Origin of the sequence: Sorangium sp. So ce726 (assembly GCF_051521405.1) — a bacterium.
GTDB lineage: Bacteria > Myxococcota_A > Polyangia > Polyangiales > Polyangiaceae > Sorangium.
Genome location: NZ_CP150349.1, coordinates 4,913,088 through 4,970,758, shown reverse-complemented (window position 1 = coordinate 4,970,758; position 57,671 = coordinate 4,913,088). Strand labels below are relative to the sequence as shown.

The following is a 57,671-nucleotide window of genomic DNA, read 5'->3' as shown; positions in this document are numbered from 1 at the left end:
CCGTCATCCTGGACGTGCGGACCGAGGGGATCGACCTCTCGGGCGCCGCGCTGAAGCAGACGGCGCTCGTGCGCGCCGATCTCTCGACCGCGACCCTCGGCGGCGCCGTCCTGGAGCTCGCCGTGCTCGTGGAGGGGAAGCTCGCGGGCCAGGACCTGCGCGGGATGTCGTTCACGATGACGCAGTTCACGGGCGCCGATCTCAGCGGCTGCGACTTCTCCGGCGCGACGCTGACGCAGTGCGGTTTCAAGGACGCGAACCTCTCCGGCGCCAAGCTCGACGGCGCGCTCGCGGGCCGGGCGCTCTTCGTGAATGCCAACCTCACCCGCGCGAGCCTCGCCGGGACCGTGCTCAAGGAGTCGGTCCTCGTGGGCGCCCGCCTCGTCGAGGCCAACCTCTCCGGCGCCAACCTGGAGATGTGCATCCTGACCCGGGCCGCGTGCGCGGGCGCGCGCTGGAACGGCGCCAACCTGACGTACGCCGACCTCTCCCACGCCGACGTCTCGGCCGGCGACTTCTCGAGGGCGACCCTGTTTCGAGCGCGCCTCCATCGGATCAAGGACGAAGGGGCCGTGTGGTCCAACCGGGCGGCCGCCCTCGGCGACGACGCGGATCTCGCCGAGGCGGAGCAGTGGCAATCACGGGTGTTGAGCAGCAGCCGGGGGAGCTCGGAGCCCCCGGCCGCGGGTGTCGAGACGTCTACGCGTTGACGAGGGAATCATGCGCAATCTGGCGAGAAAGCAGGAGCCGAGGGCTCTGGTCACTCAGGAGTTCGGCACCGTGGTGCGCGCCGACGGCGCGGCGCTCGTCGTGGAGACCGACGCGGGCGAAGTCCGGGCGAAGCGCGCCAAGGGGTGCCTCCTCGAGCCAGAGGCGGGCGACCTCGTGCTCGTTGCCGTGGCGACCGACGGGCGTTGCTACGTGCTCTCCGTGCTGGAGCGGGAGGACGGCGCGCCCGGGAGCATCGTCGCCGACGGCGACCTGAACATCAAGCTGCCAGCCGGTCGCCTCAGTGTCGCCGCGCAGGACGGCATCGGCCTGGTCTCGGCCAAGGAGGTGGCGGTGGTCTCGGCGGGCCTCTCGGTGAACGCCGTGGACGGGAACGTCGCGCTGCAGAGCCTCTCGTTCGTCGGGACGCTCCTTCGCGCGGAGATCAGCAAGGCCAAGGTCCTTGCCGGGAGCCTCGACTCCGTGCTGGAGCGGCTCTCGCAGCGGGTGAAGCGCTCGTACCGCACCGTCGAGGAGAGCGAGCAGCTCCGGGCCGAGCGGGTCGATTACGTCGCGAAGAAGACGATGAGCCTGCGCGGCGAGAACACGCTGGTGACCGCGCAGGAGCTCGTCAAGATCGACGGCGAGCAGATCCACCTGGGTTGAGGAGACATCATGTTCGCGAACACGCAGATGGGCGGGATGAACCTCGGGTTTCCGGACGTGTGCCTCACCCCGCCGGTGCCTGTCCCGATCCCCTATCCGAACATGTCCTTTGGCCCGGTGAGCGCGCCAGCCGCGTACAACGTGCTGTTCATGTGCACGCCCGCGCATAACCTGCTGACGACGCAGCTCATCTCCGTCGGCGATCAGCCCGGCGTCGCCCTGGGGGTCGCGTCCGGGTCGGTCATGGGGCCTTCCCGCCACATCACCGCCGCGTTCACATGCCTCGTCGGCGGCATGCCGGCCACCCGGCTGACCAGCATGAGCATCCAGAACTCCACGAACTGCCCCGGAATGCGGATCGTGCCGAGTCAGGTCAAGGTGCTCATCCTGTCCCCCTGAGGGATCTCGGCCGCCTGGAGCCGGTCGTCGCTGCGGCTCGCCAGCGGCGCGCGCCTCTGTTCAAGCCTCCGCGCGCCGAGGACGCTCCGCGCTCGCGACATCGCGTCGCGGTGACCGACCTTCCCTGGAAAAGACCATGGTGCCGTCGTCCACCGGGCCGAGCTTCATCGCGAGCAGATCAAGCACGTAGTTCTGGCGGAAGTACCACGGCGCCTTCGATCCCTGCTTGGGCAGGTGGTCCACGGAGCGCTTCACGTAGCCCGACGTCAGGCCGAGCAGCGGCCGAGGATCGAGGATGGATTCCTCAGGGCGCGGCAAGCACTGCCGGTAACCGTGGCGATCCATGTGGTTGAGCAGCCGGCAGACGTATGTCGAGGCCAGCTCGGCGCGGAGCGTCCACGAGGCGTTCGTGTAACCGACGCAGAGCGCGAAGTTCGGGACGCCGCCCAGCATCAACCCCTTGTAGATGAACAACCGGGCGGGATCGAGGACGTCATCGTCGATGGCGAAGCGGATACCGCCGCAGAGCAGGAGCTGAAGGCCTGTGGCCGTCACGATGATGTCTGCCTGGAGCTCCTTGCCTGACTCGAGCAGGACACCGTTCTTCGTGAAGGCCCGGATGCGGTCGGTGACCACCGAGGCGCGCCCCTCCTTCACCGCGCGGAAGAAATCGGCGTCCGGCACGAAGCAGAGGCGCTGATCCCACGGATCGTAGCGAGGGTTGAAGTGTGTATCGATATCGAAGTCGGGCGGCAGATGCCGAGCGACACCGCTGCGGAGCATCCGCCTGGCCAGCTGCGGCGCGCGTTGACAGACCTGGTAGAAGAGCAGGCCGATCGCGACGTTCTTCCAGCGGACAACGCGGTGGGCGATCCGCTCCGGCAAGCGCTCGCGGATAGCGTTCGCGAGCGGGTCCTCCGAGGGCAGCGAGGCGATGTATGTCGGTGAGCGCTGGAGCATCGTCACATGCGCTGCGTCGGTCGCCATCGCGGGCACCAGCGTCACGGCCGTGGCGCCGCTGCCGATGACGACGACACGCTTGCCCCGGTAGTCGAGATCCTCCGGCCACTGCTGGGGGTGCACGAGCTGTCCCTGGAAGTCGTCGCGGCCAGGGAAGCTGGGCGTATACCCGCTCTCGTAGCGGTAGTAGCCGCTGCAGACGTACAGGAAGCTGCAGGAGTAGCGGACGAGCTCCTCGCCTGGGCCGACGTCCACCTCGACAGTCCACCGCGCGTGCTCCGAGGACCACGACGCGGATCGAACCCGATGATTGAACCGGATGTGCCGGTCGATGCCGAGCTCCCGGGCCGTGTCGCGCACGTAGTCGCGGATCGACGGCCCGTCCGCGATCGCCTTGGCCTCCTTCCAGGGGCGGAAGGAATAGCCGAGCGTGAACATGTCCGAGTCCGAGCGGACGCCAGGGTAGCGGAACAGGTCCCAGGTACCGCCGATCGCGCTGCGCCCCTCGAGGATCGCGTACCGCTTGCCGGGGCAGCGCGTCTGGAGGTGGTAGCCGGCGCCGATGCCGGAGAGGCCGGCGCCTACGATCAGGACGTCGAAGTGCTCGATGGACATGCTGGGTTCCCGTGGGCGAGCGCCGTGGCGCTCCAGGACCCGAGCATAGCGTGGCGGATCACGGCTGTGCTCGACGCCACGCGCACATTTCGGGGCGCCGCGCGGCGGCGAGGAGGCGCGCCAGCGCGCAGGCGGGCGCTGGCGCGCGGGTGATCAGGCCGCCGGCGCGCCGCTCGCCGCCGGCGCGGCCATGCCTGCCGCCTCACCGTCCGGCGCGGGCTTCGCCGAGGCAGCGCCCGCCGGCCGCCGGGTGAAGACCCCCGCGACGAACGCCACGAAGGCCACGACGCCGACGATGAACAGGCTGTCTCCGAAGAACCGCATCCAGCGCAGCGCCTCGAGGACCGGCTGCTGCAGGAACTCCGCGCTCCGCGCATACCACAGGCCGCGCTCGACGCTGGCCCACGCCTGCGCGAGCCCGATCGGCAGGAGGCTCAGCAGGATCATGAGGCCGAGGCCGCCGTTCATCCCCCAGAACGCCACCCGGAGCCGCGCCTCGTTCCACACCGCGTCGGGGCGCAGGCGGCGGAGCATCACCAGCACGAGGCCGAGGGACAACAGCCCGTAGACGCCGAAGAGGGCGGCGTGCGCGTGCACGGGGGTCGTGTTGAGACCCTGCATGTAATAGAGGGCGATCGGCGGGTTGATGAGGAAGCCGAACACCCCCGCGCCCACGAAGTTCCAGAACGCGACGGCGACGAAGAACTGGATGGGCCAGCGATAGGCCTGCATCCACCCGCTCCGGTGCTGCATCTGCCAGGTCTCGTGCGCCTCCATCCCCACGAGGACGAGCGGCACGACCTCCAGGGCGCTGAAGCTCGCGCCCACCGCCATCACCGAGACCGGCGTGCCGCTGAAGTAGAGGTGGTGGAACGTGCCGGGGATGCCCGAGATGAGGAAGATGCAGGTCGACAGGATCGCCGCCCGCGCCGCGCTGTCCGGACGCACGAGGCCGAGCCGGGTGAACAGGAACGCGATCGCCGCGGTGGCAAACACCTCCATGAACCCCTCGACCCAGAGGTGGACGACCCACCAGCGCCAGTACTCCATGACCGACAGGTGCGTCTTCGCGCCGTAGAAGAGCCCCACGCCGTAGAACATCCCGATAGCGACCGTGGCGCCGGTGAAGAGCAGCACGATGTGCCGGCTCATGTCGCGCCGCGCGAGCGCGGGCCAGAGCGCGCGCAGCATCAGGAAGAGCCAGAGCGCGAGCCCGCCGAAGAGCGCTATCTGGAAGGCGCGGCCGAGGTCGACGTACTCGTACCCCTGGTGCCCGAACCAGAACGAGGTCTCGAGCGCGAAGCGCTGCTTGACCGACAGCCACTCTCCGGCGAGCGAGCCGAAGACCACGACGACGAGCGCCCCGAAGAGGACGTTGACGCCGAGCCGCTGCCCCCTCGGCTCGCGCCCGCCCACCGCCGGCGCGAGGAACAGCCCCGTCGCGAGGAACGCGGTCGCGATCCAGAAGACGCCGAGCTGGACGTGCCAGGTGCGCGTCACCGCGTACGGCAGGATCTCCCCGAGCGGCAGCCCGAAGACCTCGTTTCCCTCGACGGTGTAGTGCGCGGTCAGCACGCCGAGCGCGACCTGGAGCACGAGCAGCGCGACCACGACGACGCAGTACTTGCCGACGGCCCGCATCGACGGGGTGAGCACCCACCCCGCGAGCGGATCGCGCGCCGGCGCAGGGTCGGACGGCTCCTCGCTGCGGCGGAACGCGTGGTACCAGACGAGCGCGCCGATCCCGGCGAGCAGCAGCACGATGCTCACGATCGACCAGATCACGTTGGCGCTCGTGGGGACGTTGCCGACGAGCGGCTCATGAGGCCAGTTGTTGGTGTAGCTGGCGCCGGTGCCAGGGCGCTCCGCGGCCGCGGCCCACGAGGTCCAGAAGAAGAACGCCGTCAGCTTGTCGCGCCGCCCGGCGTCGGGGACCGCGCCGGTGTGCAGCGCGTAGCTCTCACGCAGGCCGGCGAGGCTCGGCTCGTCGCCGAAGAGCGCGCGGTAGTGCGCCGCGGTCTCCTCGATCGCCAGCGCGCGATCCTCGGAGACCGTGAGCGCGCCGGTCGCGGGGTCGTAGCCGTTGTGGCGCATCTCCCGCTGGAGCCGCGCCTTGAGCGCGGCCTGCGCCTCGTCCTGGAGCGCCGCGAACGCCGCGCCGTGCTCTCGCTGGCTCCAGCGCGCGAGCTGCGCCTCGGCTTCGCGATGGAGCCAGTCCGCCGACCAGTCCGGCGCCTGGTAAGCGCCGTGCCCCCAGACGCTGCCGACCTGCTGTCCGCCGATGCTCTGATAGACCAGCTGCCCGTCCAGGATATCGTCCTTCGTGAGCAGCACCCGGCCGGACGGCGTCTCCACCCGCTCGGGGATCGGCGGGGCCTTGCGGTACACCTCCCGGCCTGTGAAGCCGAGTATCAAGAAGCCAGCGGTGATGACGGCGGCGAGCGCCAGCCAGAGTCGTCGTAGGTTATGCATAGCGACCTCGTTGTTCGCGTGAGCCCCGGCGCGCTCGCGCCTCCGCGGCGCGACATCGGGAGCTCCGGTCGTGACGCCCGGCCATGAAGCAGGCGGCGTGCCGCTCCCGTGCGCCCCTTCGTTTCGTGCACCCAGGCGGCCGCCGGAGGCGCTGGGGCGCACGTTTTGCACGAAGGCGCACCCTCGGCTCGACATCCTCTGCCACGCCGAGGCGCCGGTGCGCTTCGCGCCGGACACCGAGCTGCCGGATCCGTTCGACGGGCTGCTCGCGTCGGACGCGACCGCGCTGGCGCACGTCCACGCGTGCCTCGGCTGTCCGCTGCGGGTCGAGGGCACGCTCATCGGGCTCCTGACGGCCGACGCGCGCGATCCGCGCGCCTTCGAGCAGGTCGACGCGGCGACGCTCTCCTGGCTGGGCGCGCTGGCCGGCGCGGCGGTGCGCACGAGCCAGCTCATCGACGCGCTCGAGCACAGCGCCGAGCGGCTCGGCCTGGTCGCCGACGATCTCCGGCGGGCGGCGGAGCGGGAGCGGGGCGCGAGCCTGCTCGGGACGAGCCCGGCGATGCAGCGGCTGCGCGACGAGATCGCGCTCGTGGGGCCGTCGGATCTCACCGTGCTGATCACGGGCGAGACGGGCGTGGGGAAAGAGCTCGTGGCGCGCGCCGTCCACGCGGCGTCGAGGCGGCGGGGCGAGCCGCTGCTCCACGTGAACTGCGCGGCGCTGCCCGAGTCGGTGGCGGAGAGCGAGCTGTTCGGGCACGTGCGCGGCGCGTTCACCGGGGCGGAGCAGAGCCGGCCGGGGAAGCTCGAGGTGGCGGACAAGGGCACGCTGCTCCTCGACGAGATCGGCGAGCTGCCGCTGTCGATCCAGCCGAAGCTGCTGCGAGCGCTGCAGGAGGGCGAGGTGCAGCGGGTCGGCGCCGATCGATCGCTGCGCGTCGACGTGCGCGTCGTGGCGGCCACGAACCGCGATATCGAGCGGGAGGTGGCCGAGGGGCGCTTCCGGGCGGACCTGTTCCACCGGCTCAACGTCTATCGCCTCGCGGTGCCGCCGCTGCGCGAGCGGAGGAGCGATATCCCGCTGCTCGCCGGCCACTTCTGCGACGAGGCGCGCGCGCGGCTCGGCGTCGGGCCGGTGCGGCTGACGAAGGCGGCGCGAGAGCTGCTCGCGGGCGGAGCCTGGCCGGGGAACGTGCGCGAGCTGGAGAACACGGTGTTCCGGATGGTGCTGCAGGCGTCGCGGGGCGTGCCCCGCGGGGCGCCCGTGGTCGTCAAGCCGGCCCACCTCGGGGTCGAGGTCGCCGCGGCGGCGGAGCCCGCGCCGCGCGAGGACGACGGGGAGAAGGCGCCGCTGAATGAGCAGGTCGACGCGTTCCAGCGCGGGCTCATCGAGAAGGCCGTGGCGCAGGCCGATGGCAACTGGGCCGCCGCGGCGCGATCGCTCGGGATGCACCGCAGTAACCTGCACCACCTCGCGAAGCGGCTCGGGCTGCGCTGAGGCGAACGGGAACGGCGAAGGGCCGCTGTCGCGCCGGGGGCTCCGGGTGGGGTATCCTCGGCCGCGCGCGCCGCTCCCCTACCCCGGCGCCGTCGCGGAGGCTCCCCCATGTTCAAACGCATCGCGCACGTCTGTCTCAACGTGAGAGATCTGCAGCGCTCGGTCGACTTCTACGGCAAGCTCGGGTTCGCCACGAAGTTCCACTTCACCCGCGAAGGCGCGCCGTTCGGCGCTTACCTCGAGATCGCCGACGGCAACTACATGGAGATGTTCGAGGACCGAAACCTCGGCGAGGTGGTCAATACCGGGATCGCCCACTTCTGCCTGGAGACCGACGACATGGACGCCGTGATGGCGACGCTGACGAGCCGCGGCGTCCCGTTCACCGAGAAGAAGCTCGGCTGCGACAATACGTACCAGATCTGGCTGGCGGACCCCGACGGCAACAAGTTCGAGGTGCACCAGTACACGCCGACCAGCACGCAGTACACCGGGGGGGTGATCGAGGCGGACTGGTAGTCGGCACAGGGGCGGCAGCAGGGGTTGGATGGTTGGATGGACGGGCGCTCCCGCGTCTGCGCGTGGCGAGAGGCGAGGAGATCGGCGGGCTCATCGGTCGAAAGGAGCGGTGGACAGAGGAGCAGCCGAATGGCAACCCGAGTCCATGGACAACCGAAGATCAGGCCGCCGGTGGGCCCGGCGTGGTGTGGCTCAGGTGCTCTTGGTTGGCGCCGGCGCGAGCGCGCTGGCCTCCTGCTCGCCCAAGCGCGCTGAAGTCACACCGCAGCCAGCGCCCACCGACAGGATCCTCACCGGCGCCGACGCGCTGGGCGACTGGACCACGGACGCGCCCGGCGTGAAGCGCAAGATCACCGTCGCCGACCTCCCCGCGCCCAACGAGGGCGAGTCGGTGACCAACAGTCCAAGCAAGGCAGATCGTCCAGCCGGTGCGTTCCCCAAAGTCCCGTCGGGATTCACCGTCGCCGAGGTCGCCACGGGGCTGGAGAAGCCGCGCGTCGTGCAGGTGGCGCCGAACGGCGACGTGTTCGTGGCCGAGAGCGCGGCGGATCGGGTGCAGGTGCTCCGGGACACGGACGGCGACGGCAAGGCCGACCTCCGCAGCGTCTACGCCGAGGACCTCAACCGCCCCTTCGGCATCGCCTTCTATCCGAGCGGCACCGAGGCGCCGACGCACGTCTACATCGCGAACACCGACAGCGTGGTGCGGTTCCCTTACAAGGCGGGCGACACCAGGGCCAGCGGCCCGGCCGAGGCGCTGGTCACCAACATCCCCTCGGGCAAGGAGGCCGTGGGCGGCGGCGGCCACTGGACCCGCGATATCGTCTTCAGCAAGGACAACGAGCGAATGTTCGTGTCCGTGGGCTCTCGCTCCAACGTCGATGACGACGAAGACGAGATCCGGCGCGCGTGCATCCTGGCCTTCACGCCCGACGGCAAGAACGAGGCGCTCCATGCGTCAGGCATCCGCAACCCGGTCGGCCTGGCCATCGAGCCGGCGACGGGCGCGCTCTGGACCAGCGTGAACGAGCGCGACGAGCTCGGCGACAACCTGGTCCCCGATTACGTGACGCGCGTGCAAGAGGGCGGCTTCTACGGCTGGCCCTGGTACTACCTCGGCGCGCACCAGGATCCGCGCCACGAGGGCAAGCGCCCCGAGCTCCGGGACAAGGTCATCGTGCCGGACGTGCTGATCCAGTCGCACTCGGCCTCCCTCGACCTCTGCTTCTACACGGGCCAGCAGTTCCCGGCCGACTACCAGGGCCACATCTTCGCGGCGGAGCACGGGTCATGGAACCGCTCGCGGCGCACCGGATACAAGGTGATCCGCATCCCGGTCAAGGACGGCAAGGCGGCGGGGTATTACGAAGACTTCATGACCGGCTTCGTCACGAGCACCGGCGACGTGTGGGGCCGTCCGGTCGGCGTCGCGGTGGCCAAGGACGGCGCGCTGCTGGTGACCGACGACCAGAGCAACACCGTGTGGCGGGTGGCGTACGGCAAGTGAGACCATGATGCGGTGCGGCCGGCGGGCACACGACGGGCATCCGCCTGGTCGGGACGCCCGTCGGGTCGAGCGGGAACCTCACGCATCCTCCGGCACGGTTGATGCCGCACCCCGACGAGGAGGGTGCGATGCCTGCCACCGTCCTTTTCCTGAGCGCCAACCCTTCCGGGACCAGGCAGCTCGATCTCGACGAGGAGTACCGCGAGATCGAGGATGAGCGGATGCGGGCGCGCCTGCGCGACGCGTTCGCGCTGCGCCCCGTGCTCGCGGCGCGCATCGACGACGTGCGCCGTGCGCTCGCGCTGCACAGGCCCACGGTCGTGCACTTCGGCGGCCACGGGCAGCACGCCGGGCCTACCGCCGACGAAGGGGACGTTCGCCCGATTCCAGGCGCCGGAGACCGCCTCGGCGAGCGCACGGAGCTGCTGCTGAACGACGCCAACGGGCGCCCCGCACCAGTCCCGATCGAGGCGCTCGCGGAGTTGTTCCGGCTCGAAGGCGGCTCGGTGCGCTGCGTGGTGCTCAACGCCTGCTACTCGCTCGCGCAGGCCAAGGCCATCGCGCAGCACGTGGACTGCGCCATCGGAACGTCGAGCGTTATCAGGGACAAGGCCGCGGTCGCCTTCTCGAAGGGACTCTACGGCGCGCTCTTCAACGGTGACAGCATCGAGAAGGCGTTCGCCTCGGGTCGCAACGAGGTGGAGCTCCTGCGGCTCGACGATGCGAAGGTGTACGAGCTCTGCCCGCGCGTACCGGGGACACCGGAGACGATCCGCCTCGCGGAGCTGCCGAAGGTGCAATTCAGGATGCCACTCGCGCGCAATCCCGCCTTCGTCGGCCGCGACGAGGAGCTCGCGCGGCTGCACCGGATGCTTCAGGACCCGCAGCCCGGCGGCAGGCGGCCTGTGATGCTCACAGGAATGGGCGGGATCGGCAAGACGCAGCTTGCGGTCGAGTATGCATTCAGGCACGAGGCGAGCTATCCGGACGGGGTCTACTTCATCAATGCCGCCGGCGACGACTGGCGGCCGGTGCTCAAGGACCTCGCGGTCGCGCTGGGGCTGAAGGCGGAAAACGCGCCGGAGGCAGAGCGGCAGATCCGGCTGGTGGCGGCGCTCGAGGAGTACCTGCGGGCGCGGCCCGAGGCGCTGGTGATCTTCGACTACGCCGAGAACCCCGCCGATCTCGAGACGGACCGCACGGCCGGCCTCGTGCCCGCGAGCCTGGGATGCCGCGTGCTCGTGACGACACGGCGGCGCGACGCGCGCTTCGAGAGCATCGATGTCCCGGTGTTGCCGGAAGATGCGGCGGTGAAGCTCCTGCTCTCGCGACGGAACGCACGGCAGCCGGCGGACGACCCCAAGGTGGCGAGCATCATCTGCCGGCGGTTCGGCGCGATGCCGCTGGCCATCGAGCTCGCGGCGGCGTTCCTGGGCAAGAACCCCACGATCTCGCTCGCTGGGTACGCGCGTCGGATGGAAAGATATGGACTGCTGAGGGCAACGGACACGGCCGGAGTCACGCCCGAAGAGCTCGCGACGCGGCACGAAGCCACGGTGCAAGCGACGCTGCAATCGCAGTGGGACGCGCTGGAGAATGCCGACGCACGAGAGGTGCTGAAGACCGCCACGCTGCTGGACGTGGCCGCGGACATCCCGCAAGCGCGCATCTCGCTGCTCACCGGGATCGCGAGCGAGGCAGAAGAAGGGTTCCCGATCCCGCTCCACCACGCGCTCCGGGAGATCAGCGAGCTGTCCTTCGTCGAGCCGATGAGGAAGCGCAACGGCATCCGCCTGGAGCCGCTGGCGTGGGAGTTCGCGCAGCAGAAGATCGACGCACCGGAAGCGTTCGCCGCGGCCTGTGCCGAGCGCCTGGGCGAAGCACTTCGGGACATGGATCGGCTTCACAAGGAGGCGGCGAGTAGGAAAATCGACGAGGTGCTCACGGATCTGCGGATCGGGATCAAGCTCGCGGGGGCGCCCGGGCGAGCCAGGCTGGAGGCGCTGAGCCGGCCGCTGGATCGAGAGGCCCACTGCCTGCGCAGGTGGGATCCGACCAAGGAGCCCGGGTTCTTCCTTCAGCAGCTCCGCAATCGATGCCTCAACATGGGGTTCGAGGAGGTGCGGAAGCGGGCGGAAACGAAGCTCGAGGAGCACCGGTGGTCCTGGCTGCGCGAGCGCTTTCGAACCAGCCGTGACTCCGAGGAGCTGGTGCGCACGCTCGAAGGGCATACCAATCCTGTGCTCGACGTGGCCGTGACGTCGGATGGCCGTTTCGCCGTCTCCGCCTCCTTCGACAAGACGCTCAAGGTGTGGGACCTCGCAACAGGGCAGCTCCTTCGCACCCTCGAAGGGCATACCGATCCTGTGCTCGACGTGGTCGTGACGTCGGATAGTCACTTCGCCGTCTCCGCTTCCGAGGACAAGACGCTCAAGGTATGGGATCTCGCTACGGGGAAGCTCCTCCGCACCCTCGAAGGGCATACCGACAGGGTGTTCGGCGTGGCGGTGCCGTCAGATGGCCGCCTCGCCGTCTCCGCCTCCTGGGATAAGACGCTCAAGGTATGGGACCTCGCTACGGGGAAGCTCCTCCGCACCCTTGAAGGGCATACCGATGCTGTGTTCGGCGTGACCGTGACGGCGGATGGCCACTTCGCCGTCTCCGCCTCGAGGGATGAGACGCTCAGGGTATGGGACCTCGCTACGGGGCAGCTCCTCCGCACCCTCGAAGGGCATGCCGGTGATGTGGTCGGCGTCGCGGTGACACCGGATGGCCGCTTCGCCATCTCCACCTCCGGGGACAAGACGCTCAAGGTGTGGGACCTCGCTACGGGGCAGCTCCTCCGCCCCCTCGAAGGTCATACCGATCCTGTGATCGGCGTGGCGGTGACACCGGATGGTCGCTTCGCCGTCTCCGCTTCCGAGGACAGGACGCTCAAGGTGTGGGACCTCGCTACGGGGCAGCTCCTCCGCACCCTCGAAGGGCATACCGATGATGTGCTCGGCGTGGCGGTGACGTCAGATGGCCGCTTCGCCGTCTCCGCCTCCAGGGATAAGACGCTCAAGGTATGGGACCTCGCTGCGGGGCAACCCTTGCGCACCCTCGAGGGGCATACCGATAGGGTGTTCGGCGTGGCGGTGACACCGGATGGCCGCTTCGCCGTCTCCGCCTCCAGGGATAAGACGCTCAAGGTGTGGGATCTCGCTACGGGGCGGCCCGTCCGCACCCTCGAGGGGCATACCGATAGGGTGTTCGGCGTGGCGGTGACATCGGATGGCCACTTCGCCGTCTCCACTTCCGGGGATAAGACGCTCAAGGTGTGGGATCTCGCGACGGGCCAGCTCCTCCGCACCCTCGAAGGGCATACCGAATATGTGGTCGGCGTGGCGGTGACACCGGATGGCCGCTTCGCCGTCTCCACTTCCGGGGATAAGACGCTCAAGGTGTGGGAGCTCGCGACGGGCCAGCTCCTTCGCACCCTCGAAGGGCATACCGAATATGTGGTCGACGTAGCGGTGACACCGGATGGCCGCTTCGCCGTCTCCGCCTCCGGGGATAAGACGCTCAAGGTATGGGATCTCGCTACGGGACAGCTCCTCCGCACCCTCGAAGGGCATACGGACGCTGTGTTCGGCGTGGCGGTGACACCGGACGGCCGCTTCGCCGTCTCCGCCTCCTGGGATAAGACGCTCAAGGTGTGGGCCCTCGCCACGGGGCACCTCTTCCGTACCCTCGAAGGGCATACCGATGGCGTGTTCGAGGTGGCGGTGACGCCGGATAGCCGCTTCGCCGTCTCCGCTTCCAGGGATAAGACGCTCAAGGTGTGGGACCTGATCGAAAGGCCCCCGCCCATCACGACCCTGGAAACCCACACTTACCTGTCTTGCTGCGCCACCACGACGGACACCAAAATCATCCTCGCGGGAGACGACGTGGGCGCTCTGCACGTCCTCGACTGGCTCCATCCGCCGAGCCCTTGATGCTTCACCGGCGCGGCGACCGTGGGTTGCCCGGCGAATCGCTCTACCTTTCTGTCGAGTCTCCGCACGGGTGCTGCGGCGCGCTGACGTACGCCTGACCGAGCTCGTTGAGCTCGCCGTCGTCGCCGAGCAAGCTCGCGTTCCGCACGTTGTCGGCGCGGCCCGAGAACCACGCGTACCTCGCGATCCGAGGCTCGTTCTCGAGGTACTCCAGTGCATCGACAAGGAACTCCTTCTGCTCGCCGAGGGAGCCCGCGCTGTCGCACGCGAACTCCGTGAGCCAGAGGGGCTTGTCGAACCGCGACTTGTACGTCTCGATGTGGTTGATGAGCCACTGGGCCTGGTTGTCGCCTTCTCCCTTGCAGCCGGTGTAGATGTGGATGCCGATGTAATCGACCCGGCATCCGCTGCACGCGGCGAAGAAGTCGTCCAGGTACTTGAATGGATCGGTCTCCTGGCAATCGCCGCCGCAGAAGTTCACGGCCGGCGACACGAGCTCGAGGCCGCGCGCGTCGGCCACCGCCTCGACGTGCGGCCAGAGCGCCGCGGCTTCGGCCGCAGAAAGGTCGGCCTGCGCCCCGAAGTTCGGCTCGTTGAACCCGAGCAGGAACTTCGCCCCCTCGGGGATCTCGGAGGCGATACGGCCGGCGGCGGCGCTGTCGAGGTTGCCCCCGCCCCACACCATCGGTACGTACTCGACGCCGAGCGTCTTGTAATAGTCGGGCCGAACCCCCTCGTCCGGCACATGGGTCCAGTTGTACCACCAGGACACCGCCGGGGAGAGGACATCCATGTCGGCCTTCGAGTGATAGCCATACGCGAGGCCGCGCTTGCAGCCCGTCGGCTGAGAGCCACCGCTGCCGCTCGAGCTGCCCTCGCCGCTGCTGCTCGAGCTGCCCGCGCCGGTGCCGCTCGAGCTGCCCGCGCCCGCGCCGCTGCTGCTTGAGTTGCCCGCGCCGGCGCCGCTTGAGCTACCCGCACCGGCGCCGCTCGAGCTACCCGCGCCAGCGCCGCTCGACACCGACGACGCCTGTGTCTCGTCATCGCTGCCAGAACACGCCGGTACGCTGGCGAAGGACGCGATGGCGGCGATGAAGACCCACCGCACCGAAAGCTGAGGGAAATTGTGCATGGTGCTCCTCGGTTTCATGGGAATCACTCCGGCAGGCGCATCGAGAGCATGGCGTCGATCGCGCCGCGCGAGAGCCCGCCCGGCAGATCGGGGAGCATCTCGGCCGCGGCGGAGGGGATCCTCTCGGGGTGAATGACCGCGACCTGGATCGCACGCTGCGCCTCATCGAGCAGGATCATGAAGTAGCGATCGCCGATGGGCCGGCGCCACGTCGGGCAGCCGTCCGAGGACCCGCCGGCCTCGATGACGGGCCCCTTGTCGTAGGCCTTCTGCGCGCACGCATCCACGACCTCCACGTCCTCGGCGAACTCGTCGCGATCACAGCCGGTCCCGCAGACGCTGCCGCCGATGTGCCCCTCCTGGTACGAGCGGACACCGGTGCTCATGAACTCGCGGTTGCTGTACTCGTTGTTGTCCATCACGACCTCGAACACGTTGATCTCGCCGCAGCCGTCGCCGACCGTGCCCGTCTTCGAGTAGCAGTTGCAGAGCCCGTTCCACTTGCGGCCGCCGTCGCGAAAGAGCTCGGACGCGACGAACGCGACCCACGGGCCGGGATGGCCCTGCCCACCGCCGTCGCATTTCTCGACGCCCGCGTCGTCGAACGTCATCGACGCCAGGAAGACGATGAGCTTCGAGCCCGCCCAGCCGAGGTGCATGATCCCGGGGTCGTCGGGACAGTAATAGTCCTTGCCGTCACCGCACGCGAAGGGCTTGTCCTGGGTGAAGTAGGTGACGCAGTCCTTCTTCGTGAGGTCGCCCGTGAAGTCGGCGGACGTGTTCTGCCCCTCCGTGACGAGCAGATTGGAGCCCACGCCGTTCTTCGCGTCCCACGACGAGACCATCTGCCAGGCGGCCGGGTCGCTGCCAGGCTGGTAGACGGCGAGCTGCTTCACGCGGATGGCCTTCATGATGAGGGTCATCTCCTCATCGAACGGGGCGAGCTTGTCGCTCGTCGTCTGATGCTCTGTCATGCAGCAGTGCCCACCCCAGGTGTCGTCGCCGTCCTTGTAGTCGCACGCCGGGTCGCCCGGCTCGCGGTCGATGCGGCGGGGCCACCAGCCGGGCGCGCCGATGTTCGTGAACGTCATCGTCCCGCCGCGCGTCGGCGTGCTGGGCTCAGGGACGTGGGGGCCGAGACCTCCGCCGGCGCCCGTCGTCGTGCTGGCAGACGGGCCTGCGCCGGCCCCCGCTGTGCTGGCGGACGAGCCTGCGCCGGCGCCCGTCGCGCCGGTGGACGGACCTCCGCTCGCCTGGCCACCGCTGCCGCCCTGTCCTCCGGCATCGCCTCCGTCACCGCAGGCGCACGCGAGGAGGACGAGAGCAGCCTGCACGAACAACGACGAGCGCTTCATGCCCGTGACTGTCTCCGGAGCGCGCGCGTTCCGTGATGGAAAACGGAGGGGTCGGCGCCGATAGGTCATCGAGAGGCCCACATGGGCGCCGTTCGGGCCCGACCTGCGCAGATCGAGCGCGGTCGAGCCACGACACATCCCGGGGCGAGGGCTCAGCCGCCCTGCCAATCCCGTCAGAACTGGAAAGGATGCCCGTCGAGAGCGCTCAATGTCTCTGCCTCGACCCGGCCGCTCCACAGCGCGGGCTTCACGCCGAGAGTCCAGTAGCGAAAGCAGGCCTGAGCGGCGCTGGGGACGGCGAGCATCCATTCGAGATCCCAGCGCGGATCATCGCGGTATCGGGCGAGCAACTGCCGGCCGAAGTCGCGACAGAACTGGTAGCAGCTCTCATCGAGCGTCCGGCGTCCGAGAGCGTCCCAGCAGCTCGCCAGCAAGGGCTCCGGCGGACCGCCGCTCGCAGAGGCCATTGCCGCCTGAGCTGTCGCGAGTCGTTCGCTGGACCAGACGAGACCCAGGTCCTCATCGGCGAACGCGCCGACCATGCGATCCCCTATGCGGCGTGCCTGACGGGGCGCGAGGGGTTGAGGCGGTGCCTCGCTGGACGCCGGGGCTGGAGCCAGCCCGAGCCAATGCAGCGCCGGCTGGGCCGCTCGCCATGGGTGCGAAGACCAATCGACACGCGGAAAGTGATCCCGCCTCGCAGACTCGAGATAGTCATTCAAATCGATCATGGATCAAGATCCGGGCGGGTGTCGCTCGCGCCAGGCTACCTTCGTTCATGCGCTTGTCCAGAGCGACAAACGGATTGAAACTTCCTGAAAAGAGCAGAAATTCGAACCGCCAAGCTCGCCAAGGACGCCAAGGAGAGGACAAATCTTGGCGGGCTTGGCGGTTCATTTTCGGTTGATCCATGTGACGCCCGCTCGGATGGCGTGAGCGAGCCCGCGTCCTTCCTGTCGCGCAGCTCGACCGCTTCGCCCTGGCGCGCGAGGGGTGAGCAGCCCGAGCCCTGCTGGAGATTCGCCGCCGAATGGGGGGGTTCACCCGTCGGGTCGAGCGGGATGCTCACGCATCCTCCGGCACGGTTGATGCCGCACCCCGACGAGGAGGGTGCGATGCCTGCCACCGTCCTTTTCCTGAGTGCAAACCCTTCCGGTACCAGGCAGCTCGATCTCGACGAGGAGTACCGCGAGATCGAGGACGAGCGGATGCGGGCGCGCCTGCGCGACGCCTTCGCGCTACGCCCCGTGCTCGCGGCGCGCATCGAGGACGTGCGCCGTGCGCTTGCGCTGCACAGGCCCACGGTCGTGCACTTCGGCGGCCACGGGCAGCACGCCGGGCCCGCCGCCGACGAAGGGGACGTTCGCCCGATCCCGGGCGCAGGAGACCGTCTCGGCGAGCGCACGGAGTTGCTGTTGAACGACGCCGACGGGCGCCCCGCGCCGGTCCCGATCGAGGCGCTCGCGGAGCTGTTCCGGCTCGAAGGCGGACCGGTGCGCTGTGTCGTGCTCAACGCCTGCTACTCGCTCGCGCAGGCCAAGGCCATCGCGCAGCACGTGGACTGCGCCATCGGAACCTCGAGCGTGATCAGGGACAAGGCGGCGGTCGCCTTCTCGAAGGGGTTCTACGGCGCACTCTTCAATGGTGACAGAATCGAGAAGGCGTTCGCTTCGGGTCGCAACGAGGTGAATCTCCTGCGGCTCGACGATGCCAAGGTGTACGAGCTCTGCCCGCGCGTGCCGGGGACGTCGGAGCAGCTCCGGCTCGCGGAGCTGCCGAAGGTGCAATTCAGGGTGCCGCTCGCGCGCAACCCGTCCTTCGTCGGCCGCGACGAGGAGCTCGCGCGGCTGCACCGGATGCTTCAGGACCCGCAGCCCGGCGGCAGGCGGCCTGTGATGCTCACGGGGATGGGCGGCATCGGCAAGACCCAGCTCGCGGTCGAGTATGCGTTCGAGCACGAGGTGAGCTATCCGGACGGGGCCTACTTCATCAACGCCGCCGGCGACGACTGGCGGCCAGCGATGGCGAAGCTCGCCGTCGACCTGGATCTGAAGGCGGAAAACGCACCAGAGGCGGAGCGGCAGCTCCGGTTGGTGGCGGCGCTCGACGCGTACCTGCGGGCGCGGCCCGAGGCGCTGGTGATCTTCGACTACGTCGAGAACCCCGCCGATCTCGAGACGGACCGCGCGGCCGGGCTTGTCCCGGCAAACCTGGGATGCCGCGTGCTGGTCACGACACGGCGGCGCGACGCGCGCTTCGAGAGCATCGATGTCCCGGTGTTGCCAGAGGTTGCCGCGGTGAAGCTCCTGCTCTCGCGACGGAGAGCGCGGGCGCCGGCCGACGACCCTACCGTGGCGGGCGCCATCTGCCGGCGGTTCGGCAAGATGCCGCTGGCCATCGCGCTCGCGGCAGCGTTCCTGGGCAAGAACCCCGCGATCTCGCTCGCAGGCTACGCGCGCCGGATGGACAAATATGGACTGCTGAGGGCGACGGACACGACCGGCGCCACGCCCGAAGAGCTCGCGACGCGGCACGAAGCCACGGTGCAGGCGACGCTGCAATCGCAGTGGGACGCGCTGGAGAACGCCGACTCACGCGATGTGCTGAAGACCGCCGCGCTGCTGGAGGTGGCCGCGGACATCCCGCAGGCGCGCCTTTCGCTGCTCACCGGGCTCGCGATCGAGGCCGAAGAAGGGTTCCCGATCCCACTCCACGACGCGCTCCGCGAAATCAGCGAGCTGTCCTTCGTCGAGCCGATGAGGGAGCGCAACGGCATCCGCCTGGAGCCGCTGGCGTGGGAGTTCGCGAAGCAGAAGATCGACGCACCGGAGGCGTTCGCCGCGGCCTGCGGGGAGCGGCTGGGCGAGGCGCTCCGGGACATGGATCGGCTGCACAAGGAGGTGGCGAGGAGGAACATCGACGAGGTGCTCACGGATCTGCGGATCGGGATCAAGCTTACGGGGGCACCCGGGCGAGCCAGGCTGGAGACGCTGAGCCGGCCGCTGGATCGAGAGGCCCACTGCCTGCGCAGGTGGGATCCGACCAAGGAGCCCGGGTTCCTCCTTCAGCAGCTCCGAAATCGATGCCTGGACATGGCGATAGAGGAGGTGCGGGAGCGGGCGGAAGCGAAGCTCGCGGAGCGTCGGTGGTCCTGGCTGCGCGAGCGCTTTCGGACCAGCCGTGACTCCGAGGCTCTGGTGCGCACGCTCGATGGGCATACCAATGTTGTGCTCGGCGTAGCGGTAACGTCCGATGGTCGCCTCGCCGTCTCCGCCTCAGCTGATACGACGCTCAAGGTGTGGAACCTCGCCACGGGGCACCTCCTCCGCACCCTCGAAGGGCATACCGATGTTGTAACCGGGGTGGCGGTGACGTCGGATGACCGCCTCGCCGTCTCCGCCTCTTGGGATAAGACGCTCAAGGCGTGGGACCTCGCGACCGGGCGGCTTCTCCGCACCCTCGAAGGACATACCCACGGTGTGCACGGCGTGGCGGTGTCGTCGGACGGCCGCTACGCCGTCTCCGCGTCAGAGGATAAGACGCTCAAGGTGTGGGACCTCGCCACGGGGCACCTCCTCCGCACCCTCGAAGGACATACCCATGGTGTGCACACGGTGGCGGTGACGTCCGATGGCCGCTTCGCCGTCTCCGCATCCGGCGATAAGACGCTCAAGGTGTGGAACCTTGCAACGGGGCACCTCCTCCGCACCCTCGAAGGGCATACCGATCTTGTGTTCGGCATGACGGTGACGTCGGATGGCCGCTACGCCGTCTCCGCCTCCTGGGATAAGACGCTCAAGGTGTGGGACCTCGCCACGGGGCACCTCCTCCGCACCCTCGAAGGGCATACCTATGTTGTGCGCGGCGTGGCGGTGACGTCCGATGGCCGCTTCGCCATCTCTGCCTCCTCGGATAAGACGCTCAAGGTGTGGGATCTCGCGACGGGGCACCTTCTCCGCACCCTCGAAGGGCATACCTATGATGTGTTCGGCGTGGCGGTGACGCCGGATGGCCGCTTCGCCGTTTCCGCCTCCTGGGACGACACGCTCAAGGTGTGGGACCTCGCGACGGGGCACCTCCTCCGCACCCTCGAAGGGCATACCAATGTTGTAACCGGGGTGGCGGTGACGTCGGATGGCCGCCTCGCCGTCTCCGCCTCTTGGGATAAGACGCTCAAGGTGTGGGACCTCGCGACGGGGCAGTCCCTCCGCACCCTCGAAGGGCATACCAATTATGTGTTCGGCATGACGGTGACGTCGGATGGCCACTTCGCAGTCTCCGCATCCAGCGATAAGACGCTCAAGGTGTGGGACCTCGCAACGGGGCAGCCCCTCCGCACCCTCGAAGGGCATACCGATGTTGTGAGCGGCGTGGCGGTGACGTCGGATGGCCGATTCGCCGTCTCCGCCTCCTGGGATAAGACGCTCAAGGTATGGGACCTCGCGACGGGGCACCTCCTCCGCACCCTCGAAGGGCATACCGATGTTGTGTTCGGCGTAGCGGTGACGTCGGATGGCCGCTTCGCGGTCTCCGCCTCCTGGGACAACACGCTCAAGGTGTGGGAACTCGCGACGGGGCAGCCCCTCCGCACCCTCGAAGGGCATGCCAATAATGTGCTCGGCGTGGCGGTGACGTCGGATGGCCGCTTCGCCGTCTCCGCCTCCTGGGATGCAACGCTCAAGGTGTGGGAACTCGTGACGGGGCAACCCCTCCGCACCCTCGAAGGGCATACCGGTGGTGTGAACGGCGTGGCGGCGACTTCGGATGGCCGCTTCGCCGTCTCCGCCGCCAAAGATAAGACACTCAAGGTGTGGGACCTGGTCGAGGCGGGCCCGCCCATCACAACCCTGGAAACCCACAATGACCTCCCCTGCTGCGCCACCACGGCGGACGCAAAGATCATCATCGCGGGAGACGGCGTGGGTGCGCTGCACATCCTCGACTGGATCCGTCCGCCGAGCCCTTGATGCCGCCACCGGCGCGGCGGGCGTGAGCTGGCCGCCGCACCAGGATCTCGTCGAGACTCCCGTTCTCTGCGTGGCGATGCGGAACTGCCTTGCGGTCCAATCCTCCCCAGGCGCGGATCTGGGGCGCACCTCGCGCAGCCTGTTCTCACCTGAATTGAGGGGCCGGCTCTAGAAACGCCCCCGCACGCCCGCCGACCGCCATCCCACCGTGAACTCCGCATCCACCCCGGGATCCCTCGGCGGCGGCGCGGCGGGAGCGGCGGCGCCAAGGCCCTTCGGCTCGTCGAACGCAAAGAGCCCGAACCCCACAGCGGCAGCGAGGAACGACACCCCGCCCGCGACGGCCGCCGCCGCGCCGAGACTGCCGCGCGCGTCGACCGCGGCGTTGTAGCGATCCCGCTCCGACGGCGTGAGCGAGCCCGCGTCCTTCCGGTCCCGCAGCTCGACCGCCTCGCTCTGGCTCGCGAGGGCGAGGCCCCCGAGCACGCCGGTCGCCACGGCGCCCGCTGCGCCGACCCCGAGCACCGTCCACGCGGCGACGCGTCGGGACGTCATGCGAAGATCGGCGTCGAGACCGACCGCCTGCTCGCGCGTCACGCGGAGCTCCTTCCGGAAGAGCTCGTATCCAGGCAGCGAGACCTCGACGACGTGAACCCCCGGCTCGATCGCGATCGCGCCGGTCGTCGGCACCGTCCCCCTCACCCCCCCGTCGACCGTGATGTGCGCGCCGCCCGTGCCGGTCACCCGCAGCTGCGCAGGCTTCACGCGCAGCACGACGTGCCGCGGCATCAGCTCGCCGGCGACCGCGACGACCGTGAGCTCTTCCTCGTAGTGCCCCGTCGCCTGCACCCGCACGCGGTGCGGGCCAGGAGCGACCGGCGCCACGAGCGGCGCCGCGACGAACGGCTGGCCATCCACCGACACCCGGGCCCCCTCGGCCGGCGACGACAGCAAGAGCCGCGTCCCCCCCGCCGCCGGCCTCGCGGCCGCCACGGTGCCGCCGCCTGGCGCCGTCGCGCCCTCGCCGCCCGCCGCCTCCGCGCCCTCGCCGGCGAGCCGCGCCTCCAGCGGCACGAGCGACCCAAGGGCCGTCACCGCCTCCTCGCGGCGCGCCGCCTTCGGATCCTGGCGCAGGTACTCGCGGTAGAGGGCGATCGCGCGGCGCAGCGCGTCCGGCGACGGCTCCGTGAGGTACTGCCGCCGGAACGCCTGCGCCGCCGAGAACAGGAGCGATGGGCTCGGCACGCGCTCGTGCGCCTCCAGGAACGCCTCCGCGGCGACCTGGTACTGGCCTGCCTCGTACGCCTGCGCGCCGGCGTTGAAGTAGCTCTCCGCCTGCGCCACCTGCTCGGGCGTCGGGCGCGCGTCCGCCTGGGCGGCGGCAGGCGCCACGGCGAGGCTCAGCGAGGCCCAGAGGAGCAACGGGCGAAAGGGACGAGCCGCCGCCCTCATTGCAGCACCGGCTTGCCGCGGAACACCTTCAGGAACGCGGAGCTCATCGCCACCGCGAGATCGTCGACGCCATCCCCATCGACGTCACCCGCGACCAGCGCGACGAAATCGCTGCCGGCCTCCGGCGGGGGGCCAGGGAATGCGGTCTCGAGGCGGCGAAGCGCCCGCGCGCCGGCGTCGAGATCGTAGAGCTCGAGCCGCCCAGGCCCGGCCACGGCGACCTCGAGCGCGACGTCGGCGTCGGCGTTGAGCAGCGCCACGGCGAGGCCCGCGCAGGCCTGCTCCCCCTCGCAAGGCTCCGGCGCGACGAGCGCCGTCTCGTCGAAGCCCCCGCCGGCGCGGCCCCAGAGCGCGACGATCTCGCCGCTCTCCGCGCGGGCGAGCAGATCCTGCTGCCCGTCGCCGTCCAGATCCGCGACGAGGGGGCGCGGTACGTACTTCGGCGGGTTCACGTCCTCCACGATGGCCTTGAACACGTGCGCCGTCTCCTGCCGGGCCGTCTCGACCAGCTTCTCGCCATCGGCCGCGTAGAGCGCCAGCTCGCCGTCGTTCAGCCACACGAGCTCGTCGCGGCGGTCGCCGTCGGTGTCGATCGGGGCGAGCACGCACGCCTCGCACGGCGGCGCCCCCTCGCCGGGCCGGCCAGACGCCTCGGCGCGCAGGTTGTCCCCCTCCGGCGAGACGGCGATCAGCCAGAGCTGCGTGCCTTCGGGTACGGGCCCCGGCCCGCCCTCGACGGCGAGCTCCGTGATCGCGGCAAGGCGCTGCTGGGGTTCGCCGTCAGCCCCGACCGCGAACCTGCCGCCCGCGACGCCGAGGAGCCTCACGGGCAGGATGGAGCTCGGCGCGCCAGCACCAGGCGGCATGCCACCCTGCGCTCCGGGAGGCGCGGCGAAGTAGAACGGCGCGCGGATGAGGCGGTCGCGGCCCCCCTCGATGAGCGCCAGCCCGGAGCCGGAGCCCACCGGCGCGTCGGGCGGCCGCGGGAGACCGCGCAGGGCGAAGAGCTGCGCGCCCGTGCCCTCCTGGAGGACACGGCCCGCGATGAGGCCGCTGGCGAGATCGAGGCGGCCGTGCCCAGCCGGCGCGGAGGGCGCGGCGAACGCGTTGCCGTAGGCGATGTCGAGCCGGGTCGAGGGCTGCGGGGACGAAGGCCGCGCCTGCTGATCGAAGTAGGCGATGTCGTTCACCCGATCGCCGTCGAAGTCGCCGACGGCGAGGTAGTGGGGCGGGCACTGCGTCGCGACGCGCTGCGTGTAGAACATGCCGTCAGAAGCGCCGGTGTACACCGTGATGTCGGGCAGCTGCGTCTCGGTGGCGACGATATCGAGGTGGCCATCGGCGTTCACGTCGGCGGCGATCGCCTCGCACCCTCCGCCGATGGATCCGCAGACCGGAGACTGGAACGGCGCGCTGGGGCGGCAGTCGAGCGGCACGAGCTCGGGCCCGGGGCGGTCTTCGTCGAAGTCGCCGGCGACGAAGATCCGGTCCGGATCGGCGAGCGCGGCCTCGAGCTCCGCGTCATCGAGCGAGAGCGCGCCCGTGCGCTGGTCGGGCGAGCCGGAGGACGGAAGGCTCGGCGCCGAATGGAAGCGCCCGTCGCCGAGGCCGTACGCGACGTGGATCTCGCCGCGATCGCCCTGGATGGCGTTCACGACGATGTCGGCGAAGCCGTCGCCGTTCTGATCGTGCACGGCGAGGGACGCGTTGACGTCGCGGATCCTCGCGCCGCCGCCGAGCTGCACCTCGGGCAGCGCCGCGAGCGCGGTCGAGCCTGCGGGGCCGCACACGGCGTAGATGCGGATCCGATCGTCGCCCCGCTTCGCCACGATCGCCTCGTCGCACCGCTCGGTGTCCGCGGCAGCGCCCCCGTCCAGATCCGCGGCGACCGCGGCCGCGATCTCGCCGGGGGCCACGACGTCGCCGTCGAGCGTCTGCGGCGTCGCGGCCGGGTCCGACATGACGGCGACACGGCCAGGGCCGCCGCTCGCCGGCGGCTCGCCGCCCGCACCGCCGCCGTTCGCGCCACCCGTCGCGGCGGCTGCTCCGAGGAAGATCAGCGCGGCGTCGCGGCCGCGCAGCCGCGCCGACAGGAGGCGCGCGGCCTCGCTGTCGAGGCGCGTGGTCGCGTAGAGCGTGGGCGCCATGGCCGCGCTCTCGGAGGCGGAGAACACGAAGAGGCCGTTCGCGGCGCCCCCCGGCGCGGAGACCACGTCCCCGCGCCCGGCGACGATGAGCTCGAGCTGGCCGTCGCTCGTGAGGTCGCGCAGGATCGGAGCGGGTGACGTCTCCTCGCTCGACGCCGCCCGGGCGATCGGGAGCGCCTCCTCCGCCTGCGCGCACAGGCCCGGGGCCTGGCTCGGGAGCGCCGTGATCGTGGTGCTCTCGAGCGTCGTGTGCACGAGCTCGTCGCAGCCGTCGGCGTTGATATCGCCGGCCGAGAGGTCCATCGCCGTGACCATGGTGCGCGCCGAGAGCTCCTCGAACACGCCCGCGGGCCGCCGGCAGACGCCGTCCGCGCCGCACCCGTAGCCGCCGGGGCACACGAACCCTTCGGCGCCCCCGCAGAGGTAGCGGCACTGGTGCGCGCTCCCGGGCGCGCCGCAGCCTTCCTGCCCATCGCAGGCCTCGTCCGGCGCCTCGACGACGCGGTTGCCGCAGACGTCCTCCTCGAGCAGCGAGAGGTTCGCGCAGCCGGCCGCCGCGATCGCCAGGACGACCGACACTCCGTGAGATGCCTTCATGGTCAGGGGGCTCCGCGGAAGCTGTCGAACGCCGGCTTCTCCAGATCGGTGTGGTGTTTGCGCGGTCGGGTCGCACGGACGCCCGACGGCACCGTGGTCGACGCCGCGCTGGCCGCCCCGGCGGCCGGCGCGGTCGGCGCTGGTCCATCCGCGGCTGCGCCCGGAGCCGCCTGGGCACCGAGGGGTGCGGCGCCCGCGGCGGGCGGCGCACCGGAAGGATCCGCGGCGCCGGACGTCGCGCCGGTGGGGCCCGCGCCGGCCAGCGGCGCGCCGAGGGGGCCCTGGGTGCTGGACGGCCCGCCGGCGGCGTCTGCTGCGCCAAGCGGCACGCCCGTGGCCGCTGTCGGGGCGGCATCGCGGATCGACGCAGCATCGCCGCTGGGGCGAAGCAACGCGATCGCCCCGGCCGCCGCACCGCCAAGGAGCAGCACCGCGAGCACCCCTGCACGGCGGGCCGCGGTCTTCGGCGCCCGGACGGGCTCGGCGAGTGGCGCGAACGCAGCCGTCTGTGCGGGCTCGGCGAGCGGGGCGAACGCCACCGTCTGGCCGATCTCGGCGGGCGCCACCGGGCCCGGCGGCATGGGCTGCGTGCGCCCGGCTGCCACGGCCCCGCTGCCGCCAGGGCTGCGCAGCGTGCCAGAGGAGCCGCCGTTCCCGGAGGCGTCGCTCTGGGACGCGCCGCCCCCGGCAGCGCCGCTGCCCTCCTCCGGATCGAGCGCTTCCACCACGTCGGTCGCCGCCTCGGAGCTGACGTCCTGCGACCCGACGGACACCACGCGCGCGCTGCTCCTGGGCCGCGAGGCGCCCGCGCTGTCGAGCCCCTCGAGGCCGAGCTTGCGCACCTGCTCGACGAACGCCTGGACCGCTGCGCCCGCCGACGGCGGGCGATCCTCGGCGCGCTTCGCCAGCATCGCCGTCACCGGCGCGTCGAGCTCGGGCGGGACGTCTGCGCAGACCTCCGACGCCCGCGGCGGCGGGTGGAGGAGGTGCATCATCATCACGTCCATCATCGACTCGCCCTGGAAGACGAGCGTCCCCGTGAGCATCTCGTGGGCGATCACGCCGAGGGCGTAGATGTCCGAGCGATGGTCGACGCCCTTGCCGCGAACCTGCTCGGGCGACATGTACGCGGGCGTTCCGACGGCGACCCCCGTGGCCGTCTTGTGGGCGAGCGCCTCGTCTGCGAGCTTCGCCACGCCGAAATCGAGCAGCTTGGGGAAGAGGCGGCCGCCCTTCTCGATCGCCACGAAGATGTTCTCGGGCTTCAGATCGCGGTGCGTGATCCCCGCCGCGTGCGCGGCGTCGAGCGCGTCGGCGATGCCCTCGAGGACGGGGACGGCGCGGCCCGGGGAGAGGCGCCCCTCGCGCCGGATCAGCGCGCCGAGCGTGAGCCCGTCGAGCAGCTCCATGACGAAGTAGTGCCGCCCGTCGACCACGCCGAAGGAGAAGATGTCGATGATGTTGCGGTGCCGGATGCGGTTCACCGCGCGCGCCTCGCCGACGAAGCGCGAGACGACGGTCGCATCGGACGCGAACCGCCGGTTCAGCACCTTGATCGCGACCCGCTTGCCGATGAGGGGGTGCTCTCCCGCGTAGACGTCGCCGAACGTCCCCGCGCCGAGCAGCCGCTCGACGCGGTACTCGCCGAGCATCGTGCCCGGCGAAAGCTGCGCGTCCTCCTCGAAGAAGGCCTCGTCCGGCAGCAGCGCGTCCCCGTGCTCCGGGCAGGTCGCCACATCCTCCGGATAGACCGAGCGACACGCGGGGCAGGTGGCCATCGACCGTCACGCCAGTCTAGGCGCCATCGCCAATGATGAACAGCGCGGCGAGCGGGAGGGAGCGCGCCGCGCCGCGGGGTTTCCCGATGCAGCGTGGCCTCACCGTATCCCCGCGGCGAGCTGCCCTACCGCGGCCCCGCGATCCGCCGCATGTCGTCGAGCGCCGGCACCGGCTCATCCGCGATGGCCCACGCCTCGATCACCTGCCTCGCCAGCGCGCGCGCCTCGCCCACCTTGCCTCGCCGCGCGGCCCGGCGCGCGGCGCGGACCGTGGCGAGGCTCGCGCCGCCGAGGTGGCTCTCGCCGGCCGGAACGGCCTTCTCCAGCCGCTCGACGAGCTCCATCTCGCCCGTCCGCTCGAACACCGCCGTCATGGCGTCGGCCATCACCGCCGCGAACGGCCCCGGGTCCCGCAGCAGCGGCCGCCATGCCCTCGCCGCCCCTGCGTGGTCCGCCCGCGCAACCCGCTCGGCGCCGTCGATGAACGCGTCGGTGCCTGGCAAGATGCCCCCCGAGAGCCTCGGCCGCAGCGCGCGGAGCCGCGCGAAGCACCGCCGCGACGCCGCCGCCGTGGCGTGGGCGCAGAGGGCCGCGACGCGCAGCGGGACGTCGATGTGGTGGGCGCCGTCGAGCGGCGTTGGCTCCGGATCGAGGAAGCGCTCCACCGCGCGATCGGCGACCTCGCCGGCCCGGCCCAGGATCAAGCCGAGCTCCAGCGCGCGCCACGCGATCTCGAGCCGCTGGACGCGCACCCATCCGGCGTCCTCGGCGGAGGGAGTCATCGCCCGCGTCGCCCGCGCGAGCGCGGCGCCGAAGCGGGCCTCGCTCGCCTCGACCCGGAGGAGCAACAGCTCGCTCTCGACCCGCTGGCTCGGGTATCCGCCCGCGGCGAGCGCGAGCGCGATGCCGCGCGCCTCGCTGCGCGCTCCGATCGCGAGCAGCCGGCTGGCGAGGACGTCGGCCACGTAGGCGTCGAGCGGCGACAGCGCGTGAGCGCGCCGGGCGAACGCGAGCGCCCGCCCGGCGTCGTCGGGCAGAGGCTCCTCGAGCAGCCACGCATAGCCGTCCCAGGGCGCCCACGCCTGCATCGCGCGCAGCGCGCTCTCCGCGCTCGCCGTGCCCCGCGTGACGGTGGCGAGCTGCACCCAGGGCGCGCAGAACTCTCCGGTCGGGTTCTTCGGCTCGATCTGCACCGAGAGGAGCGAGAGCTCGGCGGCGCGGCCGGGATCGAACGGCTGGAGCAGGCACGACGCGGTCGACGCCAGCGTCGACCGCCCCCACGACGACGGCTCCTGCTCGAACCGCCGCACGAGCTCCGTGGCGAGCGCCGGGTCGTCCACGCGATGGGCGAGCTGGTCGATGCGCGCGCGCGCCGCGAACGCGCCGGGCGAGGCCGCCTCCGCCGGCGGGAGCGCGATCGCAGGCGCGGGCAGGCCCAGGACGAAGGCGCACCGGTAGCGCTCTCCCGGCCCCATCTCCGCGAGCGCGCCGCTCTGCGCCTCGACCCGGGCGCACTCCTCCGCGAGGCCTCCGGCGTTGTGCACCATCGCCATCGAGAGATCGAGCAGGGCGAGGGCCCCGTCGACGTCTCCGGCCCGCGAGAACTCCGCGACCGCGGGGTCGAGGCGCGCCGCCCTGGGCAGGTGCCCTCCCTGCACCATCGGGGTCATGGCCTCGCGAACCGCCTCGAACAGCGCCCGTCCGGCGCCCGGCGCGCGGGTGATCTCCGCGCCGTCCGGTCCGTGCAGCCGCAGGGCGACCCGGAAGGACGCGCCATCGCGGACGACCTCGCCGTCGACGTACGCCGCGGCGCGGCGGCGCGCTGCCTCCACCGAGCGCGCGCGGGCCTCCGGCGCCGCGTAGGGATCGATCGGGAACCGATCCACGGGCGGGTGCGGGAGCGAGAGCAGCTCGGCCGGCACCAGGGTGCGCGCCGGGCTGCCGCCGAGGAGGATCCGCGCTCGCTCGCACACGGTCGCCGCCGCGGCGGCGCCGAGCCAGCCCGAGGGCGCGTCGATGCCCGCGGCATCGAGGACAGGGCAAGCGAGCACCGCGTCCGGCGCGTCAAGCGGCGAGCGCGGCGTGGTCCGGGGTGACGCCGCCTCCCGCGGTGCCCCGAGCGGCGCCTTGAGCGCCGCGGCGAGCGCGAAGGCGCCCAGCACCGCGGCGGCGCCGCCGAGCCCGATCTGCCAGCGCGTCCGCCCGCCAGGCCAAGGGCGCGCGGCGGGGACGGCTCCGGGTGCGCTCGGGATGGCTCCAGGAGCGATCGGGACGGCTCCAGGTGCGCTCGGGATGGCTCCGGGTGCGCTCGGGATGGCTTCGGGTGCGACGGAGACAGTCCTGGTCGCGCCGTCGCGCCCTGCGATCGCGCCCTCGCGCTCCTCGACGGTCCTGGTCTCGCCCTCGCGCTCCTCGACGGTCCCGGTCTCACCCTCGCGCTCCTCGATGGTCCTGGTCCCGCCCTCGCCCCCCGCGTCAGCCACCGGCGCGCGCTCGCCCCCTTCGCCCGACGCCTGAGGGGCGGACCAGGTCGCTTCGAGCGGAAGCGCCGCGCCGGGTTCGCCCAGCGCTCCGGCCAGCGCCTCCACCGCGGCGACCGCGCTCGCGAACCGCGCGGCGGGATCGGCCGCCGTCGCTCGCGCGAACCACGCATCGATCCCGGGCGGCAGCGAGACGCCCCGGCGCGCGGCGCGCGCCGTCGCGGTCTCCACGGGGCCGGAGGACGCGGCCAGCGCGAAGGCGATCGGGTCCTGACTGCGCGCCGCCTCGTCCTGCCAGTAAGCGCCCCCGACGAGCAGCGTGAAGGCGATCATCCCCAGCGCATGGATGTCGGCGGCCGGCGTGAGCTTGCCGCCGCGGAGCTGCTCTGGCGCCATGTAGACCGGCGTGCCCGCCGCGGCCGTCGACTCGAGACCGGCGCCGGCGTCGAGGACCTTGGCGACGCCGAGATCGAGGATCTTGAGGCGGGGCGCCTCGTGCTCGCGCCACTCCAGGAAGAGGTTGCTGGGCTTCAGGTCGCGATGGACGATCCCGAGGCGGTGCATCTTGTCGAGCCCGAGCGCCGCCTGTCCGAGCCAGCGGAGCGCCTCGGCGGGCGAACAGCGCCCCTTGCGCGCGAGCCGCTGGGCCAGCGTCTCGCCCTCCAGGAGCTCCATCACGAGGAAGGGCGTCGACGTCGCCCGGTCGACCCCCGCGTCGATGACGTCGACGAGGAACGGGCTGTCGACCCGGCCCGCGACGCGCGCCTCCAGCGCGAACCGCCGCCGGAGATCGGCGCGCTCGATCGTGTGCGCGTGCATCACCTTGAGCGCGCGCCGGCGGTCGGTCTCGATGTCGACGGCCTCGTACACGGCGCCCATCGCGCCCGCGCCGAGGCGCCGCACGACGCGGTAGCGATCGGCGATGAGCGTCCCTCGGACCAAAGCGCCCGCACCTCCGGCCGAGACCGCGATCTAGCGCCGGAACTGCTCGGGGTCGATCTGGTATCGCTTGAGCCAGCGCTGGATCTGCATCCGGGCCTTGCCCATGACGCGCGCCACCGCGGTAACGTTCCCGCGGTGCTCGACGAGCAGCGCCACGAGCTCCGCCCGGCGCCCGTCGCTCTCTTCACGCGCGTCGCTGTCTCCACGCGCGTCGCTCTCGCCTTCGCCCTCCCCCTCGTCCCCGCTGTCGTCCCCGTCGCGACCTGCCGCGCGCGCGACCTCGTCGGGCAGATGTCGCGGCTCGATCGCGCCGCCCTGCGCCAGAACGGCCGCGGTCGTCACGCACTGCGCGAGCTCGCGCACGTTGGCGGGCCACCGGTACATCAGCATCGCGCGCGCCGCGTCCGGGTGGATCTGCATGCACGCCGCGCGCTCCGGCGCCGCGCGCCCAAGGAGCTCCCCGAGGATCAGGCCCAGGTCCTCGCGGCGAGCGCGGAGCGGCGGCAGCTCGATGACGTACCCCGAGAGCCGCGCGAGCAGGTCGGCGCGGAACTCGCCCAGCGCAGAGAGGCGCTGGAGGGGGCGGTGCGTCGCCGCGAGCACGCGCAGGTCCACGCGGACGGGGCGCGTCGCGCCCACGGGGCGCACCTCCTGCTCCTGCAGCACGCGCAGCAGGGCGGCCTGCGCGGGCGCGGGCAGGTCGCCGATCTCGTCGAGGAAGAGCGTCCCGCGGTCGGCGCTCCTCACGAGCCCAGGGCGGTCCTCGGTGGCGCCGGAGAACGCGCCCTTCCGGTGCCCGAACAGCTCCCCCTCCACGAGCTCGCGGGGCAGCGCGCCGCAGTTGACGGCCACGAGCTCGCCCGTCCGCCCCGACAGCGCGTGGATCGCGCGCGCCATCACCTCCTTGCCCGTACCGGTCTCCCCCTGGAGCAGGACCGGGATCGCCGAGCGCGCCACGACCGCGAGCTGCTCGAACGCGTCGAGCAGGGCAGGCAGGAGCGAGGCGAGGCCGGGCGCCGGCGCCGCGTCGGGCGCGCCCTCGAGGAGCGCCGGGGCGCCGGGCGGGTGCGGCAGGGCGTCGCGAAAGACGAAGAAGGTACGGCCGAGCTCGATGAGGTCGCCGTCCGCGAGCTCCGCGTGCCGGAGCGGGGCCCCGTTGACGAGGCTGCCGTTCTTGGAGCCGCTGTCCTCGACCACCCAGCGGCCGAGGAGCCGGACGATGCGCGCGTGCCTCGAGGAGAGCCACGGATCGTCCAGGCGGAGATCGAGCCGCCGGATCGAGCCGTCCCGCGTGGGCTCGAGCGTCCGGGCCGCGCCGCGCCCGATCGCCACCTCGTCCACCTCGTGGAGCGCGATGCGCGCCGGCGGCGCGAGCGGCCGGTGGCTCTCCAGGACCAGGAACAGGAATGGGCTGCTGCGCCCTCCGGCCGGGGCCCCCGGCCCCCTGCTGACGGAGAGGGTGCTGCTCTCGAGCCCGCCTGACACGGATCCTGGGTACAGAGCCCGACCGGCGCGGTCAATCCTCGCGCGCGACCCGCGCGGCGGGCTCAGGGCCCGGGGGGCGAGAACTGCGGGAATGCGTCCTGACAGCGGGTCAGGTCGCCGGCGAGGTCGCACGGGTGGTTGAGGAACACGGTGATCACGTGGTTCCAGGGCGTCCGTCCCGCGGCGGCGGCGCAGCCGTAATAGCTCCCGTTGCGCTCTCCCTTGCAGACGCGGGCGAGATCGGCCCGGGGCGGCGCCACGGGGCTGGAGAGGCAGGCGCCGGGCGGGTTCCCGAAGCAGTCGGCGTCCCTGCCGGCGCACAGCCTGTCGGTGAAGTGTGCCATCGGACGGGACCAGACGTTGCTGTAACAAGCGTACTGGCCGTACGAGAGCATCTCCCCCTTCGGAGCCGGGTTCGCGGCCCCGAAGAGGTTTCCGTAGAACGCGCCTTCCCGGAACGTGAACACCTTGTTCTCGGGCGCGGGGTAGATCGCCGCCGCCCCGACAGCGCTCACGTCCGCCGTCGCGGGGGGCGCCTCCGCTGGATGGGGCGAGGCCACCATCACCGCGAACGACGATGCGCCGGGGACGCCCGCCTCAGGGCAGATGAAGGTCACCTCAGGGGTGGTTCCAGCGCGCCCGTCCACGCTCAGGACCCCCTCGGTGATGAGGCCCGAGTACCACGGCCGCGGCGACATCGTCCGATGATCGCAGCCGTGGATACCGTTGCACACGCGCACCATGAAATGCGGAGTGTAAGCGCCCGCGGGGCCGCCCGGTTTGAGGACGACCCGCGCCTTGGGCGCGCACGTGCCGACGTAGCGCCCGGCCCAGCCGCAGTCGCGAGCGGGATCCCCCGCGGCGGCGCCTGCGGCGCAGGGGGCATTCAAGCTCCTGATGGGCGGCTCGCCCGCGTCGCGGTACTCCGTCTCCACGGGGACGACCGGCAGCAGCGGAAAGAGCGTGCTGTCCTCGTCGCTGCGCGTGGAGAGGCGGACCTTCCTCCCGAGGGCGTTCGTGCGCGCGAGGACGCAGGCCGACACGACCTCCTGGCACGCCGCGCTCGGCGGGCGCACGAACCAGTCCCCGTGAGGCGACGCGGCTCCGCAGAGGCCGAGCTCCCCCTCCCACGCCGAGACGCGCCGCCCTGGATCGAGCGCACAGGAGACGACGTACTTGAGCAGCGATCTCGCGTTGGCGTTCATCTGGGGAGACGCAAAGTCGTCCGCCAGCGAAGGGTCGCCGAGGGCGCTGTAGCGGAGCAGGTCGAGGAGGGGTCGGTTCTCCAGGAGCGCGCCGGCGGCGAGCGCCTGCGCCGGCAGGTTGTTCCGGGGCATCAGCGGCTCGAGCGCCTCGGAGACGAGCTCGGGCGGCGCGTCGCCGCCGGTCCAGTCGGCGCCGGGCTCCCAGGAAGCGCAGCCGGCCGCGCCCGCGGCGGCGCACAGGGACGATAGCCAGACGATGCTCATGCGCGACGTGCAGGTGTTCATTGCGACATCCATTTCATCGGCTCGACGGCAAGCGCACCGGAGACGACGCCAGAATAACCCCGGTCACCGCAGAGCGATTCGCAATCGCCGTGCCACCTGCCCCGCCCAGGGCGTCGGTCATCGAGCCCTGGAGAGCGGCCTCGTAGCTTCGCTTCGCGCGCCGCTGCGGCTTTTCTACAGGACGGCGGCAGCGCGAGCGTCCGGCGGTCCTGTTGCACCTGTTGCACCTGTTGCGTTGCCGGTTGCACCCGCTCCGTCACCTGGAGTGCTGCGGGGAGTACACGAGCATGAAGCGGCGATTCAGCGGCCCCTCGGGAACGGGCCCGTCGCGCTTCACCAGCGCGCCGCGGCCTGCTCCGCCGCCTGTCTGAACTGCGCGACCGCCGGCGCGGCGATGCCGCGAAACCGCTCGACCACCGCCGCGGGCGCGGACTCGGGCGTACCCGCCTGGAACGGCGGGTCGGGGGCGTACTCGATCCCGAGCTGCGCCAGCTGTGCGGCCTCCTCGCCATGCAGCTTGGCGGCGATCCGGAGGCCGAAATCGATGCCTGACGTCACGCCGCCTCCCGTGATGCGGTTGCGGTCCTCGACATACCGCGCGTCGACGAGCTCGGCCCCCAGGAGGGGCAGCACCTCGCGCATGGCCCAGTGCGTGGTCGCACGGTAGCCGCGGAGCAGCCCCGCCGAGCCGAGCACGAGCGACCCCGTGCAAACGCTCGTCACGTAGCTCGCGTGCTCCGCGCGCGCCGCGAGGAAATCGAGGACCTCGCCGTCCTTCATCACGGCGATCGTGCCGTCGACGCCGCCCGGAACAAAGAGGATCTCGAGCTCCTCGGGACACGTGTCGAAGGTCGCCGTGGGAAGGAGGGTGATCCCCGTATCCGTCGTCACGGGGTCGAGCGTCTTCCACACGAGGTGTATCTGCGTATTTTCAAACGTACTGAACACGGCCTGAGGACCGATGAGGTCAAGCGCGGTGAAGCGCGGGTAAATCAGCATGGCGATATGTTTCATCGAAGAGCTCTCTCCTCCAGGTGTCGTGGGCGATTGCCCGGGACCGGCGTCGTCTTGCGCGCACCCGCCGAGCGTTTGCAGGGTGGCGAGCGCGGCGCTCACGGCGGCAAGATCCAAGATTTGTCGGCGTCTCATGCGGCCTCTGTAGGCGCTCCCATGCGGCGCGACCATGCGACACGTTGTCCTGCGACACGTTGTCCTGCGGCGCGATGTCGCATGGGCGGGAACGCCCGGGGGAGCAGGCACGCTCGATGGTGGTGCTGCAGCGTGCCCGGGCGTCGACCCGGGCGTCGCGCGGCGCGGCGCTGCGTACCGAACGCACCTCGAGCCCGGCGCAGGTTCTGATTGCGCCTGGCATGATAGCCATCCATCGACGGACCGCGTCGTCTCGTGAAGACGCACGTTCACCTCCGCTTGACGCTTCGCGCATCCCCTATCCATACTTGTGGCGACAAGCAGCCATTCGGCCCGTCCGCCGCGGAGCCCGAGCAGCGCGCGGTGCTGCGCGCATTTCACAGCACGACGGAGGCATGGCGATGGAGGAGCGTCAGAGACAGCACGGCGGCACCGCGGAGCCGCCCGCCGGGCAAAGGGTCGCACCCGCACCGGAGGCTCGCCCGCGTGGAGGCGAGCCGGCGGAGCGCAGGAGCGAGCGGGCGCTCCTGTCGCCGTCCGAGGTGTGCGCGCCGCCGCCGTGCCCGACCCCCGAAGAGACGCGGATCCCGAGGCGGCTGAACCTCGTCTTCGAGGCGGCTGGCGCCCTGGGCATCGCGGAGGTCGGGGCCGTCGCTGCGCTCTCGGAGGCGCTCGTCAAGGAGGAGAAATACAAGGACACGTACATCTCCTATCTTGCAGGGACGTCCGCTGGCGCCATCGTCGCCGCCCTCCTGGGCGCCGGTTATACGCACAAGGAAATCGCAGATCTGTTCAACATCGACATCGCGAAGCTCACGAGAGCTTCCGGGCTCACTCGCTTGCCGGTCGTGGGCATGTACGCGGGCATGGCCTGGGGGCTCCTTACCCGGCTCGGATTCTTCCGGAGCGACTATTTCCTGGAGCTGCTCCGGGACGCGCTGCGAGCCAGAGGTGTCAGGACCTTCGGCGACCTGATCATGCCCGGATGTGAGAGGGAGAGAGATCCGGCGCGCAGGTACAGGGTCCACGTTATCGCCTCCGACATCACACGCGGGCGCATGCTCGTGCTGCCGGATGACGCCAACGCCGAGCTGTACGGGGTCGAGCCGGACGACATGGACGTGGCTCAGGCCGTGCTGATGAGCTCGAGCATGCCCCTCTGGTCCCCCCCCGTCCGGGTCACGGGCGCGAACGGGGTCGAGAGCTACATCGTGGACGGCGCGCTGACCAGCGGCTTTCCCATCCACCTGTTCGACGCCGTGGCGCCGGAGACGGAGGACACGTTGACCCTGGGAGTCCGGGTGAGCTCCGAGCGGTATCACGCGGTCAAATTCCCCTCGTTCTACCACATGGCCAGAGCCGCGATGGCCACGGCGTTCCTGGCTCGCGACGTGAGCGAGATCGCGAAGCGAGTGGACAAGCTGAAGTGGGCGAGGACAATCCAGATCAACACAGGCACCGCCGCCCCCTTCGACAACCTGTCGCCGCTGAGGAGGGAGAGCCTGTACGACGCCGGTTACCTCACCATGAAGCGAGCCGTTGACGGGAACATCCTGGAGCGGCGCGTCCCGGTCCGGGCTGCCGCAGCAGGGAGCGCGGGGCAGAGCGCATCGGGACCGGCGCAGACATGATCACCACGTGGCCCGGGGAGAGACCCATGGACGAGCACCTGGAGAAGGAAGAGCCGCTCGCGATCGCATGCGCGCCAGCGCCCGAGAGGAGCGAGCGGGATCTCTTGTCCCGTCACGAGCCGTGCGAGCCCGACGAGCCGGCGGACGACACCGCGGAAGAGCGGTATCCTCCCAGGCGGTTGAACCTGGTCCTCGAAGGCGGCGGCCTCCGAGGGGTCGCGCTCGTCGGCGCGGTCGCTGCGCTCGCAGAGGCGCTCACCCAGAAGTACAAGGACACGTACATCTCGTACCTGGCAGGGACCTCGGCAGGCGCGCTCGTGGCGACGCTCCTGGGAGCCGGCTATACGCCCGCGGAGATCGCCAGCATCCTCGGTGGCCCTGAGTTCGCGAGGGTCGCGGACCCGGCTGGACCGAGCTTTATCCCGATCGTGGGCAGGCCCATCGCGATGGCCTGGGGGGCCATCACGCGGCTCGGGATGCTCAAGGGCGACGCCCTCCTCTCGCTGTTCCGGGAGAAGCTCGACCAGAAGGGCATCAGGACTTTCCGCGACCTCATCATGCCCGGCTGCGAGGACGAACGAAACCCGGCCCGCAAGTACCGGGTACACCTCATCGCCTCCGACATCACGAGGGGCCGCATGCTCGTCCTCCCCGACGACATCAGCGCCGATCTCTACGGGGTCGAGCCCGACGATCTGGAGGTGGCCCTCGCCATGCGGATGAGCATGAGCTTCCCCTTCGTGTTCAGGCCGGTGCAGCTCACGGGGCGCAACAAGGTGACGAGCTACATCGTGGACGGCGGGCTCTTGAGCAATTTCCCCGTACATCTGTTCGACACCGGCTCGCCGGCGCCGGAGGAGACGCTGACGCTCGGCATTCGCGTCCTCCAGGCTCGGTATCACTCGATTCAGCCTCCTTTCATCGCCGCCCGTGCGCTCTGGGCCATCGGCTCCACGGTGCAAGAGGCGCGCGACGTCGGCGACACCTCCAAGCTGGTCGACAGGCTGAAGTGGGCGCGGGTGATCGAGGTCAACGCGGAGGCGGTGCCGATCTTCAAATTCGGCACGAACCCACTCGCCCTGACGCCTGTCGAGCGAGAGCTGCTGTACAACGGGGGCTATCACGTCACGAAGCGAACCCTCGGCACGGACTTTCTCGAGAGGGGGCGCGCGGTGCACGCCGCCGCAGCCAGGGCCGAGCGCGGAGCGCGCGGCACGCCGGGGGCGGCGGTGGTCCGACCGCGGCACGGCGCCGGAGGGACCGAGGAGCCAGGAGGCCGATGACCCTCCGGAGCGCCGCCCGCTGCCCCGCTGAACGAGGGAACGCGGCCGGCGCGCTCACTCCTTCGACAGATAAGCGATCATGAAGCACATCTCCTGATTCGTCCCTTCCCCCCAGGGCACGTCCTGCGGCGGGAGGGAGAACTGCCCCTCGCTGTCCACCGTGTTGTCCCACGTGCACTCGGTGACGAAGCGATCGCCAGACCCCCAGCGCATCGGCTCGTCGAACATGTAGAGCGCCTGGTGGTGGAACTCGAACTCGCCGCGCGCGGCGCACTCGCTCGCTCCACCGTCGCGCTCGATCCAGGCCCGGTAGGAGCGGCCGAGCACGTGCATGTGCGGCATGACGCCGTACACCAGCAGCGGCGGGCCCTCGTTCGGCGCGGCGCTCTGCTCGGTGTGCGCCTCGGCGCCCGCGGGGATCGTGAAGGGGACCGGGCCGAACACATCCATGTAGACCTCGGCGCGAGGCGCCTCGCGCGAGAGCTCCATGCGGTAGCCGGACCGATCGCGCGCGGCCGAGTTTCTGCGCCCGAAATAGTGCATCTGCAGCACGATCTGCTCGCCGGGCTCGACGCGGACCCCGGCGCCCTCCGGCAGCCGCGTCACCCCGACGCCGGGCGCCCAGCTGTGGAGCAGCTGCCAGTCGAGCTCGATGACCGGATCGCGGCACGGAAATGCGCGCGTCCCCGGCGCGACGCCATAACCGATGCCCGCGTCGCCGCCGAGATCCCGGTACATGGCCATGTGGTGCACAACGGCCGGATTGCCGATCTCCGCCTCGAACGCCGTGATCCAGGCGGGCTCGGAGAAGGGGTTGTCGACGATCGTGCAGAAGTACTCGTTGCCGTCGTCGTCGAGGGAGACGTCGTGCTCCTCGGGCATCTCGAGCGTGGCGTCGGGCGCCTCGATGGTGTCCGCCCGGCCCCGCGGCGGCGGCGAATCGACCGGATCGCCGAGCGGAGCGCCGTCGCGCGCCCACGCATCGAAGAGGAGGCGCTCCTCTTGACTGAGGCTCATCCTCTCCGCGCCTTCGTAGCTGCGGCAGCTCGGGTCCAGCACCGGCGGCGGCATGTCCCCCGCGCTCACCCGCAGCGACATGAGCGCGGCCATCCGCTGCGCCGTCGCCGCGTCCGTCAGCGCCACCCCGCCGACGCCCGCGCCGTCGTGGCAGGAGGCGCACGAGCGCTCCACGAGCGGCTGGATGTCCCGGTACCACGTCACCTCCGGCCCCGGCGACGCGGGCGCCTCCCCGTCGCCCCCACACCCCGTCGTCCCCACCACCCCGAGCACGAACAACACCGCCGCGCTCCGTGCCCTGCGCACAGCTTCGCCCCTCGTCATCCCACGCCTCCTGTCGTCTCGGCCGGCTCAGGCGCCGCATCTCCGCGAACGCCCCTGTCAATCGACCGTTTCAAACAGTTGTTTAATAGCCAGTCGGCGATGTGTCAAGGACCGAGCTCGACGATGGCGGCGGCGGTCCTCGAGCGGCGTCGACGTGAGAACGGCGAGGCGCGTGTCGGCGCGCGGGCGGATGCCAGCGCACATCCAGCACAGGGGGCCGAGCCGCGCGCGCTCGGCTAGGATCGCCAGCATGCGCAACCCCCGCCTTCTCCTGCCGCTGGCGACGGCCCTGGTCCTGGGATCCTTGCAAGGTGCCGGCTGCTCCGGCGAGTCGCCCGGCCCCGAGGCGTCGCGCTGCGAGCCGTCGGGCGGCGGACCGCACTGGCTCCTCGAGGGCGAGACCGTGACGTTCCCCGTGACGTGCGCGACCGGCGTTGCGCTCCCCGACGGCGCGATCGAGGTCGGCCCGCTCCCCGACGGCGCCACCTATGACCCGGTCGCGCGCGAGGTGACGTTCTCACCCGGGCTCGACCAGGCCGCCGTCTACGAGATCGAGATCCGCGTCGCGCAGACGTCCGAGGTCGGGCGCGTCAAGATCGGCGTCGCCGACAACTGGGCCGATCCGTCGAACGTGCCTGTCGTCGATCCGGCCCGCTATCCGGAGGAGTACGGCCTGCCGGTGCTCTTCCTCTCGCCGACCCCCGAGGCGAAGGAGTACGCGCCGGCCACGGTGGTCTACCGCGGCCACACGTACACCGCCGAGGCGGAGCTCCGCGGCGAGAGCTCGCTCGGGTATCCGAAGAACAGCTTCACCCTCAAGTTCCCCAAGGAAGACAAGTTCAACGAGCCCGGCGAGGCCGGCGGGTTCACCGATCGCCGCAAGGTCGTGCTCGTCAGCACGTTCGACGACAACTCCTATGTCCGGCAGCGCCTTGCTTACGACCTCTGGAACCGCCTCGATCCGGAGCACATCCAGATCAAGACGTACAGCGCGGTGGTGTACCTCGACGGGCAGTACACGGGGCTCTACACCGTCGCCGATCACGTCGACGGCTACCTGATGGAGGACCACGGGTATTCGCAGGACGGCAACCTCTACAAGGCGGTCAGCCACGACGCGAACTTCGCGCTGACCGCGAACGACGAGCCGAAGGAGACGCTGCACGACGGCTTCGAGAAGAAGGAGGGGACGCCGCTGGAGGGCGAGCCGGAGGCGTTCGCGGACCTGGAGGACCTCGTGAGCTTCGTCGCCTCATCCGACAAGGCCGCGTTCGCCGCCGAGATCGGGTCGAGGATCGACCTGCGCGATTACGAGGACTGGTGGATCTTCGTCACGTTCATCATGGCCGACGACTCGGCCGGAAAGAACAGCTACCACTACCGCGATCCGGCCGCAGGCGGCGTGTTCCGCTATGCGCCGTGGGACTTCAACGCGAGCTTCGGCCAGACGTGGCAGACGGAGCGCCAGCCGGCCTCGGAGCGCGTCGAGTACCTCGACGTGAACCTCCTCTTCCAGCGCCTGCTGGAGGAGCCCTCGATCGGCGATCCGCTGCGCGCCCGCTACGGACAGGTCCTGCGCGGCGCGCTCGACGACGCCGAGATCCAGGCGATCGTGGACGGCTACGTCGCGCGCATCGACGCGAGCGCGCGCCGGGACGAGGCGAGGTGGGGCGAGGCGTACCGGAGCTACGACGGCTGGAGCGGGCGCGACGACTTCACGACGTACGAGGAGGAGATCGCGTACCTGAAGGCGTGGATCTCGGAGCGGTGGCAGCACCAGGACGCGCTCTACTGAGCGCCGGCGGCGCGCCTCGGACCGGGCTGCGAACCACGGGTGGCTGAGCCGCGAACCACGTTACCCGGAGCGCGCCCGGCGACCACGGAGAGCGCTCGCTCCGGCGCCTCGTGGAGCCGATGTACGCACACGCCTGGAGCACACTCCCGTCCCGGATGCATATTTCTCTCTTCCTCCGCATCATGCGAGAGTGCGCGCGCATGCCTTCCAAAGCGCCCTCTGCGATGCGCCTCGCTGTTTCGGAAGCGCTGCTGCTCGCGGTCGCGATGACCGCCAGCGCAGCGCGCGCGCAGCCCGCCGACGAGCCTCCGCCCGAGGGAGACGTGGGCGGGGCCTCCGTTCCTCGCGGCGGAGCCGGCGCGGTCGTCGTCCCCCTGCCGGGCACGGCCCAGCCGGCGCCGCCCGCTGCCACCAGCTCGCCGAAGCAGATCACGTTCTCCCCGCCGGAGTATCCCCTCGAAGCGCAGCGCGCGGGCGTCGAGGGGCGGGTCGTGCTCAAGCTCGACATCGACAAGAACGGGCGCGTCACCAAGGCCGAGGTCGCGACGCCGGGAGGACACGGCTTCGACGAGGCCGCGCTCGCTGCCGCGCCAGGCCTCGTGTTCGAGCCGGCGCGGCGGCCGGACGGCACGCCGGTGGCGGCCCGCATCCTCTACCCGTACACGTTCACGCTCACCCCCAAGCCCGCCGACGCGACGGCACCGCCCGCCGACGTCGAGACCGTCGTCGGGACCGTCCTGTCCGCGAGCACCGGCGAGGGGCTCCCGGACATCTCGGTCAGCCTCCTCCGGCCCGACGGCGGCCGCGAGGACGTGAAGACCGACCAGCGCGGCAAGTTCCGCTTCAAGAACCTCCCTCCCGGCAAGTACCGCGTCGAGGTCGCCGCCGCGGGGTTCGAGCCGTTCACGGCCGAGGAGGACATCGCGGAGGGCGAGGCGCTCGAGGTGCGCTACCGCATCTCGCTCGCGGCGCCCAAGGACGGCCAGGCGCAGGGCATCGAGGTGACCGTGCAGGGCGAGCGCCCGCCGCGCGAGGTGACCCGGAGGACGCTCGAGCGCCGCGAGATCGACCGCATCCCGGGCACCGGCGGCGACGCGCTGCGCTCGCTGCAGAGCCTGCCCGGCGTCGCGCGCAGCGGGTTCGGGCTGCTCATCGTGCGCGGATCCGCGCCGCAGGACACGCTCACGTTCATCGATCGCACCCCGGTGCCGATCATCTACCACTTCGGCGGCCTCTCCTCGGTCGTGCCGACCGAGATGCTCGAGAAGATCGACTTTTACCCGGGCAATTTCAGCGCCGTGTACGGCCGCGCCATGGGCGGCATCGTCGACGTCGGGCTCCGCTCACCGAAGCAGGACGGCAAGTACCACGGCGTTGTCCAGCTCGATCTCATCGACGGGCGCGTGCTCCTCGAGGGGCCCGTCCCGTACCTCAAGGACTGGAAGTTCATCGCGGCGGGCCGGCGGAGCTGGGTCGACGCGTGGCTCGGGCCCGTGCTCAAGGAGGCGGGCTCCAGCGTGACGCAGGCGCCCGTCTACTACGACTACCAGTTCGTCCTCGAGGGCCGCCCCTCCGCCAGCGAGCGCGTGCGCGCGAGCTTCTACGGATCGGACGACGCCTTCAAGATCACCCTGGACAAGCCGCCGGAGGACGAGCCCGCGCTGACGGGCGACTTCGGGCTGCACACCGCCTTCCAGCGCTTCCAGCTCAGCTACGAGAACCGCCTGGGGAACCGGGACAGGATCCTCTGGTCGCTGGCCCTCGGCAGGGACGTCTTCGACTTCGGGGTCGCTCCCCTCTCCTTCAACGTCACCACGAACTCGCTCGACCTGCGGCTGGAGTACTCGCACCGGTTCGCCAGGTTCCTCACGATGAACGTGGGGACCGACCTCACGGCCGGCATCGCGACGGTCAACCTCCACGCGCCGACGAGGCAGCCCGCAGGCCACCCGTCGAACCAGCCGTTCTCGACCCTGCCCGCGCAGGACCAGTCGTTCGACGGCCCGTACTCCCGGCCGGCCGCGTACGCCGAGTTCGAGGTGGTCCCCTCGCCGCGCGCGCGGATCGTCCCCGGGGTGCGCGTCGACTACGCGCTCGACACGCGCACGCTCGACGTGAGCCCGAGGATCAACGCGCGCTACGACATCCGGAGCGGCTTCCCGCGGACGACGGCCAAGGGCGGCGTGGGCCTCTACTACCAGGCGCCCCAGTTCCAGGAGAGCGTCGAGCCGTTCGGAAACCCGGATATCAAGTCGAACCGATCCATCCACTACGGCCTCGGGGTGGAGCAGGAGATCACGCCGCAGATCGACGTGACGGTGGACGGGTTCTACAAGCAGCTCGATCGGCAGGTCGTCTTCTCAGCGGAGAAGGACGGATATGCCAACGACGGCACCGGGTACGCGGTGGGCGGCGAGGTGCTCTTGAAGTACAAGCCAGACGACCGCTTCTTCGGCTGGGCGGCGTACACCCTCTCGCGATCGGTGCGCACGGACGGCCCCGGCGAGGAGGAGCACCCCACGCCATGGGACCAGACGCACGTGCTGACCGTGCTCGGGAACATGCAGCTCGGCCGGGGCTGGGAGGTCGGCGCGCGCTTCCGCCTCGTGTCGGGCAACCTGGAGACGCCCTATGTCTGCGATCCGGAGCAGAAGGGGTGTGATCCGAACCGGGTGAACGCGATCTACCATGCTTCCTCGGGCAAGTACTCGCCCTTCCCGCTCGGGGGCGACTACAGCGAGAGGATGCCGCTGTTCCATCAGCTCGACGTCCGCGTCGACAAGACGTGGCGATTCAAGAGGTGGCAGCTCGGGCTCTACCTGGACGTGCAGAACGTCTACAACTACCAGGCTGCGGAGGGCATCAGCTACAACTTCAACTACACGAAGCGGGAGTACGTGACGGGGCTCCCCTTCCTGCCCACGCTCGGGCTGCGAGGAGACTTCTGATGAAACGGACCCGACTGCCCGCTCGCCGCGCGCTGCTCGCCGCGCTCTCGACCCTGGCCCTCGGCATTCCCTGCTGCGCTGGGAGCGACCTGGCTCCGTCGTCCGAGGTGGAGGGGCTCCGCGTCCTGGCCGTGACGGCGGACAAGCCGTATCCGGCGCGGGGCACGCCCGTGACGTTCCAGATGACGTACGCCGACGCGCTGGGTGACGCCGACGGCAATCCGCGGAACGTCGAGGTCACGTGGATCGGGGGCTGCGTGAACCCGCCTGTCGGGATAGACGCGCAGATCGGGTGCCTCCCGCAGTGGCTGGGCACCTACATAGCGGCATTGGCCCCGCCGCAGGGAGGCGGAGGTGGCGGCGGCGACGGCGGCGCCAACGACGGCGGCGGCGGTGCCAACGACGACGGCGGCGGCGGCAGCGCCGACGGCGGCAACGGCGGCGGCAACGGCGGCAGCGCCGACGGCGGCGGCGGCAGCGCCGACGGCGGCGGCGGCAACGGCGGCAGCGCCGGCGGCAACGGCGGCGGCGGCAATGGCGGCCAGGAGGAGCAGACCGCTCTCTTCAAGCGACAGGAGCTCGAGTCGGGGCTGAGCGGCAAGCCCAACGCAGCGTCGTTTACGTGGACGCTGTCCAGTGACATCCTCAGGCGCCCGGACGCAGGAACCACCGCGACCGGAACGAAGTACTCGTCGGCCTACGTGTTGTTCGCCGTGTGCGCCGGCAAGACGCGGCCGTCTCCGGCGCTGTCCGCAGCGCTGGCTGCGATTCTGACAGGCGCTGACCCGTCCGCGGCGATGGCAGACGGCTTGGGGATTCCACTCGAGTGCGTCGACGAGGACGGGAGGGTGCTCGGTCCGGACAGCTTCGTCGTGGGCTACACGCAGGTATTTGTCTTCCAGGATTCGGATCAACGAGCCAACACGAACCCGCCCATCGACGACTTCACGCTGAAGCTGGACGACAAGGAGGTCGCGCTCGGCGAGAGCGGCCTGCCCGTCGTGGAACCGTGCATCCAGCCGGAAACGAAGGCGCAGGGATGCGGCCCGGCAGAGCCGGACGCGGACGACTGCACGACCTACGACATCGATGTGATCGTGCCGTCCGATGCCGCCGACGTGGACGTGGAGGCCACGGGGCTCGGAGGACCGCCCGCGAACGAGGCGATCTGGGTCGACTACTACACGGACGGGGGCGGGTTCGACGGGGCGCGGCGCCTCGTGAGCGACGCGGTGACGGGCCCCGGCGACCGCCACGGGACCACGTGGACGCCGCCCTCGAAGCCGGGGCGCGTGTCGCTGTGGGCGGTCGTCCACGACACCCGGGGCGGATCGAGCGTGAGGCAGCTGGAGGTCGAGGTGCAGGAGAAGAAGTAGCGCGCCGGGGCGCGGCGGCGCTCAGGCGAGCGCTGCCGGGGCTCCGGGGTGAGGCCGCGCGCGCCGGCGCTTGTGCCGAGGCGCGCGCTCCCGTATCGCAATTCCGTCATGCCGCCGCTCGATCTGCACGTCGCCCTGTTCGGCGCCTCCGGCGCAGGCAAGACGGTCCTCCTGGCGGCCTTCTACCGGGCGCAGACGCAGCCCTCGTTTCAGCTGGAGCACGCGTACAAGATCCAGGCGGTCAACAAGGCGCAGGGCAACCAGCTCCTCGGGCGCTTCTACCGCCTCGAAGAGGGCAGGTTTCCGGACGGCAGCACGCGCTTCGACGCCTACGAGTTCGACTTCTTCCCGAGGGACCTGCCGGAGGCGGCGGTCCGCATCCACTGGTACGACTACCCCGGGCGCTGGTGGGAGGACGAGCCGATCGACGCGGACGAGCGGGAGGCGATGCGCCAGGGCCTGCTCAAGCTCGGCATGAGCCACGTCGGGATCCTCCTTGCGGACGGCGCGAAGTACCGGAGCGAGGGCACCGGCTACATCCGGTGGCTCTTCGAGCACTTCGCCGACGAGTGCGACCGGCTGCGCCGGACCAGCGCCGCCACGGGCGACGAGGTGAGCTTCCCGCGCGAGTGGATCCTCGCCCTCAGCAAGGCCGACCTGTTCCCGCCGGAGTACAGCGCGAGCGACTTCGAGCGCGAGGTCTGCCGCGACGCCGACGATCAGCTCGCGAAGCTCTGCGCCGTGCTCCGCGCCGAGCGCGCGTTCGGGCACCGCTTCATGCTGCTCTCGTCGGTCGCCGCGCCGGCCGACGCCGACGCGCAGGTCGACCCGGGCACCTCGCTCGGCGTGCGCACGCTCGCGCCCGCCATCCTGGTGAGCACCGTCGAGGGCGCGGTCCGCGAGGCGCAGGCCACGAGGAAGGAGAGGTCGGCCGGAGAGACGTTCTTCCAGGGGCTGCGCGATCTGGTGACGTTCGTCGACTCGCTCGACGACTTTCTCCCGAAGCGATACCAGATCGTGAGCAAGATCCTGCGGTTCGTCTCGATCAAGGACTTCGCGACCACGCGGCTCGACAGGCTCCAGAAGACCCGCGAGGGCGCGATCCGGAGGGGCGACGCGTTCACGGCGGTCCTGACCGCGATGATCGCGGCCCTGCGCAACGACGAGGGGGCGCGGGCCTACCACCAGAACCAGTAGGACAGCCATGCTCGCGCCCGCGCCAGCGTCCGCCGTCGAGACCTCGCGCCTCCTCTGGAGGACGCGCGGCGAGCACTGGGATTACGAGTTCATCTGCGTGCCCGAGATCCCGGCGCTCCCCGCCTGGCTCACGACGCTCGAGGCCATGATCGGCGACGCCGACGCGAGCGCTGGAGAGCTCCGCTATGGCCTGCTCGAGATCGACGGGCCCGGGCCGAGAGGATCTCTCGTGTTTCCCTATGTGGCGACGCGGTTCCTCGATCCGGCGCGGAAGGACTGGACCGGAAGGCAGATCCAGCATTTCGCGGTGTGGTTCCCGCCGATCCCGGAGGAGGCGATCGAGGCGCTGCCCGGGGCGATCCCCGCCGACTGGCACCTTCGCGTGCTCGCGGGCCTCGCGGGGACGTACGGCTCCGGCGAGGTGTTCGGGCTGCCCGAGGCGGCGATCCGCGCGTCGAGGCGGGGTGATCGGGAGAGCCGGGCGGCGCGCGCGATGGCGATCGTGAAGCGCACGCCCCCGGTGGCGCTGCTCGAAGGTGAAGCCGCGCCCTCGCGGTGGAAGCGGGTGCCGGCGCTAAAAAAAAAGTGCCTGGATCCTCCGGGCGCGGTGAGCCTGCAGGTGGCCGTGGCCGTGGCAGGCGATAGCGGCAAGCGCCCGGGACTCGGCTGCTTCGCGGCGAGTCTGCTGGTGATCGTCGCTGTGGTTCGACTGATGATCGGATGGGTGGGAGGCTGAAGCGGTCTCGCGGCGCGCGCCCTGGAGCACGCACGCGGGGAACGGCCGCTCGGCGCGAGCTCCAGGTGGCGCGACTCGCCCCGTCAAGGGCCGAGAGGGCGGCCGGCGGGCGAGCGTGGGACGGCGGTTATTGCCCGTCCATGGCCTGGCGCAGGCTGAGCGGCCGCATGTCGGTCCAGACCTTCTCGATGTGCTGGAGGCACGCTGCGCGCGTCCCCTCGGTGCCCTCGGCACGCCAGCCGACCGGCAGATCACGGTATGCCGGCCAGATCGAGTACTGTTCTTCGTGATTGACGACCACCTTGAAGATGGTCTCGCTGTCCTCGGAATCGCTCATCGTGCACCTGCGCGGCTGTAAGCCAGCGCGCATGGTAGGAGCGGCCGCGGTGACATGCAAGCCATTCCTGGAGGTAGCCACTTCACGCCGGATGGTCGTGGCTCGACCCGCCGGCGCCCACTATGCTCGCCCCGATCGCCGCGCCAGAGGCGGCGCGCCATCAACGCATGACGGAGATCCGCTGTGAATGACCATCCCGCATTGACACCTGGCCGTGCCGCCGTCGTGACCGGCGCCGCCAGCGGCATCGGCCTCGCGGCCGCCGAGCGCTTCGCGCGCATGGGCCTGAAGGTCTGTCTCGCCGACCTGGACGGACCGGCGCTGCACGAGGCCGCCGCGCGCGTCGCCGCCGCCGCGCCCGGCGGCCAGGCCGACGTGCGCGCGGTACCGACCGACGTCGCCAGGCTCGAGGACGTGCAGCGGCTGAAGCAGACCGCCTACGACGCGTTCGGCGAGGTGGCGATCCTGATGAACAACGCCGGAGTCGGCGGCGGCGGCAAGCCGTGGAAGGACATCGAGCGCTGGCGGCGGCTCATCGAGGTCAATCTGTGGGGCGTGATCCACGGCGTGCAGGCGTTCACCGAGGCGATGATCGCGCAGGGCACCCCCTGCGCCATCGTGAACACGGGCTCGAAGCAGGGCATCACCACGCCTCCCGGCGACGCTGCCTACAACGTCTCGAAGGCCGGCGTGAAGGTGCTGACAGAGCAGCTCGCCCACGAGCTGCGCAACGTGGCGGGCTGCAAGATCACCGCCCATCTGCTGATCCCGGGCTACACGTTCACCGGGATGACCGCGAGAGGCCCGGAGAAGCCCGCAGAGGCGTGGACCGCCGATCAGGTGGTAGATCTGATGATCGGCGGCATGGCCCGCGGTGACTTCTATCTGCTCTGTCCCGACAACGCGGTGACGCGGGAGATGGACGAGCGCCGCGTGCAGTGGGCGGCGGACGACCTGATCCGGAACCGACCTGCGCTGTCGCGCTGGCATCCAGAGTACGCCGAGGCGTTCGCCGCGTTCATGGCGGGCGCGGCGAAGCCCTGACGGGGCAGGCTGCCCGGAGCGCGCGCCGCTCGCAGGCGAGGCGGGGCTCGGCCCCGGGCAGCATAAAGATCCGTCGCTGTAACAGAAGAAGTGCACAGGTTGTTTTCAGCCGCCCGAATTGAATGTTTCACTTCGTGTGATGGTCGGGCCCCTCACAACACAACAGTGCAGAGATCCTGGCCCGTTGCGCTGATTTTTATTTGGATGCAGATCGTGCGACGAGGTCCTCGACGAACGGTCGCGCGCGGCCCAGTCTAGGCGCCAGCTGTATGGTCTCGCTCCCTGCCCGCCCGCTTCAGACCCACTGGTGTAGCGAGGGCACGGTAAAGATCTGGTGTCCCGCGCCGGCGCTGATGGTCACGTGTGTCACCGGGGTGCTTGTGGAGGCGGGCGCCGCGGCGATCGAGGAGGTGATGTTGCGGCGGGTCGCCGAGGAGGGCCGAGTGCTGGTCTTCAATGACTGGGAGGCGATGACCGATTACGAGCACGTGACGCGCACGCGGCTGACCGCGGCGACGATTTCCGTCCTCCATGCGGTCGAGGGAGGTCACTTTCTGCTCCAATCCAGGGTGGTCATCTTTGGGGTTCAGATCGCGAATACCGCGATCCGGAAGCTGACCGTCCATCCGTCCCGTGCGGTGTTCGAGCGCGCGCTGGAGGACGCGCTCCGCCAGCGTGCGCCGGAGGGCACGATCTAGAGGTCCAGTCCTTGGGTTGGCCCGCACAGCTGGCGGGAAGCTACGATCCGGATGGATGCTTATCGGTCAGCGTCCACGCGCTCCAGTGGGCGTAACGCGCGGATGCGTGGAGGCGCCGCCATCCGCGATCGGCGAGCGCCTGCGCCAGCACCTCGCGGAGCCAGGCGTGGGTGACCGCGAGCACGCTGCCGCGCTGGGCCGAGAGCTCGACCAACCACTCGGCCGCCTCGCCCGCGCGGCGCTGCACCGCGGCGGGCGGCGCCTCGCCGCGGAGCGCCCCGTAGGCCTTCCTGAGCCCGATCGCGAGCGCCCAGACGGCGAGCGGCGCCCGCTTGTTGCCAAGCGGCGGCGCCGGCTGCTCCACCTCGCGCAGCAGCGCCGACGTGGCGATCTCGGCGCCGGGGACGAGCAGCTCGGCCGAGGCGCGGGCGCGCGGTAGGTCGCTCGCGACCACCGCGCCCGCCTGCGTCGCCAGGCGCCGGAGCGCCGGCGGCGGGATCTCCCCCGGCGCCAGGCCTGCGGCGTCGTAGGCGTCGCGCCAGCGCTGGAACCCGGCGGCGTCGATCCAGCCCGTGTGGACGTGCCCCGAGCGGCCGTGACGGACCAGGATGATGCGCGCGCTCATCGCCGGCCGCTCCGCCGGCGGTCTCCACGGCGTTGAGGCAAGGGTGGAGCGAAGATCTCCGCGAGAAAATCGACGAACACGCGCACCTTCGGCAACAGGTGCCGGTTCTTCGGGTACAGCGCGTGAATCGGCCAGGTCGTCGTCGGGAACTCGTCGAGCACGGTCACGAGCGTCCCCTCGGCCAGCGCGTCCTTCGCGAGGAAGTCGAACATCGCGATGATCCCGCTCCCGGCGATCGCGAGGAGCCTCAGGACCTCCACGTCGTTCGCGTGGAACGGCCCGGAGATGGGCACCTCGAGCACGGCGTCGCCGTCTCCGGTCAGGAAACGGAACCCTGTGGGCCGCCCGTCGCGGAGGTACCCGACGCAGTCGTGGCCCGCGAGATCGGCCGGCGTCGCGGGCGCGCCGCGCCGCGCGATGTACGACGGCGCCGCGCAGTGGACGATGCGGCTCGCGCCGAGTCGGCGCGCGACGAGGCTCGAGTCGCCGAGCGGGCCGATGCGCACGAGCAGGTCGAGCCCCTCGGCCACGGGGTCGACGTGCTGATCGCGCAGCGTCAGGTTGACCCGCACGTCGGGGTAGCGCGCCGCGAAGCGCGGCAGGCTCGGCGCGATCACGTCCCGTGCGAGCGCAACCGGCGCGTCGACGCGCAGGAGCCCCACCGGCTTCTTGCTCGCGCGCGCGATCGCCTCGGTCGCCTCCCCGAGCTCCTCGACGATGCGGACGCAGCGCGCGTAGAAGGCCTGCCCGTCGTCCGTCAGGCGGAGCGACCGCGTCGTGCGCGCCAGCAGCGCGACGCCGAGCTCCTGCTCGAGGCGCATCACGCGCCGGCTCACCGCGGACGGCGTGACGCCGAGCCGGCGCGCGGCGCGCGAGAAGCTCCCGGTCTCGACGGTGGCGACGAGCAGCTCGATCGCGGCAAGCGAGATCATGATCTGTGCTGAAATAGCACAGGTGACGTTCCCTCGCGCGGACTACTGCGCCCGGAGGAACGGATCTACGGATGGGGTGTCCAGGGAAGATTGGAGGACACGCCATGAAGACTGTCATCATTCGGAAGAACGCTTCGGAGTCGGACGCGTGGACGCTCGCCGAGCGCCCCGCACCCAGGCCCGGTCCGGGGCAGGTGCTCGTGCGCGTCCGCGCCGCGTCGATCAACTACCGTGACCTCATGGTCGTGCGCGGCCGGTACGGCGGGGAGCGCAAGGAGGAGCTTGTCCCGCTCAGCGACGCGGCGGGCGAGGTGGTCGCGATCGGAGCGGGTGTGCGGCGCTGGAAGGAGGGCGATCGCGTGATCTCGACGTTCTTCCCGACGTGGGCTTCGGGGCCGTTCCGGAAGGAGTACGCGGCGGCGAATCTCGGTGCGGGTGGGAACGACGGGGTGCTCGCGGAGCTGGTGGTGTTCGGGGAGGACGCGCTCGTCCGCGCGCCGGCGCACCTCGGGTTCAACGAGGCGGCGACGCTGACGTGCGCTGGGGTGACGGCGTGGACGGCGCTCTTCGAGTCGGGGCCGCGGCCGGCGCCGGGGGCGACAGTGCTTGTCCAGGGGACCGGCGGGGTGTCGCTGTTCGCCGCGCAGCTGGCGCGGGCGGCGGGGCTGCGCGTGATCGCCACGTCGTCCAGCGCGGCGAAGATCGAGCGGCTGCGCGCGCTCGGGGTGACCGAGGCGATCGACTACCGGAAGCAGCCGGAGTGGCACGAGGAGGTGCTGCGACTGACGGGCGGCGAGGGGGTGGATCGGGTGATCGAGGTCGGCGGAGCGGGGACGCTGCCGAGGTCGCTGCAGGCGGTGAAGACGGGGGGCGTGGTGAGCCTGATCGGGCTGCTGAGCGGGGTGGGGAGCCAGATCGATCCGATGCCGATCCTGTTCCGGGCGATTCGCGTGGAGGGCAGCGTGGTGGGATCGCGGCAGGCGACCGTGGAGTTCGCGGCGGCGCTCGAGTTGCATCGGATCCGGCCGGTGGTTGACGAGGTCTTTCCGATCGAGCGGGCGAACGAGGCGCTCGCGAAGCTCGCTGCGGGGAAGCACTTCGGCAAGGTGGTGATCGGGATCGACTGAGCGAAGCGGCGGCGGGGGTGGTGCTCGCGAGCGAGTTCGGTACGGTGCGCCGCGGGTGGCCGGTGTCGGCGACGGCGGGCTTGACGGCGGCGCGGCCCGAGCGACGCGATGTAGCGTGTGCGCCGACCTTGCGGCGGGGTAGTGTGCGAGTAGACCGACCGCGCGGGCGGGTACCACGGCGTCGCAGTCTGGAATACCGCCATCGGCAGGATCACACGCGTAGAACTGCCTCATGGCGGTCGCCCCCGCCCTCTTCTGTCCGCCACTGATGTTTCGTGGCGACGACCAGGTGCACCATGCTAAACCAGCGCCCGTCCATTACAGCCAAGTTCCCGATGCGTAGCGATCTGAGTCAGCCGCAATCACTACCGTTTCAGCGGGCATGCACGCGAGATCACCCTCGGGCAGCGCCCACAAGCGCCGTCTTCCTTCGAACAATCTCGGCCGGTGCTGCGGCGATTCGCAGCGCTCATGAAAAGAAAGCCGGCCTGCTGGACGATTCGAGGGTTGAACTTTTGCAAGCCACCCTTCATGGACGTGAGGTCTATTTTGCTTGCAACGGAACAGATGAACCCCCGCCGTGCAGCGTATGTCCCGAAGCCGTCGTAACCGAGCCAATCAAGGAAGAGATCAACATTACTGTCGATCACGACCCATCTAGTCCAATCCAGGCCGTCTGCCCAAGGCGCGCGGCCAGGCCAGAGGTCTGGATTTGCGAGCATTGACAGGTACATAGCCGAGATCTTGTCGCTCACGCGCCAGGATTTGCAGAGCGCATTTTCGAGGCATTCAGCCGCCGCCTCTGGCGATCCAGTGGCTTTGATGCAGCCGCGACGCAGCGCCGCCAGGTCTGTGGCACCGTGAGCCTTCAGGTTGAGCGCCAGCGCCGTTGGGACCTTCCCAAAGTGGCCGTACCTCTTGAGTAGCACCGCGTGCCGCTTGGGCAGGCAAGCAACGGATGGCGCCAGGTCGCACGTCCCCTGCCGGAAGTCGTCCTTGCGCAGATCGCACCGCGTGAGGATCCCCTCGAGAGACAGCGACGCTTCGCAGCCACAACTCTCGGCCGAGGCGAGGAGCGTAGCGGCACTCGTGAGTTGGTCGACGTCCCCCGGGCCGATTCCTCGAAGGACGCGCATGATCTGCACGTCCTGCCTGCGCTGAAACATCGTCGTGGCGACGAGTACACGGAACAGCGCGTCCGGGTCCTCTGCCTCGAGGGAAGCGAGGGGCACCGCGAAGTGACCCACGCGGCCCGGATCCGTGAACATGGTGACGACACCGACGTCGTCGGGGGAGCCGTGGTACCGCTCGAGGTACCACGCGGTCACCTCCTTGGCCTTCGCCACCTGAGAGCGCGTTGGGGCTGGCCCGCCGGTTCGCATGTCGCCCACTGACACTGCCTCCGCGCGGCGCGGTAGGGTCAATGATCCTCCCTGGGCTTCGCGCCCTTCGGGCGCACCTGAATCCTCCGCGCCCGAGCAGACGGGCGGTCTCGGTAGTAGCCGTCGCCGCGACCCGCGAGATGGATGAGGTCATCCGGGTCCACGGAGACGTTCGGTGCATTCTTCCGCGCCTCGCGGATGTCCATCGGTTTGAGGACGAGCCACGTGGCAGCGTTCGCTCGAACCTCCTCGCTGAAGTGATCGCTCATCTGCGACGCCAGGATCATGCCGAGCCCAAATTTCCGAGCCTCGGTAATGAGTTCGTTCAGGATGTTGTCAGTTCGGTCTCGCTCGCCACCTCCGAGGCTGAGGATCTTCGCCTCATCGATCAAGACGAACAACCTGAAGCGCTCTCGGTCATCGGCGGGCTGCACCGGGATAGGCCCCTTTAAGCGCAGCATCCTAAAGATCTTCCGGAGGAGGGTCTCGGTTGCGATGAAGCGGACCTGATCTGGCAGTTTGCTTAGATCGAGGCGGAGCGACTCGGAGAGTATCTGCTCCACCGAGATGTGAGAGGGACGCCCGAAAATCGGGTGTCCGAAAAGTTCCTGCACCGCGGCCAGGCATCCCTCGATGGCGGTGCGCTGCCCCTTGCGTGCGTCGTCCTGCGCCCAGCCGTCCAGGATACTCTCGATGTCGCCGAACGACGGCGCAGCCCGACGCCACGTGGAGTCGTCATCGTCGAGGATGCCGGCACGCGCGTATGCCGCGTCGAACGCCTCGCGCAGTATGCTGGACTGACGGTGCCCAAGCGCCGGTACCGCCCTCTGGATCATCCCGCGCAGCGCCGCGCGCTGGTCGTAAAGCCCGCTCTCCTGCGCCGAGTGGACGTCGAGTTCCATCGGGTTCAGCCCGAACTTCGAGGCCGCGCCGCTCGAGAGCAGCACTGACCGCATGCCGGGGAGGATAACGTCACCGTGGAAGTCGAACACAAGCACAGGAACGCCCGCGTTCACCACGCTCTCGCCCAGGACCTTGAGCGTCTCTGTCTTGCCGGAGCCCGAGGCGCCAAGGATCAGGAAGAAGCCGTTGCTCTGCCGGCCCGGAACCCAGTGGACCGCGGTCGATGACGCGTGCTCAGTGCCGAGCGTCACGTCAATCGTGATGCCTCCAGCAGGCGCTGTGGGGCCGTGCGGCGCCAGGTTAGGGCCAGGTGGCGCGACACCACCCCGGCTGTTAGGCGGCGCCTCGCCAGGTTGGTCGCTAGCCGCCCGTGCGTTCCCCGTACCCGCCGTTGCAGGTGCCTCGGCGACCGGCGCCACGCCCGGTTGCAGTTTCGCCAGCGCTTCGGCAGGTTCGATCCGGTCGGCGACCTGAACGCCCGGCGGGGCCGCCTCGGGTTCCTGTCGCGCGCCTCGGGACGAGCGGAGCACGAGTCCGACGTCCTCCGCCGTCAACGTGTCGACGCGCACAGGGACTCCGGTGACCGAGAGGTACACCTGCGCCTCGCGGTGCGCGACGGAGGCAAGTTGGACGTGCACGATGCGGCCGGCCAGCCGTACGGGGACCTTACCCTCGAAGACGTCCTGTAAGAGGACGTGCCAGCGCTCTACGTACTCTGCTTCCTGATCACGCACGAGCGCGGTGTAGAGGTGCTCGCGGAGCACCTCACGCCTCGGCCTCGCGAGAGGCGACCGGGATCCAGGCGTGAACACCTCCGCGAGCGCCTGAAGGGTAGCCAGGACCTGCCCCACGGCTCGCCCCTCGATCGTCCCGTCTTTCACCGTGTACGGTGTCGCCTCGTCGTGGGCCTTGACCTCGATGACGTCAATGACGAGCAAGCCGTCCTCTTCACGGAGCCCAAGTAGGTCCGCCTTCTCTCGTGAGTAATTTCCGGCCACGAGCCATCGCGCCGCGGTCGGAGTGTCAAGGCTGACCGCGAGGCCGCTCGGCTGCTGGGTTCGATACCAGCGTACGGCGATGAGCTTCCCGAGCGATCCCTTTACCTGCTTGTCCTGGTTCGTCGCAGCGAGGCCGAGGATGCCGTTCGGCTCCATCGCCACGAGGTCGCGGACCAAGCGTTGAAGGGTTTCCGGCTCAGCGAGGAAGTGAGTCCGTCGGAGTTGGTCATCGAGCCGTCGCTGGAATGGCGCGAGATCGTGCGCGAAGCACGTGAGTTGCCTGCCTCGTTCGACTCGGCGATCGATTACCTCGGCGGCGCCGAGGCGCGCGAGCGGCACGCGGTGCGGGTCGGCGACGATCGTCCACGTAGAGTGCTCCGCTACAGCATCTAGCGCATCTTTGACTTCGCGCACCTGCGGCAAGTGTGCGGGAGTCTTGCGCTGAAGCGCCGTGTGGACGAGCGCAGCAGCGGCGAGATAACTGCCGAAGACGTGCTCCTCGGCGACAGGAATAACCTGAACCTCCTTTCGGATGCGATTGAATCGGTATTCGCAGGTCGGCATCCACGGGCTGAGAGCGTGTATCTGTGCCCGCGCGACCGGCATCGAGCGAACCTCGAATGGGTCAACCACGACGGTAAGGTGGCTGGGGTACTCACGAAGTTCTTCGAGCACCTTTTCCCATTTCATCACCTCACCGACCACGGACAGTGTCAACAACCCCCGTTCCTCGGCGGTTGTTAGCCGCTCCCGAAGTGTGTCATCAAGATCATTTACGTCGTTCGCCCAGCCTCGTGTGTCATCCTGAGTGTAACGGACCCTGATATGGATCCCCCAGAACGTCTCCTCGGAGCTCGTGTTCTCGAGATCGAGCCGGTCGATTAACTCCTGGATAAATCTGCCAGGCTTCGGGAGGTTGACCATCAGGATCTGGAGCCCAGGGCGAACGAACGGGCGCAGTTTCGCTAGCCGCTGCGCGAATTCTGCGACCGCCCGTACGCCGTCAGCTTCGAGCATGCCGCGCGGTGACTCCCGGAAAACGGGGAGTCGCCCCAACGAACCTGCTTGACCGAGCATCTGCGATTGGTCGCTGCCTGTCGCGCTCGACGGGAGGACAAGGACCTGCAAGATCTGCAGGTCCTCGGCGCACGCCTCCTCGATGGTACTCAGTTCATGCTTCGACAGCATAGTACCGAGCCCCCTGACCTCGCGGACGAGAGCAACGCTTCGCCACAAGTAGAGTGGGTGCAAGGGTGACATCACGGCTTCGACGCCATCGCCGTTCCGGAAGACATAAAGTTCGAGGCAAAGGAGCAGGCCGATGACCTGTTCCGCCTCAAAGTCCGCCGCTGCGTGCATCTCGTGATACGCGAGTTGCACCTGGCGCAGCAGTTGTTCGTACGTCGACAGATATTCCTCGGCAGCCTCAAGGGCACCGGGTTCGCCTGCGAGCACGATGACAGGCGAAAGCGCAAGTTGTGGAGCATGAGGGACGAGCGACGTATGCAGCGCCGTCAAGCGCGCGAATAGCTCGACCAAGTTCCGGGGCGCGATGCCCTCCTGCGCGAACGTCAAAAGGATCTCTTGAATCCGCGCAACCATGAACGGCGCCCATGACTTGAAGGCGGTGACCTCAGTCATCGCACCCGGTTTATCGGAAGCGACCTCGATCATTCCTCCCCACTCCGCCGTCGTCGAGCGAGAGCGAACGAGTTCCAGCAGATCCCGCCTGACCTCCACAAAGGAGATCTGGCCGTCGGCGCTCGCCGTTCTCACATCCTGTACGCCCGCTCGGCTGTCGTCGTCGAGTGCGACCTGTACGATCTGCGTCAGTTCCTCCGCGATGTCACGGATGTGGCTGGTGTCGTTGGCGAGGAGTTTGCGACCCACGACGCGCTCAGCCGCCACCCGCGTATCGCCGCTCTTTGTGCCGCCAGCGCCCTTGCTGGCGATCTTGCCTCGCCAGAGTGACAGGACGCCCTCGAAGTCGAGACCTTCGAGCGGCTCACCTTGTGTGATTTTTCGGACGCGCGGGACTAATTTGCCTGCTGACGTCTTCGCACTTCCGCTGAGCGACTTGCAGTACGCACGGACACGCGACCAGTCTTCGGATGTCGCGCGCTTGATATCGCTGACCAACTCCCGATTTTGCGCGAGCCGCCGAAGAATCCGTTGCTCCGAACGCTCGTCGGCCAGCATAGAATCAGGGAACAGGCCGAGGACATGCAGGTGCCGGGGGGCCTGCGCAGATCGCTCGGCCGGAGACAGCGATTCGAGAGCGAGCGCGAATTGGACCGTATCCACGAGAGAGATACGGAGGGCGCGCCCTCGCTCGAGCGCATCCCAGAGCGTGCGAAGCCACGTCACCTCGGCCCCGTCGCGCTGCTCCGCGCACAAACGCCGGGCGAGATCCCGCTCGTTGATGCGACGGAACTCCGCGAATGTACGGGCTTTTTCAAGCGCTCGGGTTGTGATGAGCGCTATGGTTCGCTGCTTTTTATTCCGCCACTGTACAGCTTCCTCTTCGTGCGAACTCAGCATCCCGACCAGCGACGAGAAACGGCCGGTCGCGCTCTTCACGACGGCGTGCTCGTCAACGAGCGCGACACGAAGTCGCCGCTTCGCTCTCGTGACCTTCGGCTGCGTCAAACCATGGATCAACGTCGATAGATCGATTGGCGTGACGTCTTCCATCACGATTCCAAACTCTTCGCGCATGGCCGCCTCCTCGAGTTCAGCCAGCGCGAGTTTCGCGATTCGGACGGAGGCAGGATTCGACGCGATTTCCCTACGTGCCATCGGTGTTCTCCATCAGCCCGACTACCGCTACGCTATCCGCCATCTTGCGAGCAAGGCCGAGGCTCTGCAGGCGGGTAAGGAACCGCCCGGCGTTGTCGGTGAGGTCGGCGCTAGAGGCGTGGGCGCCGGCGTCAGTGAGCAGGCGCGCGTCTTCGAGACGACCGCCGACCACAATTCCCCATCGGCGGTACAACTCCTCAAGGAAGTCCCGAAATTCGAGG

The 57,671-nt window shown here is 70.1% G+C and carries 37 protein-coding genes (2 of these 37 cut by a window edge); 18 read left to right on the top strand and 19 right to left on the bottom strand.

Translation table 11 applies throughout. The annotated features are described in order from the left end of the window. The 3 genes in view from WME79_RS18485 to WME79_RS18475 are tightly spaced (at most 10 nt apart) and all read left to right on the top strand, a layout consistent with a single transcriptional unit that may run on beyond the window. On the top strand, positions 1–710 hold the 3' portion of the coding sequence (locus tag WME79_RS18485; RefSeq protein WP_437537488.1) for a pentapeptide repeat-containing protein. The gene continues 400 nt to the left of window position 1, outside the view; 710 of the gene's 1,110 nt are visible here — the last part of the coding sequence; its start codon lies beyond the left edge, outside the window; it ends in the stop codon at positions 708–710. Positions 711–720: 10 nt separating this feature from the next. Further along, on the top strand, positions 721–1,374 hold the full coding sequence (locus WME79_RS18480) for a DUF3540 domain-containing protein (RefSeq protein ID WP_437537487.1): 654 nt from the start codon (positions 721–723) through the stop codon (positions 1,372–1,374). Between the two features lie 9 nt (positions 1,375–1,383). Continuing rightward, positions 1,384–1,773 (top strand): DUF4150 domain-containing protein, encoded by a 390-nt coding sequence (locus WME79_RS18475; RefSeq protein ID WP_437537484.1) that lies wholly within the window; start codon positions 1,384–1,386, stop codon positions 1,771–1,773. A gap of 60 nt (positions 1,774–1,833) precedes the next feature. Here the strand turns inward: WME79_RS18475 and WME79_RS18470 are convergent, their stop codons facing one another. Next, positions 1,834–3,348 carry a flavin-containing monooxygenase gene (locus tag WME79_RS18470; protein ID WP_437537481.1) on the bottom strand — a complete coding sequence of 505 codons (1,515 nt, stop codon included), beginning with the start codon at positions 3,346–3,348 and terminating at the stop codon, positions 1,834–1,836. Positions 3,349–3,501: 153 nt separating this feature from the next. After that, the gene (locus WME79_RS18465) at positions 3,502–5,820 is read right to left on the bottom strand and encodes a nitric-oxide reductase large subunit (RefSeq protein WP_437537478.1); all 2,319 of its coding nucleotides are present in this window, start codon (positions 5,818–5,820) and stop codon (positions 3,502–3,504) included. Positions 5,821–5,890: 70 nt separating this feature from the next. On the opposite strand from WME79_RS18465, the gene norR reads away from it, so the two are divergent. The 4 genes from norR to WME79_RS18445 all read left to right on the top strand — a co-directional run bounded on the left by norR (position 5,891) and on the right by WME79_RS18445 (position 13,324). Next, entirely contained in the window at positions 5,891–7,318 is a 1,428-nt protein-coding gene (norR, locus tag WME79_RS18460; protein WP_437537475.1) for a nitric oxide reductase transcriptional regulator NorR, read from the top strand. A 108-nt stretch (positions 7,319–7,426) separates the two neighbouring features. Continuing rightward, positions 7,427–7,837 (top strand): VOC family protein, encoded by a 411-nt coding sequence (locus WME79_RS18455; RefSeq protein ID WP_437537472.1) that lies wholly within the window; start codon positions 7,427–7,429, stop codon positions 7,835–7,837. Between the two features lie 187 nt (positions 7,838–8,024). Continuing rightward, complete coding sequence (locus WME79_RS18450) at positions 8,025–9,344, top strand: PQQ-dependent sugar dehydrogenase (protein WP_437539871.1); 1,320 nt, start codon at positions 8,025–8,027, stop codon at positions 9,342–9,344. Positions 9,345–9,472: 128 nt separating this feature from the next. Further along, complete coding sequence (locus WME79_RS18445) at positions 9,473–13,324, top strand: AAA family ATPase (protein WP_437537469.1); 3,852 nt, start codon at positions 9,473–9,475, stop codon at positions 13,322–13,324. Positions 13,325–13,367: 43 nt separating this feature from the next. Here the strand turns inward: WME79_RS18445 and WME79_RS18440 are convergent, their stop codons facing one another. The 3 genes from WME79_RS18440 to WME79_RS18430 all read right to left on the bottom strand — a co-directional run bounded on the left by WME79_RS18440 (position 13,368) and on the right by WME79_RS18430 (position 16,353). Next, positions 13,368–14,456 carry a glycoside hydrolase family protein gene (locus WME79_RS18440; protein WP_437537466.1) on the bottom strand — a complete coding sequence of 363 codons (1,089 nt, stop codon included), beginning with the start codon at positions 14,454–14,456 and terminating at the stop codon, positions 13,368–13,370. A 23-nt stretch (positions 14,457–14,479) separates the two neighbouring features. Then, complete coding sequence (locus WME79_RS18435) at positions 14,480–15,811, bottom strand: DUF2403 domain-containing lipoprotein (protein WP_437537463.1); 1,332 nt, start codon at positions 15,809–15,811, stop codon at positions 14,480–14,482. A 173-nt stretch (positions 15,812–15,984) separates the two neighbouring features. Next, positions 15,985–16,353 carry a hypothetical protein gene (locus WME79_RS18430; protein ID WP_437537461.1) on the bottom strand — a complete coding sequence of 123 codons (369 nt, stop codon included), beginning with the start codon at positions 16,351–16,353 and terminating at the stop codon, positions 15,985–15,987. 573 nt (positions 16,354–16,926) lie between these two features. Between WME79_RS18430 and WME79_RS18425 the strand changes: the two genes are divergently transcribed. Beyond that, the gene (locus tag WME79_RS18425; RefSeq protein WP_437537458.1) at positions 16,927–20,778 is read left to right on the top strand and encodes an AAA family ATPase; all 3,852 of its coding nucleotides are present in this window, start codon (positions 16,927–16,929) and stop codon (positions 20,776–20,778) included. 168 nt (positions 20,779–20,946) lie between these two features. Here the strand turns inward: WME79_RS18425 and WME79_RS18420 are convergent, their stop codons facing one another. The 7 genes from WME79_RS18420 to WME79_RS18390 form a co-directional block, all read right to left on the bottom strand. Further along, positions 20,947–22,170, bottom strand: a complete 1,224-nt coding sequence (locus tag WME79_RS18420; protein WP_437537455.1) for a PEGA domain-containing protein — start codon at positions 22,168–22,170, stop codon at positions 20,947–20,949. Positions 22,171–22,226: 56 nt separating this feature from the next. Continuing rightward, positions 22,227–24,974, bottom strand: a complete 2,748-nt coding sequence (locus WME79_RS18415; protein WP_437537453.1) for an FG-GAP repeat domain-containing protein — start codon at positions 24,972–24,974, stop codon at positions 22,227–22,229. Positions 24,975–24,976: 2 nt separating this feature from the next. Then, the gene (locus WME79_RS18410) at positions 24,977–26,752 is read right to left on the bottom strand and encodes a protein kinase domain-containing protein (RefSeq protein WP_437537450.1); all 1,776 of its coding nucleotides are present in this window, start codon (positions 26,750–26,752) and stop codon (positions 24,977–24,979) included. Between the two features lie 125 nt (positions 26,753–26,877). Beyond that, the gene (locus tag WME79_RS18405) at positions 26,878–30,174 is read right to left on the bottom strand and encodes a protein kinase domain-containing protein (protein ID WP_437537447.1); all 3,297 of its coding nucleotides are present in this window, start codon (positions 30,172–30,174) and stop codon (positions 26,878–26,880) included. Positions 30,175–30,204: 30 nt separating this feature from the next. After that, complete coding sequence (locus tag WME79_RS18400; RefSeq protein ID WP_437537445.1) at positions 30,205–31,659, bottom strand: sigma 54-interacting transcriptional regulator; 1,455 nt, start codon at positions 31,657–31,659, stop codon at positions 30,205–30,207. A gap of 62 nt (positions 31,660–31,721) precedes the next feature. After that, complete coding sequence (locus WME79_RS18395; RefSeq protein ID WP_437537442.1) at positions 31,722–33,149, bottom strand: hypothetical protein; 1,428 nt, start codon at positions 33,147–33,149, stop codon at positions 31,722–31,724. 333 nt (positions 33,150–33,482) lie between these two features. Further along, positions 33,483–34,163, bottom strand: a complete 681-nt coding sequence (locus WME79_RS18390) for a DJ-1/PfpI family protein (protein ID WP_437537439.1) — start codon at positions 34,161–34,163, stop codon at positions 33,483–33,485. 536 nt (positions 34,164–34,699) lie between these two features. On the opposite strand from WME79_RS18390, the gene WME79_RS18385 reads away from it, so the two are divergent. Together WME79_RS18385 and WME79_RS18380 are read left to right on the top strand one after the other, a co-directional pair. After that, the gene (locus WME79_RS18385) at positions 34,700–35,929 is read left to right on the top strand and encodes a patatin-like phospholipase family protein (RefSeq protein ID WP_437537436.1); all 1,230 of its coding nucleotides are present in this window, start codon (positions 34,700–34,702) and stop codon (positions 35,927–35,929) included. Between the two features lie 26 nt (positions 35,930–35,955). Then, the gene (locus WME79_RS18380; protein WP_437537433.1) at positions 35,956–37,212 is read left to right on the top strand and encodes a patatin-like phospholipase family protein; all 1,257 of its coding nucleotides are present in this window, start codon (positions 35,956–35,958) and stop codon (positions 37,210–37,212) included. Positions 37,213–37,266: 54 nt separating this feature from the next. Here the strand turns inward: WME79_RS18380 and WME79_RS18375 are convergent, their stop codons facing one another. Continuing rightward, positions 37,267–38,553: a hypothetical protein gene (locus WME79_RS18375; protein ID WP_437537430.1), complete on the bottom strand. Its 1,287-nt coding sequence runs from the start codon at positions 38,551–38,553 to the stop codon at positions 37,267–37,269. A gap of 250 nt (positions 38,554–38,803) precedes the next feature. Between WME79_RS18375 and WME79_RS18370 the strand changes: the two genes are divergently transcribed. The 5 genes from WME79_RS18370 (at position 38,804) to WME79_RS18350 (ending at position 46,605) form a co-directional block, all read left to right on the top strand. Next, on the top strand, positions 38,804–40,348 hold the full coding sequence (locus WME79_RS18370; protein ID WP_437537427.1) for a CotH kinase family protein: 1,545 nt from the start codon (positions 38,804–38,806) through the stop codon (positions 40,346–40,348). A 224-nt stretch (positions 40,349–40,572) separates the two neighbouring features. Further along, positions 40,573–43,296, top strand: coding sequence for a TonB-dependent receptor domain-containing protein (locus WME79_RS18365; protein ID WP_437537424.1), 2,724 nt, complete (start codon positions 40,573–40,575; stop codon positions 43,294–43,296). Further along, positions 43,296–44,672, top strand: coding sequence for a hypothetical protein (locus tag WME79_RS18360; protein WP_437537421.1), 1,377 nt, complete (start codon positions 43,296–43,298; stop codon positions 44,670–44,672). Before WME79_RS18365 ends, WME79_RS18360 begins: the two co-directional genes overlap by 1 nt. A 108-nt stretch (positions 44,673–44,780) precedes the next feature. After that, complete coding sequence (locus WME79_RS18355; RefSeq protein ID WP_437537418.1) at positions 44,781–45,869, top strand: TRAFAC clade GTPase domain-containing protein; 1,089 nt, start codon at positions 44,781–44,783, stop codon at positions 45,867–45,869. Between the two features lie 7 nt (positions 45,870–45,876). Beyond that, on the top strand, positions 45,877–46,605 hold the full coding sequence (locus tag WME79_RS18350) for a hypothetical protein (protein ID WP_437537415.1): 729 nt from the start codon (positions 45,877–45,879) through the stop codon (positions 46,603–46,605). Between the two features lie 127 nt (positions 46,606–46,732). Here WME79_RS18350 and WME79_RS18345 read toward each other — a convergent pair whose 3' ends face one another. Next, entirely contained in the window at positions 46,733–46,942 is a 210-nt protein-coding gene (locus WME79_RS18345; protein WP_437537413.1) for an MbtH family protein, read from the bottom strand. Positions 46,943–47,125: 183 nt separating this feature from the next. Between WME79_RS18345 and WME79_RS18340 the strand changes: the two genes are divergently transcribed. Both WME79_RS18340 and WME79_RS18335 read left to right on the top strand, forming a co-directional pair. Then, complete coding sequence (locus WME79_RS18340) at positions 47,126–47,986, top strand: SDR family NAD(P)-dependent oxidoreductase (protein ID WP_437537410.1); 861 nt, start codon at positions 47,126–47,128, stop codon at positions 47,984–47,986. A gap of 269 nt (positions 47,987–48,255) precedes the next feature. After that, positions 48,256–48,684 (top strand): hypothetical protein, encoded by a 429-nt coding sequence (locus WME79_RS18335; RefSeq protein ID WP_437537407.1) that lies wholly within the window; start codon positions 48,256–48,258, stop codon positions 48,682–48,684. Positions 48,685–48,724: 40 nt separating this feature from the next. Here WME79_RS18335 and WME79_RS18330 read toward each other — a convergent pair whose 3' ends face one another. Together WME79_RS18330 and WME79_RS18325 are read right to left on the bottom strand one after the other, a co-directional pair. Then, a complete protein-coding gene (locus WME79_RS18330; RefSeq protein WP_437537404.1) occupies positions 48,725–49,309 on the bottom strand; it encodes a histidine phosphatase family protein in 585 nt (194 codons plus the stop codon). After that, positions 49,306–50,241: a LysR family transcriptional regulator gene (locus WME79_RS18325; protein WP_437537401.1), complete on the bottom strand. Its 936-nt coding sequence runs from the start codon at positions 50,239–50,241 to the stop codon at positions 49,306–49,308. Before WME79_RS18325 ends, WME79_RS18330 begins: the two co-directional genes overlap by 4 nt. A 104-nt stretch (positions 50,242–50,345) precedes the next feature. Between WME79_RS18325 and WME79_RS18320 the strand changes: the two genes are divergently transcribed. Further along, positions 50,346–51,368, top strand: a complete 1,023-nt coding sequence (locus tag WME79_RS18320) for a zinc-dependent alcohol dehydrogenase family protein (protein ID WP_437537398.1) — start codon at positions 50,346–50,348, stop codon at positions 51,366–51,368. A gap of 365 nt (positions 51,369–51,733) precedes the next feature. On the opposite strand, the gene WME79_RS18315 is transcribed toward WME79_RS18320, so the two are convergent. From WME79_RS18315 to WME79_RS18305, 3 genes are all read right to left on the bottom strand, one after another. Then, entirely contained in the window at positions 51,734–52,714 is a 981-nt protein-coding gene (locus WME79_RS18315; RefSeq protein ID WP_437537395.1) for a hypothetical protein, read from the bottom strand. Positions 52,715–52,788: 74 nt separating this feature from the next. Then, the gene (locus WME79_RS18310; RefSeq protein ID WP_437537392.1) at positions 52,789–57,450 is read right to left on the bottom strand and encodes a helicase HerA-like domain-containing protein; all 4,662 of its coding nucleotides are present in this window, start codon (positions 57,448–57,450) and stop codon (positions 52,789–52,791) included. Continuing rightward, on the bottom strand, positions 57,440–57,671 hold the final stretch of the coding sequence (locus WME79_RS18305; protein ID WP_437537389.1) for a hypothetical protein. Its footprint extends 1,262 nt past the window's final position; 232 of the gene's 1,494 nt are visible here — the last part of the coding sequence; its start codon lies beyond the right edge, outside the window; it ends in the stop codon at positions 57,440–57,442. The genes WME79_RS18310 and WME79_RS18305 overlap by 11 nt, the downstream gene beginning before the upstream one ends.

Excerpts from the sequence above, each read along its gene's own strand:
- WME79_RS18370 (WP_437537427.1), top strand. The coding sequence starts at position 38,804 with ATGCGCAACCCCCGCCTTCTCCTGCCGCTGGCGACGGCCCTGGTCCTG.
- WME79_RS18410 (WP_437537450.1), bottom strand. The coding sequence starts at position 26,752 with ATGGCCACCTGCCCCGCGTGTCGCTCGGTCTATCCGGAGGATGTGGCG.
- WME79_RS18445 (WP_437537469.1), top strand. The coding sequence starts at position 9,473 with ATGCCTGCCACCGTCCTTTTCCTGAGCGCCAACCCTTCCGGGACCAGG.
- WME79_RS18385 (WP_437537436.1), top strand. The coding sequence starts at position 34,700 with ATGGAGGAGCGTCAGAGACAGCACGGCGGCACCGCGGAGCCGCCCGCC.
- WME79_RS18350 (WP_437537415.1), top strand. The coding sequence starts at position 45,877 with ATGCTCGCGCCCGCGCCAGCGTCCGCCGTCGAGACCTCGCGCCTCCTC.
- WME79_RS18415 (WP_437537453.1), bottom strand. The coding sequence starts at position 24,974 with ATGAAGGCATCTCACGGAGTGTCGGTCGTCCTGGCGATCGCGGCGGCC.
- WME79_RS18330 (WP_437537404.1), bottom strand. The coding sequence starts at position 49,309 with ATGAGCGCGCGCATCATCCTGGTCCGTCACGGCCGCTCGGGGCACGTC.
- WME79_RS18465 (WP_437537478.1), bottom strand. The coding sequence starts at position 5,820 with ATGCATAACCTACGACGACTCTGGCTGGCGCTCGCCGCCGTCATCACC.
- WME79_RS18395 (WP_437537442.1), bottom strand. The coding sequence starts at position 33,149 with ATGAACACCTGCACGTCGCGCATGAGCATCGTCTGGCTATCGTCCCTG.
- WME79_RS18360 (WP_437537421.1), top strand. The coding sequence starts at position 43,296 with ATGAAACGGACCCGACTGCCCGCTCGCCGCGCGCTGCTCGCCGCGCTC.
- WME79_RS18470 (WP_437537481.1), bottom strand. The coding sequence starts at position 3,348 with ATGTCCATCGAGCACTTCGACGTCCTGATCGTAGGCGCCGGCCTCTCC.
- WME79_RS18365 (WP_437537424.1), top strand. The coding sequence starts at position 40,573 with ATGCGCCTCGCTGTTTCGGAAGCGCTGCTGCTCGCGGTCGCGATGACC.
- WME79_RS18430 (WP_437537461.1), bottom strand. The coding sequence starts at position 16,353 with ATGGTCGGCGCGTTCGCCGATGAGGACCTGGGTCTCGTCTGGTCCAGC.
- WME79_RS18325 (WP_437537401.1), bottom strand. The coding sequence starts at position 50,241 with ATGATCTCGCTTGCCGCGATCGAGCTGCTCGTCGCCACCGTCGAGACC.
- WME79_RS18475 (WP_437537484.1), top strand. The coding sequence starts at position 1,384 with ATGTTCGCGAACACGCAGATGGGCGGGATGAACCTCGGGTTTCCGGAC.
- WME79_RS18440 (WP_437537466.1), bottom strand. The coding sequence starts at position 14,456 with ATGCACAATTTCCCTCAGCTTTCGGTGCGGTGGGTCTTCATCGCCGCC.
- WME79_RS18320 (WP_437537398.1), top strand. The coding sequence starts at position 50,346 with ATGAAGACTGTCATCATTCGGAAGAACGCTTCGGAGTCGGACGCGTGG.
- WME79_RS18335 (WP_437537407.1), top strand. The coding sequence starts at position 48,256 with ATGGTCTCGCTCCCTGCCCGCCCGCTTCAGACCCACTGGTGTAGCGAG.
- WME79_RS18345 (WP_437537413.1), bottom strand. The coding sequence starts at position 46,942 with ATGAGCGATTCCGAGGACAGCGAGACCATCTTCAAGGTGGTCGTCAAT.
- WME79_RS18455 (WP_437537472.1), top strand. The coding sequence starts at position 7,427 with ATGTTCAAACGCATCGCGCACGTCTGTCTCAACGTGAGAGATCTGCAG.
- WME79_RS18355 (WP_437537418.1), top strand. The coding sequence starts at position 44,781 with ATGCCGCCGCTCGATCTGCACGTCGCCCTGTTCGGCGCCTCCGGCGCA.
- WME79_RS18480 (WP_437537487.1), top strand. The coding sequence starts at position 721 with ATGCGCAATCTGGCGAGAAAGCAGGAGCCGAGGGCTCTGGTCACTCAG.
- WME79_RS18435 (WP_437537463.1), bottom strand. The coding sequence starts at position 15,811 with ATGAAGCGCTCGTCGTTGTTCGTGCAGGCTGCTCTCGTCCTCCTCGCG.
- WME79_RS18425 (WP_437537458.1), top strand. The coding sequence starts at position 16,927 with ATGCCTGCCACCGTCCTTTTCCTGAGTGCAAACCCTTCCGGTACCAGG.
- WME79_RS18375 (WP_437537430.1), bottom strand. The coding sequence starts at position 38,553 with ATGACGAGGGGCGAAGCTGTGCGCAGGGCACGGAGCGCGGCGGTGTTG.
- WME79_RS18390 (WP_437537439.1), bottom strand. The coding sequence starts at position 34,163 with ATGAAACATATCGCCATGCTGATTTACCCGCGCTTCACCGCGCTTGAC.
- WME79_RS18310 (WP_437537392.1), bottom strand. The coding sequence starts at position 57,450 with ATGGCACGTAGGGAAATCGCGTCGAATCCTGCCTCCGTCCGAATCGCG.
- WME79_RS18380 (WP_437537433.1), top strand. The coding sequence starts at position 35,956 with ATGGACGAGCACCTGGAGAAGGAAGAGCCGCTCGCGATCGCATGCGCG.